55 protein-coding genes (2 of these 55 only partly in view) are annotated in these 55,519 nt (G+C 67.6%); 30 read left to right on the top strand and 25 right to left on the bottom strand.

Translation table 11 applies throughout. The features are described from left to right. Window positions 1-1,683: the 5' portion of a DNA topoisomerase IV subunit B gene (parE, locus tag QO015_RS05055; protein ID WP_266281064.1), read on the bottom strand. Its footprint begins 375 nt before the window's first position; 1,683 of the gene's 2,058 nt are visible here — the first part of the coding sequence; the start codon lies at window positions 1,681-1,683; its stop codon lies off the left edge, out of view. Between the two features lie 507 nt (window positions 1,684-2,190). Here parE and QO015_RS05050 point away from each other — a divergent pair. The 4 genes from QO015_RS05050 (at window position 2,191) to QO015_RS05035 (ending at window position 6,097) form a co-directional block, all read left to right on the top strand. Continuing rightward, window positions 2,191-3,015 (top strand): tetratricopeptide repeat protein, encoded by an 825-nt coding sequence (locus QO015_RS05050; protein ID WP_266281065.1) that lies wholly within the window; start codon window positions 2,191-2,193, stop codon window positions 3,013-3,015. Window positions 3,016-3,223: 208 nt separating this feature from the next. Continuing rightward, window positions 3,224-5,395 carry an OmpA family protein gene (locus QO015_RS05045; protein WP_266281066.1) on the top strand — a complete coding sequence of 724 codons (2,172 nt, stop codon included), beginning with the start codon at window positions 3,224-3,226 and terminating at the stop codon, window positions 5,393-5,395. Between the two features lie 10 nt (window positions 5,396-5,405). After that, window positions 5,406-5,543 carry a hypothetical protein gene (locus QO015_RS05040; protein ID WP_266281067.1) on the top strand — a complete coding sequence of 46 codons (138 nt, stop codon included), beginning with the start codon at window positions 5,406-5,408 and terminating at the stop codon, window positions 5,541-5,543. After that, on the top strand, window positions 5,540-6,097 hold the full coding sequence (locus tag QO015_RS05035) for a helix-hairpin-helix domain-containing protein (RefSeq protein WP_266281068.1): 558 nt from the start codon (window positions 5,540-5,542) through the stop codon (window positions 6,095-6,097). Before QO015_RS05040 ends, QO015_RS05035 begins: the two co-directional genes overlap by 4 nt. Here QO015_RS05035 and QO015_RS05030 read toward each other — a convergent pair. Both QO015_RS05030 and QO015_RS05025 read right to left on the bottom strand, forming a co-directional pair. Continuing rightward, window positions 6,087-6,941 carry an alpha/beta fold hydrolase gene (locus QO015_RS05030; RefSeq protein ID WP_266281069.1) on the bottom strand — a complete coding sequence of 285 codons (855 nt, stop codon included), beginning with the start codon at window positions 6,939-6,941 and terminating at the stop codon, window positions 6,087-6,089. The two genes, QO015_RS05035 and QO015_RS05030, sit on opposite strands and share 11 nt — an antisense overlap. A gap of 8 nt (window positions 6,942-6,949) precedes the next feature. Beyond that, entirely contained in the window at window positions 6,950-9,100 is a 2,151-nt protein-coding gene (locus QO015_RS05025; protein ID WP_266281070.1) for a lytic transglycosylase domain-containing protein, read from the bottom strand. A gap of 272 nt (window positions 9,101-9,372) precedes the next feature. Here QO015_RS05025 and dapA point away from each other — a divergent pair, with 272 nt between their 5' ends. Both dapA and smpB read left to right on the top strand, forming a co-directional pair. Then, window positions 9,373-10,248: a 4-hydroxy-tetrahydrodipicolinate synthase gene (gene dapA / locus QO015_RS05020; protein WP_266281071.1), complete on the top strand. Its 876-nt coding sequence runs from the start codon at window positions 9,373-9,375 to the stop codon at window positions 10,246-10,248. A 10-nt stretch (window positions 10,249-10,258) separates the two neighbouring features. Continuing rightward, the gene (gene smpB / locus QO015_RS05015) at window positions 10,259-10,735 is read left to right on the top strand and encodes an SsrA-binding protein SmpB (protein ID WP_266281072.1); all 477 of its coding nucleotides are present in this window, start codon (window positions 10,259-10,261) and stop codon (window positions 10,733-10,735) included. 61 nt (window positions 10,736-10,796) lie between these two features. Here the strand turns inward: smpB and QO015_RS05010 are convergent, their stop codons facing one another. The 4 genes from QO015_RS05010 to QO015_RS04995 all read right to left on the bottom strand — a co-directional run bounded on the left by QO015_RS05010 (window position 10,797) and on the right by QO015_RS04995 (window position 14,493). Then, complete coding sequence (locus tag QO015_RS05010; RefSeq protein WP_266281073.1) at window positions 10,797-11,489, bottom strand: hypothetical protein; 693 nt, start codon at window positions 11,487-11,489, stop codon at window positions 10,797-10,799. A 239-nt stretch (window positions 11,490-11,728) separates the two neighbouring features. Continuing rightward, on the bottom strand, window positions 11,729-12,982 hold the full coding sequence (locus tag QO015_RS05005) for a porin (protein WP_266281074.1): 1,254 nt from the start codon (window positions 12,980-12,982) through the stop codon (window positions 11,729-11,731). A gap of 254 nt (window positions 12,983-13,236) precedes the next feature. Beyond that, window positions 13,237-13,878 carry a uracil-DNA glycosylase gene (locus QO015_RS05000; RefSeq protein ID WP_266281075.1) on the bottom strand — a complete coding sequence of 214 codons (642 nt, stop codon included), beginning with the start codon at window positions 13,876-13,878 and terminating at the stop codon, window positions 13,237-13,239. Between the two features lie 12 nt (window positions 13,879-13,890). Continuing rightward, window positions 13,891-14,493, bottom strand: a complete 603-nt coding sequence (locus QO015_RS04995; RefSeq protein WP_266281076.1) for a LabA-like NYN domain-containing protein — start codon at window positions 14,491-14,493, stop codon at window positions 13,891-13,893. Window positions 14,494-14,768: 275 nt separating this feature from the next. Between QO015_RS04995 and rpoZ the strand changes: the two genes are divergently transcribed. The 11 genes from rpoZ (at window position 14,769) to QO015_RS04940 (ending at window position 22,998) form a co-directional block, all read left to right on the top strand. After that, window positions 14,769-15,143, top strand: coding sequence for a DNA-directed RNA polymerase subunit omega (rpoZ, locus tag QO015_RS04990; RefSeq protein WP_266281077.1), 375 nt, complete (start codon window positions 14,769-14,771; stop codon window positions 15,141-15,143). Between the two features lie 140 nt (window positions 15,144-15,283). Continuing rightward, window positions 15,284-17,494, top strand: a complete 2,211-nt coding sequence (locus QO015_RS04985) for a RelA/SpoT family protein (RefSeq protein WP_266281078.1) — start codon at window positions 15,284-15,286, stop codon at window positions 17,492-17,494. A 28-nt stretch (window positions 17,495-17,522) separates the two neighbouring features. After that, window positions 17,523-18,101 carry an orotate phosphoribosyltransferase gene (gene pyrE, locus QO015_RS04980; protein ID WP_266281079.1) on the top strand — a complete coding sequence of 193 codons (579 nt, stop codon included), beginning with the start codon at window positions 17,523-17,525 and terminating at the stop codon, window positions 18,099-18,101. Window positions 18,102-18,124: 23 nt separating this feature from the next. Beyond that, a complete protein-coding gene (locus QO015_RS04975) occupies window positions 18,125-18,697 on the top strand; it encodes a DUF2062 domain-containing protein (RefSeq protein ID WP_266281080.1) in 573 nt (190 codons plus the stop codon). Between the two features lie 32 nt (window positions 18,698-18,729). Then, entirely contained in the window at window positions 18,730-19,491 is a 762-nt protein-coding gene (locus QO015_RS04970; RefSeq protein WP_266282457.1) for a pyridoxine 5'-phosphate synthase, read from the top strand. After that, complete coding sequence (gene acpS / locus QO015_RS04965; RefSeq protein WP_266281081.1) at window positions 19,488-19,892, top strand: holo-ACP synthase; 405 nt, start codon at window positions 19,488-19,490, stop codon at window positions 19,890-19,892. The genes QO015_RS04970 and acpS overlap by 4 nt, the downstream gene beginning before the upstream one ends. A gap of 88 nt (window positions 19,893-19,980) precedes the next feature. Further along, window positions 19,981-20,733 carry a signal peptidase I gene (gene lepB / locus QO015_RS04960; RefSeq protein WP_266281082.1) on the top strand — a complete coding sequence of 251 codons (753 nt, stop codon included), beginning with the start codon at window positions 19,981-19,983 and terminating at the stop codon, window positions 20,731-20,733. A gap of 13 nt (window positions 20,734-20,746) precedes the next feature. After that, entirely contained in the window at window positions 20,747-21,457 is a 711-nt protein-coding gene (rnc, locus tag QO015_RS04955) for a ribonuclease III (protein WP_266281083.1), read from the top strand. Window positions 21,458-21,509: 52 nt separating this feature from the next. Then, on the top strand, window positions 21,510-22,400 hold the full coding sequence (era, locus tag QO015_RS04950) for a GTPase Era (protein WP_266282458.1): 891 nt from the start codon (window positions 21,510-21,512) through the stop codon (window positions 22,398-22,400). Window positions 22,401-22,484: 84 nt separating this feature from the next. After that, window positions 22,485-22,751, top strand: coding sequence for a BrnT family toxin (locus tag QO015_RS04945; RefSeq protein WP_266281084.1), 267 nt, complete (start codon window positions 22,485-22,487; stop codon window positions 22,749-22,751). Beyond that, window positions 22,720-22,998: a helix-turn-helix domain-containing protein gene (locus tag QO015_RS04940; RefSeq protein ID WP_266281085.1), complete on the top strand. Its 279-nt coding sequence runs from the start codon at window positions 22,720-22,722 to the stop codon at window positions 22,996-22,998. The genes QO015_RS04945 and QO015_RS04940 overlap by 32 nt, the downstream gene beginning before the upstream one ends. Here the strand turns inward: QO015_RS04940 and QO015_RS04935 are convergent. From QO015_RS04935 to xth, 3 genes are read right to left on the bottom strand one after another with little or no spacing between them, the layout of a single operon-like run. Further along, window positions 22,995-23,237 carry a TfoX/Sxy family protein gene (locus tag QO015_RS04935; protein ID WP_266281086.1) on the bottom strand — a complete coding sequence of 81 codons (243 nt, stop codon included), beginning with the start codon at window positions 23,235-23,237 and terminating at the stop codon, window positions 22,995-22,997. The two genes, QO015_RS04940 and QO015_RS04935, sit on opposite strands and share 4 nt — an antisense overlap. Before the next feature lie 25 nt (window positions 23,238-23,262). Then, window positions 23,263-23,670, bottom strand: a complete 408-nt coding sequence (locus tag QO015_RS04930; protein ID WP_266281087.1) for a GFA family protein — start codon at window positions 23,668-23,670, stop codon at window positions 23,263-23,265. Next, window positions 23,667-24,449, bottom strand: coding sequence for an exodeoxyribonuclease III (xth, locus tag QO015_RS04925; RefSeq protein WP_266281088.1), 783 nt, complete (start codon window positions 24,447-24,449; stop codon window positions 23,667-23,669). The genes QO015_RS04930 and xth overlap by 4 nt, the downstream gene beginning before the upstream one ends. Before the next feature lie 196 nt (window positions 24,450-24,645). Between xth and QO015_RS04920 the strand changes: the two genes are divergently transcribed. The 3 genes from QO015_RS04920 to QO015_RS04910 all read left to right on the top strand — a co-directional run bounded on the left by QO015_RS04920 (window position 24,646) and on the right by QO015_RS04910 (window position 28,317). Then, the gene (locus tag QO015_RS04920) at window positions 24,646-26,142 is read left to right on the top strand and encodes an MFS transporter (RefSeq protein ID WP_266281089.1); all 1,497 of its coding nucleotides are present in this window, start codon (window positions 24,646-24,648) and stop codon (window positions 26,140-26,142) included. A 136-nt stretch (window positions 26,143-26,278) separates the two neighbouring features. After that, entirely contained in the window at window positions 26,279-26,704 is a 426-nt protein-coding gene (locus tag QO015_RS04915) for an OsmC family protein (protein WP_266281090.1), read from the top strand. Between the two features lie 113 nt (window positions 26,705-26,817). Continuing rightward, window positions 26,818-28,317: an AMP nucleosidase gene (locus QO015_RS04910; RefSeq protein WP_266281091.1), complete on the top strand. Its 1,500-nt coding sequence runs from the start codon at window positions 26,818-26,820 to the stop codon at window positions 28,315-28,317. A gap of 6 nt (window positions 28,318-28,323) precedes the next feature. Here QO015_RS04910 and QO015_RS04905 read toward each other — a convergent pair whose 3' ends face one another. Further along, on the bottom strand, window positions 28,324-29,544 hold the full coding sequence (locus tag QO015_RS04905) for an MFS transporter (protein ID WP_266281092.1): 1,221 nt from the start codon (window positions 29,542-29,544) through the stop codon (window positions 28,324-28,326). 104 nt (window positions 29,545-29,648) lie between these two features. On the opposite strand from QO015_RS04905, the gene QO015_RS04900 reads away from it, so the two are divergent. Continuing rightward, entirely contained in the window at window positions 29,649-30,422 is a 774-nt protein-coding gene (locus QO015_RS04900) for a DeoR/GlpR family DNA-binding transcription regulator (protein WP_266281094.1), read from the top strand. Window positions 30,423-30,432: 10 nt separating this feature from the next. On the opposite strand, the gene QO015_RS04895 is transcribed toward QO015_RS04900, so the two are convergent. The 5 genes from QO015_RS04895 to QO015_RS04875 form a co-directional block, all read right to left on the bottom strand. Beyond that, window positions 30,433-31,371, bottom strand: coding sequence for a threonine ammonia-lyase (locus QO015_RS04895; RefSeq protein ID WP_266281095.1), 939 nt, complete (start codon window positions 31,369-31,371; stop codon window positions 30,433-30,435). Window positions 31,372-31,402: 31 nt separating this feature from the next. Then, window positions 31,403-32,194 carry an SDR family NAD(P)-dependent oxidoreductase gene (locus QO015_RS04890; protein ID WP_266281096.1) on the bottom strand — a complete coding sequence of 264 codons (792 nt, stop codon included), beginning with the start codon at window positions 32,192-32,194 and terminating at the stop codon, window positions 31,403-31,405. 84 nt (window positions 32,195-32,278) lie between these two features. Beyond that, entirely contained in the window at window positions 32,279-33,289 is a 1,011-nt protein-coding gene (locus QO015_RS04885; protein WP_266281097.1) for an isopenicillin N synthase family dioxygenase, read from the bottom strand. Next, window positions 33,286-34,017 carry a pyroglutamyl-peptidase I gene (locus QO015_RS04880; RefSeq protein ID WP_266281098.1) on the bottom strand — a complete coding sequence of 244 codons (732 nt, stop codon included), beginning with the start codon at window positions 34,015-34,017 and terminating at the stop codon, window positions 33,286-33,288. The genes QO015_RS04885 and QO015_RS04880 overlap by 4 nt, the downstream gene beginning before the upstream one ends. A 211-nt stretch (window positions 34,018-34,228) precedes the next feature. Next, window positions 34,229-34,921: a GntR family transcriptional regulator gene (locus QO015_RS04875; RefSeq protein ID WP_266281099.1), complete on the bottom strand. Its 693-nt coding sequence runs from the start codon at window positions 34,919-34,921 to the stop codon at window positions 34,229-34,231. A gap of 129 nt (window positions 34,922-35,050) precedes the next feature. On the opposite strand from QO015_RS04875, the gene QO015_RS04870 reads away from it, so the two are divergent. From QO015_RS04870 to QO015_RS04860, 3 genes are all read left to right on the top strand, one after another. Continuing rightward, window positions 35,051-36,502: a dihydroorotase gene (locus QO015_RS04870; RefSeq protein ID WP_266281100.1), complete on the top strand. Its 1,452-nt coding sequence runs from the start codon at window positions 35,051-35,053 to the stop codon at window positions 36,500-36,502. 70 nt (window positions 36,503-36,572) lie between these two features. Beyond that, window positions 36,573-37,616, top strand: coding sequence for a Gfo/Idh/MocA family protein (locus QO015_RS04865; RefSeq protein ID WP_266281101.1), 1,044 nt, complete (start codon window positions 36,573-36,575; stop codon window positions 37,614-37,616). 3 nt (window positions 37,617-37,619) lie between these two features. Then, window positions 37,620-38,537, top strand: coding sequence for an amidohydrolase family protein (locus QO015_RS04860; RefSeq protein WP_266281102.1), 918 nt, complete (start codon window positions 37,620-37,622; stop codon window positions 38,535-38,537). Here the strand turns inward: QO015_RS04860 and QO015_RS04855 are convergent. The 5 genes from QO015_RS04855 to QO015_RS04835 form a co-directional block, all read right to left on the bottom strand. Beyond that, window positions 38,534-39,322 carry an SDR family NAD(P)-dependent oxidoreductase gene (locus QO015_RS04855; RefSeq protein ID WP_266281103.1) on the bottom strand — a complete coding sequence of 263 codons (789 nt, stop codon included), beginning with the start codon at window positions 39,320-39,322 and terminating at the stop codon, window positions 38,534-38,536. The two genes, QO015_RS04860 and QO015_RS04855, sit on opposite strands and share 4 nt — an antisense overlap. 11 nt (window positions 39,323-39,333) lie before the next feature. After that, window positions 39,334-40,116 (bottom strand): ABC transporter permease, encoded by a 783-nt coding sequence (locus QO015_RS04850; RefSeq protein WP_266281104.1) that lies wholly within the window; start codon window positions 40,114-40,116, stop codon window positions 39,334-39,336. Further along, complete coding sequence (locus tag QO015_RS04845) at window positions 40,109-40,924, bottom strand: ABC transporter permease (RefSeq protein ID WP_266281105.1); 816 nt, start codon at window positions 40,922-40,924, stop codon at window positions 40,109-40,111. Before QO015_RS04845 ends, QO015_RS04850 begins: the two co-directional genes overlap by 8 nt. Further along, window positions 40,917-41,699, bottom strand: coding sequence for an ABC transporter ATP-binding protein (locus tag QO015_RS04840; RefSeq protein ID WP_266281107.1), 783 nt, complete (start codon window positions 41,697-41,699; stop codon window positions 40,917-40,919). Before QO015_RS04840 ends, QO015_RS04845 begins: the two co-directional genes overlap by 8 nt. Before the next feature lie 178 nt (window positions 41,700-41,877). After that, window positions 41,878-42,969 carry an ABC transporter substrate-binding protein gene (locus QO015_RS04835; RefSeq protein ID WP_266281108.1) on the bottom strand — a complete coding sequence of 364 codons (1,092 nt, stop codon included), beginning with the start codon at window positions 42,967-42,969 and terminating at the stop codon, window positions 41,878-41,880. A gap of 171 nt (window positions 42,970-43,140) precedes the next feature. Between QO015_RS04835 and QO015_RS04830 the strand changes: the two genes are divergently transcribed. Further along, complete coding sequence (locus tag QO015_RS04830) at window positions 43,141-43,938, top strand: alpha/beta fold hydrolase (protein WP_266281109.1); 798 nt, start codon at window positions 43,141-43,143, stop codon at window positions 43,936-43,938. A gap of 3 nt (window positions 43,939-43,941) precedes the next feature. Here the strand turns inward: QO015_RS04830 and QO015_RS04825 are convergent, their stop codons facing one another. The 3 genes from QO015_RS04825 to QO015_RS04815 are packed head-to-tail and all read right to left on the bottom strand — an operon-like array spanning window position 43,942 to window position 46,476. Then, the gene (locus QO015_RS04825) at window positions 43,942-45,105 is read right to left on the bottom strand and encodes an MFS transporter (RefSeq protein ID WP_266281111.1); all 1,164 of its coding nucleotides are present in this window, start codon (window positions 45,103-45,105) and stop codon (window positions 43,942-43,944) included. A gap of 10 nt (window positions 45,106-45,115) precedes the next feature. Beyond that, window positions 45,116-45,529 (bottom strand): SET domain-containing protein-lysine N-methyltransferase, encoded by a 414-nt coding sequence (locus QO015_RS04820; protein WP_266281113.1) that lies wholly within the window; start codon window positions 45,527-45,529, stop codon window positions 45,116-45,118. Further along, entirely contained in the window at window positions 45,526-46,476 is a 951-nt protein-coding gene (locus QO015_RS04815) for a hypothetical protein (RefSeq protein ID WP_266281114.1), read from the bottom strand. Before QO015_RS04815 ends, QO015_RS04820 begins: the two co-directional genes overlap by 4 nt. A gap of 412 nt (window positions 46,477-46,888) precedes the next feature. On the opposite strand from QO015_RS04815, the gene QO015_RS04810 reads away from it, so the two are divergent. From QO015_RS04810 to QO015_RS04800, 3 genes are all read left to right on the top strand, one after another. Next, window positions 46,889-49,081 (top strand): putative bifunctional diguanylate cyclase/phosphodiesterase, encoded by a 2,193-nt coding sequence (locus QO015_RS04810; RefSeq protein ID WP_266281115.1) that lies wholly within the window; start codon window positions 46,889-46,891, stop codon window positions 49,079-49,081. Window positions 49,082-49,132: 51 nt separating this feature from the next. Next, window positions 49,133-50,368 carry a winged helix-turn-helix domain-containing protein gene (locus tag QO015_RS04805; RefSeq protein ID WP_266281116.1) on the top strand — a complete coding sequence of 412 codons (1,236 nt, stop codon included), beginning with the start codon at window positions 49,133-49,135 and terminating at the stop codon, window positions 50,366-50,368. Between the two features lie 126 nt (window positions 50,369-50,494). Then, a complete protein-coding gene (locus QO015_RS04800) occupies window positions 50,495-52,633 on the top strand; it encodes a putative bifunctional diguanylate cyclase/phosphodiesterase (protein WP_266281117.1) in 2,139 nt (712 codons plus the stop codon). Between the two features lie 6 nt (window positions 52,634-52,639). Here QO015_RS04800 and QO015_RS04795 read toward each other — a convergent pair whose 3' ends face one another. Beyond that, entirely contained in the window at window positions 52,640-53,287 is a 648-nt protein-coding gene (locus QO015_RS04795) for an SGNH/GDSL hydrolase family protein (protein WP_266281118.1), read from the bottom strand. A 172-nt stretch (window positions 53,288-53,459) separates the two neighbouring features. Here QO015_RS04795 and QO015_RS04790 point away from each other — a divergent pair, with 172 nt between their 5' ends. Continuing rightward, window positions 53,460-54,044 carry a nitroreductase family protein gene (locus QO015_RS04790; RefSeq protein ID WP_266281119.1) on the top strand — a complete coding sequence of 195 codons (585 nt, stop codon included), beginning with the start codon at window positions 53,460-53,462 and terminating at the stop codon, window positions 54,042-54,044. Between the two features lie 324 nt (window positions 54,045-54,368). Then, window positions 54,369-55,519: the 5' portion of an ABC transporter substrate-binding protein gene (locus QO015_RS04785; RefSeq protein WP_266281120.1), read on the top strand. Its footprint extends 142 nt past the window's final position; 1,151 of the gene's 1,293 nt are visible here — the first part of the coding sequence; the start codon lies at window positions 54,369-54,371; its stop codon lies off the right edge, out of view.

Here is a 55,519-nt window from a genome sequence, read left to right as displayed (position 1 = left end):
GAAGAAGGTGATGAGCAGCGACGCGATATGGGCGCCGTCGACATCGGCGTCGGTCATGATGATGACCTTGTCGTAGCGAAGGTCCTCGTCGCGATACTGGCTGCGCGGACCGACGCCCAGCGCCTGCATGAGATCGGCGAGCTGCTGGTTGGCGCCGAGCTTCTCGCGGCCGGCATTGGCGACGTTCAGGATCTTGCCACGGAGCGGCAGCACCGCCTGGCTGGCGCGGTCGCGCGCCTGCTTGGCCGAGCCGCCGGCCGAATCGCCCTCGACGATGAAGATCTCGCTGCCCTGTGCCGCGCTCTGGCTGCAATCGGCGAGCTTGCCCGGCAGGCGAAGCTTGCGGACCGCGCTCTTGCGCGAGACTTCCTTCTCCTGACGGCGGCGCAGCCGCTCGTCGGCGCGCTCGATCACCCAGTCGAGCAGGCGCGAGGCATCCTGCGGCGAGGCCGCCAGCCAGTGGTCGAAGGGATCGCCGATCGCCTTCTCGACGATGCGCGCCGCCTCGCCGGTCGAGAGGCGGTCCTTGGTCTGGCCGACGAATTCCGGCTCGCGGACGAAGACGGACAGCATCGCCGCGCAGGAGGTCATCACGTCCTCGGCGGTGATGATCGAGGCGCGCTTGTTGCCGGTACGTTCGGCATGCGCCTTGAGGCCACGCAGGAGCGCCGTACGGAGACCCTGCTCGTGCGTGCCGCCCTCCGGGGTCGGGATGGTGTTGCAGTAGGAGCGGACATAGCCGTCGCCGGGGAACCAGGTGACGGCCCATTCGGCGGCGCCATGGCCGCTCGCCTTGTCCGTCCGGCCGGCGAAGATCGTGCCGGTGACCGGCTTCTCCTCGCCGAGATCGGCGGCGAGGAAGTCCTTGAGGCCGCCCGGAAAATGGAAGACCGCCGTGGTCGGCGTCGCTGCGCCCGTCGCGATGAGTTCGGCCGCGCAGTTCCACCGGATCTCGACGCCGCCGAAGAGATAGGCCTTGGAACGGGCCATGGCGAAGATGCGCGCCGGGCTGAAAGTCGCTCCCGCTCCGAAGATCTGCGGGTCGGGCTTGAAGCGGGTCCGCGTGCCGCGCCGGTTCTGGACATCGCCGACGAGCTCGAGGCCGGATGTCGGAACGCCGCGCGCAAAGGACTGGCGGTAGAGCTTGCGGCCACGCGCGACCTCGACCTCCAGCACCTCGGACAGGGCGTTCACCACCGAGACGCCGACGCCGTGCAGGCCGCCCGAGGTCTCGTAGACCTTGGAATCAAACTTTCCGCCGGAGTGAAGCGTCGTCATGATCACTTCGAGCGCCGACTTGTCCTTGAACTTCGGATGCGGGTCGACCGGGATGCCCCGTCCATTGTCGGTGACCGTCAGGAAGCCGTCGGCCGTGAGCTCGACCTCGATGAAATTGGCGTGGCCCGCGACGGCCTCGTCCATCGAATTGTCGATCACCTCGGCGAAGAGATGGTGCAGCGCCTTCTCGTCGGTGCCGCCGATATACATGCCCGGCCGGCGCCGTACCGGCTCCAGACCCTCGAGCACCTCGATATCGGCGGCGGAATAGTCGGCCTCCGCCGGGCGAGGGGCGGCGGCGCGCGTCTCGGCAGAGCGGGCCTCGGCAGACCGAGCCTTCGTGCCCGGCGCCGGCTTGGCCGCATCGGGCAGAGCCGCGCCGAAGAGATCGCTGGTGTCGTCCATTGGCATCCCGTTCCTGTCGCGGGGAGATGGCCCGGACCGTCCCCACGAATCAAGCAGGAATCTTGCCACGCCCGCGGCTCCCGGGCGAGAGTGTTTCCGTTTTGTTCGATTTGAGTGCGGTCGGCCGCCGGACCGAACTCCTCCGGCGGTCGCTGTCGAAGCGTCTGTGGCGGGGTGGCAACAGTGTTGCAGCAAGACTCCGCGCCGGTCTTCATCTGCCCCGATCTGCCCCCTTTCAGCCATAAAGCGACACGAGCTTGCGCACCATCCGGGGGCGGATAGGACAGATCTTGCGGCGTAGCGTGGGAAACAGCGGTTCTGCTTGCACAGTTGGCGACCGGCCGAGGCATTCGGTCGACGCCCTCTTCGCCGGCCTAGGTTTCGCCGGAAAGCAGGGCCATATTCTCCTTCAACCCATTCATGGCCGCGGCGACGCGGCCCGCCTCGGCCGACAGTGGTGCTTTTTCGCCGCTGAAGGCGCGGCTGTCCGCAACGAAGTGGCAAGCTATGCGGTACTGTAACGCGTTCGGCGGCGCTGCCCTGTTCGGCCTTGGCCTGTTGAGCGGTCTTTCGGGCGCATTCGCGCTCGATGCCCGCACGCTCGACAAGAACGCCACGCCGACCGAAGCGTTCCGTCTCGGATTCAACGCCTACAAGCAGGGCGACAAGACCACGGCCATCGAGGCGCTGACCTATGCCGCCGAGAAGGGCCACGCCGCTGCGCAGTGGAAGCTCGGGCGCATGTATGCCGAAGGCGACGGCCTCGCCAAGGACGACATGAAGGCCTTCGAGATGTTCAGCGAGATTGCCGACGGCCATGCCGACGACAATCCGGCCGGGAGCTCGGCCCGCTTCGTCGCCAACGCCTTCGTCGAGCTCGGCTCCTATTATCGGGAGGGCATCCCGAACAGCGCCATCAAGCCGGATTTCGGCCGCGCCCGGCAGATGTACGCCTATGCGGCGTCCTATTTCGGCGATCCGGAAGCGCAGCTCAATCTCGCCCGCATGTATTACGAAGGCGAGGGCGGCGATCCCGACCCGCGCCAGGCCGTGCGCTGGGCCAAGCTCGCCGCCACCAAGGGCAATGTCCGCGCGCAGGCGCTGCTCGGCCATATGCTGTTCGAGGGCGAGGGCGTCGGCCGCGAGCCGGTGCTCGGCCTCATGTATCTGAATGTCGCCCGCGACCGTTCGCAGGGCGACGATCCCTGGATCCAGCGGCTTCAGGAACAGGCCTTCTCGGTCGCGACGGAGACGGAGCGGCGGACCGCGCTGGCGCTGTCGGACGACTGGATGGCCAAGCATGGCGGGCGCGACCAGGCCGCCGCGCAATAGCGGCCGGGGCCTCGGGGTCCCTTCGGTCTTCATCCACCGCGCGTTTCGCCGCGATGCTTGCGGCGAACCCACGATTCCTGCACTTATCCCTGATCCGCCGGCGGCATGAACGGCCGGCGCCATGATGGCCGGAGAGCGGGACGATGGCCGGCGATTGTCCGCCGCGAGCTGAGCGCGCCGCCGGGTCGCTGCCCGGCCGGCGCCATCCTTGTTCGCCAGGCGCTTCCTCGACCCGCCGCGCACCGCCATGACCGGCCTGCGCATCTTTTTTCTCTCCGGGCTGCTGATCGTCTCGCTGCTCGCCGCGGCGGCGGTGGCGATGATCCGCGCGCCGATCGAGGCTGACCTCGCCGAGCGCGTCGACCGCCAGCTGGCGGAAGCCGGCCAGTCCTGGGCGAGCGCCCGTGTCGAGGGGCAGACGGTCGTGCTCGGCGGTACCGCGCCGACGCTCGAGGCCCAGCGCCTCGCGGACGCGACCGCCGCCACGGTCCAGGGGGTGCGCCGGGTGATCGATTCCAGCGCGATCCTGCCGCTCAAGGCCAACTATGTGTTCGCGGCGACGCGCGACCGCGACGGGGTGTCCCTGAGCGGCTATGTGCCGTCCGAGGACATCCGACTCGCGCTGAAATCGGACCTCGCCGGTCTCTTTCCCGGTGTCACCGTCGATGACCGGACGCAGCTTGCGCGCGGCCAGCCGGTGGATTTCCTCGGCCTCGCCCGATTCGCCCTGGCCCGGGTCGCCGAGCTTTCGGACGGCACGGCGACGCTGACCGGCCCCGATCTTTCCATCGAGGGAACGGCGCTCGACGAGGATCGCTTCGCCGCCGCGGCCGCGGCGCTGACCAAGGGCATGCCCGCGAACATCACGCTGCGCACCGTCCGTATCCTGCCGCCGAGAGCCGAGGCCTTCGTCTGGAGGGCCGCCTTTGACGGAACAAAGGTGAGCATTTCCGGCTTCGTACCCTCCGAAGCAGCGCGCGATGCCATCGACGCGGCGGCGCGCGCGGCGAAACCCGACATCGCCCTCGACGACCAGACACGCCTCGCTTCCGGCGGGCCGGACGGGTTCGCCGCGGCGGCGGTGTTCGCCGTGACGGAATTGCCCCGCCTCGCCGAGGGCGCCGCGACGATCGAGGGCGGCGTACTCTCGCTCTCCGGCAAGGCGAAGTCGGTCGCCGATCATCAGGCCCTGCTGGCCGATCTCGGCGCCCGGCGCGACGGTGGCGAAGAGGGCGTTGCGCTCGGCTCGCTCGAGATCGTGCCGCCCTTCGTCGATCCCTATGTCTGGCGCGCGAGCCGCACGGCCGACCGGCTGATCCTCGCCGGCTATGTGCCGACCGGGGATGTCCGCGCGCGGGTCTCCGATGCCGCGGCCAGCATTTTTCCAGGTGTCAGGATCGACAATCGGCTCGTCATCGCCGCCGGCGACCCGAAGATGGACTGGATCGGCGCGCTCAGCTTCAGCCTCGACCAGCTCGCCCTCCTGTCGCGGGGAAGCGTCGCGCTCGAGGGCAAGCGCTATGCGATCGAGGGCGAGGCCGCCTCGATCGCCGCCTTCAAGACGCTTTCGGACCAGTTGGCGAAGACGCTGCCGGCCGGCATGGATCTCGAAAGCGAGGCGGTGGCGCCGGCGCGGGTCTCGCCCTTCACCTTCAGCCTGGCACGGACCGACAGGAGCCTGACGCTGGGCGGCTTCGTGCCGGACGATGCGGCGACCTCCGCCATCCTCGCCGCCGCCAAGCCGCGCCTGCCGGAAGCGGAGGTGGAAATCGGCGTCGAGCGGGCCAGCGGCGCGCCGCCCGCCTTCACGGATGTCGCGGTCGCGGCGGTGCAGGCGGTCAGCCGTCTCACATCGGGCCGCGCCGATATCGCCGACCAGTCACTGACGCTGTCCGGCGCGGCGGTGTCGCCGGATGCCCGGGCCGCGATCGAGGCGGCGTTGACCGCGGCGCTGCCGAAGGAGTTCGCCTTCACCTCGCGCACCATCGTCGCGGTCGGCGGCGCGCCGCTCTCGGCCGCCGAATGCCAGGCGGCGCTCGACGAGGCGCTGGCCGCCCGCGAGATCGATTTTGCCGACGACAATACGATCGCGCCGGAGAGCTTCGGCTTTGTCGACCGCCTCGCGGCGATCGTGCAGCGCTGCCCCGCCGCGCGGATCGAGATCGGCGGACACACCAATTCGGCCGGCGGCGCCAAGCGCAACAAGGCGATCAGCGCCGACCGGGCCGAAGCGGTGCTCGCATTCCTCGTTGCGGACGGCGTCCGGCGCGAGCGGCTGACCGCAGTCGGCTATGGCGAGGCGAAGCCGGTGGCGAGCAACGGGACGGCCGAAGGGCGGGAGCGGAACAGCCGCATCGCCTTCACCGTCGAGAGCCGATAGGGGAGCGGGAATGGACTATCTCCTGTTCCGCCTCTGGCCGTTCATGGCCGCCAGCGCCGGCTTCGGCATCCTCGCGGGCATCGCGGCCGAGATCGTCGCCGCGCGCCGCAGGACGCTCGGCCAGCGGATCGAGCGGGGGCGCCGATGATCCGCTTCGCCGCCGAGATCTGGGCGATCCTGGCACTCTGCTTCGTCGTCGGCGGGCTGGTCGGCTGGCTGCTGTCGCGCGGATTGCGCCCGCTCGTCTGGCAGCCGAAGCGCGCCGGATCGGAGCCGCGCGAGGCCACGCTGCTGGCGGCGCCGCTGCCGGTGCCGGCCCGCCCGGAACCGCCGCGCCCGCGCCGGCCTTCGGAAGAGGCGTCCGTCGTCGTGGAGGCCGAGGTGCTGGCCGAGGAACCGCCGCCGGCGCGGCCGCAGCGCATGCCCGCCAAGATGCGGCCGCCGGCGCTGGCCGGGCCCCGAAAGGGCAGGGCCGATCCGCTGCACCGGATCGCCGGGCTCGGCCGGCGCAATGCCGACCGCCTGTTCGGCATCGGCGTCTATCACTTCAGCCAGATCGCCGCCTGGACGCCGCAGGAACTCGCCTGGGTCGCCGATTATCTCAATGCCGGGGAGACGCCCGTCGCCGAGGACTGGATCGGGCAGGCGGCGCGGCTGGCGATCGCCGATGGTCCCGTGCGGGGACCGCGCGCTAGCCGATAGACCGCGCGAAATCGACGATTGCCGTCACGAGGCCGCCGCGCAGCATCGGCACATGCCCCTCGCCGGGGACCTCGATCGCGACGAGGCCGGGATGGCGCGCCGCCATCTCCGCCACCGTCGCCGGGCTGAGGAGGTCCGACGTCGCGCCGCGGATGACCATCACGGGCACGCCCGCCAGCGCATCAAAGGCATGGGTGAGGTCGATGGCCGGCGTCGCCTCGGTGAGCGCCGCCATTCCGGCCGCGAGCGCCGGATCGTAGTCGGCAACGGGCTTGCCGCCCTCGTCGGCGAAGGTGAGCCGCGCCTGCTCCTGCCAGTCGGCGTCGCTGAAGGCCGGGAAGCTCTCGCCGTTCAGCGCGCGAAGCATGCCGGCCGCCATGCCGAAATCGAGCGGCGGCGCGGATTTGCCGACATAGGACTTGATGCGCAACAGGCCCGCGGTCTCGATGCGGCTGCCGATATCGACGAGCACGGCGCCGGCGACGAGGTCGGGCCGCGCGAGCGCCATGCTCATGGCGATGATGCCGCCCCGCGACGTGCCGACGAGAATCGAGCGGCCGAGCCCGCGGGCCTCCATTCCGGTCACGACATCGTCGAGCTCGACCGGGACCGTATAGGTGAGGCCGGTCGGGTCGCGGCCGGAACGGCCACGGCCGCGATAGTCGAAGGCGACGGCCTGCCGGCCAGTGTCTTCGAGAGCGCGGCCGAGCAGCGCGAAATCGCGCGTCGTCCGCGTGAGGCCGGGCAGGCACACGACCGGCAGACCCGGATTGCCGGCGCCGTAGGCGGTGCCGGCGAGCGTCAGCCCATCCTTCGAGCGATAGGTGAAGGCCTCGCCCGGCACCCCGGCGCTCAGGTCGGGTTGCCGCGATGCAGGTCGCGGTTGATCACCAGCGCCGGTTCGCCGAGCCGCGCGCGATAGACCTGGAGATTCTCCGTGCAGCGCTGGACATAGTTGCGCGTCTCGGTGAACGGGATGCGCTCGATCCAGTCGATGGCGTCAACATTCGGGTCGCGCGGGTCGCCATATTGCTGCACCCACTTGGTCACGCGGCTCTTGCCGGCGTTGTAGGCGGCGAAGGCCATGATGTAGGAGCCGTTGAAGTCGTCCACGAGATCGGCGAGATGCGCCGCCCCGAGCGTCGCGTTGTAGCCGGGATCGCTGGTGAGGCGCGGCAGCGAATAGGGCACGCCCGCCGCCTTGGCGACCATCTTGGCCGTGCCCGGCATCAACTGCAGCAGGCCGCGCGCGCCGGCATGGCTGACAGCGGCCGGATTGAAGGCGCTCTCCTGCCGCGCGACGGCATAGACCACCGACTTCTCGATCGCCGTCGTCTTGACGCCGCTCGGGATCGCCGCGATCGGGAAGGCGAGGGTATCGACGGGCAGGCCGCGGACATAGGCCTTCTTGCCGATCTGCAGCGCCACCTGATGCTGGCCGCTCTTCTCGGCCATCGCGGCCAGCAGTCCGACCTCGGTCGGGTTGGTCAGCGTATCGGCGAGCTGCATGTAGAACTGCCGCGAACGGTCGGCATAGCCGGCGGCCGCGAAGCGTTGCAGGGCCTGGACCATCTCGCGCGAGAGGAAGCGCTTCTTCGTCGCGCCGTCGGCCGAGCCGGGGTTCTTCAGGCTCAGCTGCTTGACGCCGAGCCTGGCGGCGGCGATCTGGCCGTAGAAGGTCGTCGGATAGGCGGCGGCGAGGCGGTACTGGGCGATGGCCTCGTTGCGGTCGCCCATCGCCTCGGCCGAGCGGCCGAGCCAGTATTCGGCGCGCGACTGGCTGAGCGGCATGGTCGAGGCCGCCTGGATCGCCGCGAAATGGCGCCGGGCGGTGACGGGATCGTTCAGGAAGCGCAGCGCATACCAGCCGGCATGGAACTCCGCGTCGGCCTGGTTGGCGCTCGATTCCGCCGCATGCTCGGAGGCGAGCTTGTAGGCGGTGCGCGCATCGCCGAGATCGAGCATCTCGCGCGAGAGGACGCGCCGCTCGATCCACCAGGCATCGGGATCGACGAGCTGCTCGGCCGTGCGCGGCGCGGTCAGCATCATCGCCGCCGCTTCCTTGTAGCGCTCGGCACGGCGCAGATACTGCGTCGCCGAATAGATGTAGCCCGGGTCCTTCTTGAGTTTGGCCGGCACCTTGTCGAGCATCGCGCCGGCCTTGGGCGACTTGTTGATCACCGCGGCCCGGGCCGCGGCGAGCGCCTGATAGTCTGCCGGGAGCAGCTTGGCGATCGCGAGGCCTTCCTCGGCGTCGTCGTCATAGAAGAACTTGTCCATCCGCGCCTTGTGGTCGGCCGCGGTCAGCAGCCCGCCGAACTGGCGCAGGATGGTCGCCTCGTTGGCCGCCGAGAAGCTGTCGCGGCGCCAGCGCGGACGAAGCAGCGCCGCCGCCTCGTTGGTGCGGCCGGCCGAGACCAGCGCGCCGGTCAGGAGGATGAGGCCTTCGTCTGAGCCCGGCTTGGTGTTGGCGAAGGCGCCGATGATCGTCGCCGGATCGGCATTCATGCGCTGCAGCGCCTGTTCGGCGCGCCGCCGCATCAGCGACTGGCCCGGCCAGTCGGGCAGTTCGGCGGCCGTCTGCGTGATCATCTGCACCGAGACGTCGGGGCTGCCGCTCTGCGCCACCAGCCACTGGATCATGTGGCGGTTGGTCTGGTCGGGCATCAGCTGCGCGATCGCCATCGCCTTGCCGACCTGGCCGCTGTCGACCAGCTTGATCGCCGCCTCGAGCCCGATCTGGCTCGGCGAGAGCGCGCTGGCGAAGTCGTTGGCGAGCGAGGCCGCCGACGCCTTGACCGGCGCCGAAGGCTTCGCGACCGGCGCGATGGCCGAGGTGGTGAGATCGTCGTTCGAGGCGGACCGGGCCGGATGGGCACGGGGCTTCGGCATGGTTTCGGCGAGTGTCTGCCCGGCCATGGAGCCGGTGAGCAGCGCGGCAAGCGCCACGCGCGCCATCATCCCGCCCTTCAGCCGGTTCCTGCCCGTATCTCGCGCCATCATGCCTCGTCCTCTCCTCACGCTGTACAGCGTCGTGCCGGCCCCCGGCGCGACGCTCCGCCCTTCGCGATGCTACCGGCGCCATGGTGAAGAAAGGCTTGACGCGCGTCTCCGTGGCTGCCGGTCGGCGCTGGCGGGTCCTTGCCCTCGCGCGAGCCAGCCTCTATGGTCCCGCCCTCGTTGAGGGCATGATCGCCGCAGCATAGCCCGAGCCGCCCTCCAACTCTATCCGGACGGAATCGGGCCGATTGACGGCAAAGGGGCGGATTCGCGCGATGTTCAAGGGTTCGATCACGGCTCTGGTGACGCCGATGCGTGATGGCGCTGTCGACGAGGAGGCGTTCCGCAGCTTCGTCGACTGGCAGATCACCGAGGGCACCAACGGCCTCGTGCCGGTCGGAACCACGGGCGAGAGCCCGACGCTTTCGCATGAGGAGCACAAGCGCGTCGTCGAGATCTGCATCGAGGTCGCGGCCGGCCGCGTCCCGGTCATCGCCGGCGCGGGCTCCAACAACACCCGCGAGGCGATCGATCTGGCGCTCCATGCCGAGAGCGCCGGCGCCGATGCGGTGCTGGTCGTGACGCCCTACTACAACAAGCCCAACCAGGAAGGGCTCTACCAGCACTACAAGGCGATCAACGACGCCGTCTCGCTGCCGATCTTCATCTACAACATCCCCGGCCGCTCGGTGATCGACATGAGCGTCGAGACCATGGCGCGCCTCGCCGATCTGCCGAACATCGTCGGCGTCAAGGATGCGACCGCCAAGATCGAGCGGGTCAGCATGACGCGCCATGCCGTGGGGCCGGACTTCATCCAGCTCTCGGGCGAGGACGCGACCGCGCTCGCCTTCAACGCCCATGGCGGTGTCGGCTGCATCTCGGTCACGTCGAATGTCGCGCCCCGGCTCTGCTCGGAATTCCAGGCAGCCTGCCTCGCGGGCGACTATACGAAGGCGCTCAGCTATCAGGACCGCCTGATGCCGCTGCATTCGGCGCTGTTCATCGAGCCCAATCCCACCGGTGTGAAGTATGCGCTGTCCGTGCTCGGCACCATCCGCGACGACGTGCGCCTGCCGCTCGTCGGCATCACCGAGCAGACCAAGACCGCGATCCGCGCCGCCCTGGTGCATGCGGGCCTGACCAACTGAGGACGATCTGATGGCTGGCGGAACGGGCGACCCCCGCTACCGGCTGGCGGCCGACAACCGCCGGGCGCGGTTCGACTTCGAGATCGGGCAGACCTTCGAGGCCGGCATTCAGTTGACCGGCACCGAGGTCAAGTCGCTGCGCGGCGGCCGGAGCACGATCGGCGAATCCTACGCCGCCGAGAAGAACGGCGAGGTCTGGCTCTACAACGCCTATATCCCGGAATATCTCGAGGCCAACCGCTTCAACCACGAGACGCGGCGGCCGCGGAAGCTCCTGCTGCACAAGAAGGAGATCGGCCGCCTCGCCGTCGCCGTGCAGCGCGAGGGCATGACCATCGTGCCGCTCAAGATCTTCTTCAACGATCGCGGCCGCGCCAAGGTCGAGATCGCGCTCGCACGCGGCAAGAAGCTGCACGACAAGCGCGCGACCGAGAAGGAACGCGACTGGAACCGCGAGAAGAGCCGGCTGCTGCGCGACAAGGGTTGATGGCCGGCACCCTGCCGGCCCTCTCTTCGTCCATCATTCCGGTCCGGACCGGCTCCGCAGCCTACATGCGCTGGTAGCTGTTCAGGAAGTCGTCCTGCAGGACATAGGCGATCCCGGTCGCGACGAGTTCCTCGTCCTTGTCGAGGATGCGAGTCGCATAGGCCCAGCCCTTCGGGAGCTTCAGCTTCGCGCCAAGCCCGGCGAGATCATCCAGCGTCTGCTGCTTGTCGACGATCTGGGCATAGGACTGCATCCGGTAAACATTGCCATCCGGATCCGTCAGGTCGAAGACGGGCTTGCCGGCGCTGTAGGTGAAGACGGTGTCACGCTTGATCTCGGACGGCTTGTAGAGCTTGTGGTCGCCGAGCGCCTGCAAGATCGAAGCGACCAGCGTCGCGCGCTCGCCCATCTCGATTCCGTTGATGGTGATCGTCTTGCCAGTGGTCGAGACGCCCGAGCCCTTGATGCCGTCCAGCACCCAGTAACGCGGGCCATTCAGTTCGACGCCGCCGACGCCGAGCTGCCTGGCGGCGGCCTTTTCCGTGATCCCGTTCCAGGCATCGCTCGGGCAGTCGTTGAAGCCGATGGTGTTGTAGACGGTCGCGTCGACCTTGAGACCGTCGCGGTCGAGCGTCAGGATCTCGCAATAGCGGGTGTTGAAGAGACCGGTCTTGCCGCCGGTCTCATCCGCGAAGGCGGGCAGGGACGAGATCAGGGCCGCGAGGGAGACGGCGACGAGGAAGGGCGTTTTCATCTGGGTACGGGCTCAGGCTGCGGGTCCATCGAGCCCCACGGCCGCACTCCGGCAGCCGTGAGGACGCCTCACCGTCTTCCAATTCGGCAAGGCCCATCAATGGCGATCTTTGGCTCTTTCTCCGTTTCCGGGTGTTTCGACGCGACACCACGCGGAGCAGCGCCGCGGAGGGCGCGAGACGGCGCGCGATCCTCCCGCAGGACGAGGCGCGCGCCGGGTGGACCGGCGCGCCGATGGCGTTACCAGCTGCGCTGCATCCACAGATTGACCGCCCAGGCGTCGCCGGTGCCGTCGTCCGATTCCTCGACCTTGGAATAGGAGCCGTCGAGCATCAGGTCGAGGCCGGTGACCGGGGTCCAGCCGGTCGAGACCACGCCGCGCCAAGCGTCGAGGCTGTAGTCGCCGAAGAAGCTGCCGTCGCCGTCATAGGAGGCATAGCCGCCGGTGACCGCCGAATAGACGCTGTCCGACCAGTTGTGCTTGTAGGACGCGAGCGCGCTCCAGCTCGATCCGGTCGCCGCCGCCGCCAGTTCGTCGAATTCGAAGCCGCCGAGATCCGCGACCGAGGTACCGCCCGCGATTCCGGTATAGCTGTTGGCATTGTTGCCGTAGGACGCCGACAAGAAGAAGGCGTCTCCCTTGGCGATCGCGTCGAGATTGAACTCGAGTCCGCCGCCGATCGCCCAGCCGGTCTCCGGATCGGCGACATAGGGATCGATCGCCGTGCCGCTGCCATTGATGTTGATCGCGTCGTTGACATAGGCGCCGGCCAGCTTGGCGCTGACGATGCCGGACGAATAGGAGATCGCGCCGACGAGATCGGGAATGTTCTTCTGGCCGCCGATCGACCATTCGCCGTCTTCCTCGACGAGGCCGTCGGTCGCGCCGACGGCGCCGCGATCGCGCTGGTCCTCGATCGAGAAGGCGAAGGCGAAGCCGCCGGTCGCATAGGTGAACTCGATATGGTCGGTGGTGGTGTCGGAGCCGAAGGCCTCGGTGTCGGTGTAGCCGCGTCCGAAATCGAACAGCGAGGTGAAATAGCCGGCCTTGACGGGGCCGAGCTGGAGATAGCCGCTGTCGAGATAGGCGGTGTTGGTCTGGCTGTTGACGACCTGGATGGCCGACGCGCTGAAATTGCCCTGGTTGCCCGTCTGCGCGCGCATGTCGATGAAGCCGGTGAGATTGCCGAACTCCGTCACCGACGAGGCGGTCAGCTGGATGGACGCCTCAGTGTAGAAGTTGTCCCATTTGCTGCCCGGATAGGTTTCGTTGTAGTAGCCGAAGTCGGTGTCGCCGAAGGCCGTGCCGAACTTCACATAGCCGCCGATCTTGATGCAGGTGTCGGTGCCCGGCGAATAGAAGAAGCCCTCACCGAAGGCGTCGCAGACCTTCACATAGTCGACCGGCTCGGCGACCGTGAGGTCGGCCGCATGCGCGGTCCCCATGGTGACGAAGGCGGCGGCGGTGAGGAGTAGAATCTGGCGGGCGCGCATCGGCGATCTCCATGCAAGGGGAGTTCGGCGGCGGCCATGCGTCGAGCTGCGAGTGAATACCAGCGGCCGCGCTCGCGTCGAGCGGCCGCCAATCCCGCAGTCCCAGCGGCCCCCAACCGAGTGACTGACGACACTTTACAGCCAGATGCTGCACTGCGAACCGCCGCTGTCCATGTGACGGTTCTTCGACGCGGGGTTGTGACCTTTTCGGCACGACCGTCGTTTGGTTTCGTCACCGGCCGGCCGGTGACGGCCTATCGATCGAGCTCGGTGCGGACCGCCGCGAAGACGGCACGGAACATCTCCGGCGTCAGCACGCCGGTATTCGTGTTGTAGCGGGAGCAGTGATAGCTGTCGAAGACGGCGAAGCCGCCGATCGCGTGCCGGCGGCCATGGCCGAACGGATGCCGGGCCATGCGCTCGCCGAGGGCGACGACGACCGAATCATGCGCGATCTTGCCGAGCGCGACGATCGCGGCGAGATCGGGCATCGCGGCGATGGTGGCGGTGAGGAAAGGCCGGCAGGTGCGGATCTCCTCGGTCGTCGGCTTGTTCTCAGGCGGCACGCAGCGCACCGCATTGGCGATCGCGGTTCCCTTGAGCGCCAGCCCGTCGTCGGGCCGCGCCGCATAGCGGCCGGTCGCGAAACCGTAGGCGACGAGCGTCTCGTAGAGGAGGTCTCCGGCATAGTCGCCGGTGAAGGGCCGGCCGGTGCGGTTGGCGCCGCGCAGTCCCGGCGCGAGGCCGACGATCAGCAGCCGGCCATCGGCGGTCCCGAAGGAGGGAACGGGTGCGTTGTGCCAGCCCGGCTCGCGGGCACGCCATGCCTCGCGGAAGGCGACGAGGCGCGGGCAGAGCGGGCAGTCATGCGGCGCGTCGGCCGCCGCGAGGCTCACGGGGAACGCCGCTCAGACGCCCTCGTCGAAATCGTCGTCGAAGGTCTCCTGCGCCTGCACGCGCTCGGCGACGCGGGTCGCCCGCTCGGACGGATCACGGCCGATGCGCTGCTGCAGCGTGGTGAGCTCGATGAAGTGATCGGCCTGGCGGCGCAGTTCGTCGGCGATCATCGGCGGCTGCGTCGCGAGAGTCGAGACGACGCTCACCTTGCGGCCCTTGCGCTGCACGGCCTCGACCAACGAGCGGAAATCGCCATCGCCGGAGAATATGTAGATGTGATCGACATGGTCGGCGAGCTCCATCACGTCGATGGCGAGCTCGATATCCATGTTGCCCTTGATCTTCCGCCGCCCGGTCGCGTCGTAGAATTCCTTCGTTGGCTTCGTGACGACGCTGTAGCCGTTATAGTCGAGCCAGTCGATCAGCGGCCGGATCGACGAATATTCCTGATCCTCGGCCAGCGCGGTATAGTAGTAGGCACGGACCAGATAGCCGCGGGCGTTGAATTCGCCGAGCAGCTTCTTGTAGTCGATATCGAAGCCGAGCGACTTGGACGTCGCGTAGAGATTGGCTCCGTCGATGAAAAGGGCGAGCTTCTCGCGGGAATCGATCATCTGGGCAAATCCATGAACTGAAAGATGCGGGGACCGTCGTGGCTGCAAATGAACCGCCACTTCTGCACATTTGAGTCAAATAGGCCTCGCAGCGACGAGCCGCAAACGCTTTGCGGCAGGAACTTGTGGAATGGTGAATCGCAAGATGGCGGCCAAGCCTCCGTCAAGGCGATTGCGGTCGAGGGCCTGGCGATTCCGGCGCAGGGCTTGCATTCCGCGCGCTCGCCACCTATTCATCCCCGCCTGAACCCCATCAGCCTGTTGGAGACCTGACCATGGCGCGCGTGACCGTGGAAGACTGCGTCGACAAGGTCGAGAACCGCTTCGAGCTGGTTCTGCTGTCGGCCCATCGTGCCCGTATGATCGCCTCCGGGTCGTCGCTGACCGTGGCGCGCGACAACGACAAGAACCCTGTCGTGGCCCTGCGCGAGATTGCGGACGAGACGATCGCTCCGGACGATCTCAAGGAAGATCTCATCCACTCGCTGCAGAAATATGTCGAGGTGGACGAGCCCGAGCAGGACGTCGCGCTCCTCGCCGACGAGGACCTCGCCGACGACAACGCCGTCGCGTTCGACCGCATGTCGGAAGAGGAACTGCTGCGCGGCCTCGAGAGCATGGTCCCTCCGGACAAGCAGGACGACTTCTGATCGCCGCGACTCGAAGCTAGTCGCGCATCACTGCTCCTCGGCCATCTTGGCGCTTGCCGTCCGGCAGGCGCCGCGATCCTATATGACACGGAAAGCGGCCGCGCTTCGCGGCCTGAGGCCTGTCGCCGGATAACCGCGCCATGATGCGCCAGTACGAACTCCTCGAACGCGTCCAGCGGTACAATCCGCAGGCCGACGAGGGGCTTTTGAACAAGGCCTATGTCTATGCCATGCAGAAGCATGGCAGCCAGCGGCGCGCCAATGGCGACCCCTATTTCTCCCATCCACTCGAAGTCGCCGGCATCCTCACCGACCTGAAGCTGGACGATTCGACGATCGCGGTCGCGCTGCTTCACGACACGATCGAGGATACGGACGCGACACGCTCCGAGATCGACGCCACCTTCGGCGAGGATATCGGCCGCCTCGTCGAGGGCCTCACCAAGATCAAGCGGCTCGATCTCGTCTCGCGCAAGGCCGCGCAGGCCGAGAATTTCCGCAAGCTGCTGCTCGCCATCTCCGAGGATGTGCGCGTGCTGTTGGTCAAGCTCGCCGACCGGCTGCACAACATGCGCACGCTGCATTTCATGCCGCCGGAAAAGCGCGGGCGTATCGCCGAGGAAACGCTCGAGATCTATGCTCCGCTCGCCGGCCGCATGGGCATGCACGACATGCGCGAGGAGCTTGAGGAGCTGGCCTTCGCCGTCGTCAATCCCGAGGCGCATGCCGCGGTGACCGACCGCCTCGCCGAGATCCGCGTCCGCAACCAGGGCCTCATCGTCGAGATCGAAAAGGACCTGCGCGAGAAGTTCGAGAAGTACGGGATCAAGGCGGAGGTCTACGGCCGCGAGAAGCGGCCCTATTCCATCTTCCGCAAGATGGAGCGCAAGGCGATCTCGTTCGAGCAGCTGTCGGATATCCTGGGCTTCCGCGTCCTCGTCGATACGCGGGCCGACTGCTACGCCGCGCTCGGCATCGTGCATATGGCTTGGCCAACCGTTCCGGGACGCTTCAAGGACTATATCTCGACGCCGAAGCAGAACGACTACCGCTCGATCCATACGACTGTGGTCGGTCCCGGTCGCCAGCGCGTCGAATTGCAGATCCGCACCTGGGAGATGCATGAGGTCGCCGAATACGGCATCGCAGCGCATTCGCTCTATAAGGACAAGGTCGGCGGGCGCCTCTCGGACGAGAGCCGCGCCTATACCTGGCTGCGCCGCACGGTCGAGATGCTGGCCGAGGGCGACACACCCGAGGAGTTCCTCGAGAACACCAAGCTCGAGCTCTTCCACGATCAGGTCTTCTGCTTCACGCCCAAAGGCCGCCTGATAGCGCTGCCACGCGGTGCGACGCCGATCGACTTCGCCTATGCCGTCCATACCGACATCGGCGATACCTGCGTGGGCTGCAAGATCAACGGCCGCATGATGCCGCTGACGAGCGAATTGAAGAACGGCGACGAGGTCGAGATCATCTGCTCGAAGGGGCAAATCCCGCCGCCCGCCTGGGAGTCGATCGCCGTCACCGGCAAGGCGCGCGCCTCGATTCGCCGTGCCGCTCGCGCCGCCATCCGCAAGCAATATGCCGGGCTCGGCCGCAAGATCCTGGAGCGGGCCTTCGAGCGCGCCGGCCGCGACTATTCCGAGGAGCGGCTGAAGGCGGCGCTGTCGCGGCTCGCGCAGCAGAACATCGAGGATATGCTCGCCTCGGTCGGACGCGGAGAAATCCCGTCGGTCAATGTGCTGAAGGCCGTCTATCCCGATCACAAGGAGGAGCGCGCCACGGCGATGCCGAAGGGCGGCGCCTCGACTGGCGGCGAGGCCGGCTGGTTCGGCCTCAAGAAGGGCAACGGCATGATGTTCCGCGTGCCGAGCGGCGATCCCTCCGACGCGGCGCATGCGATCCCGATCCGCGGCCTGCATGGCGACATGCCGGTGCGCTTCGCCCCCGAGGGCGGCGCGGTCCCCGGCGACCGCATCGTCGGCATCATGTCGCAGGGGGAGGGGATCACGATCTATCCGATCCAGTCGCCGGCGCTGAAGGATTTCGACGACGAGCCGGACCGCTGGCTCGATGTGCGCTGGGATATCGACGCCGCCAATCGCGAACGCTTCCCGGCGCGGGTCGAGGTCGTGGCGCTCAACGAGCCGGGCAGCCTCGCGCAGATCGCGCAGGTCATCGCCGACAATGACGGCAACATCTCCAATCTGAGGATCACCCGCAGCGCGCCCGATTTCTCGCAGATCGAGATCGATCTCGAGGTCTGGGACCTGAAGCACCTGAACCGCCTGCTGAGCGATTTGCGCGAGCGCCACGTCGTCAGCACCGCCAACCGCGTCAACGCCTGAACGGCGCAGCATCCATCCGGGGCATATCATGCAGCAAAACGAGGTCATCGACGTCTTCCGCGCCTGCGGCGCGCTGCTCGAAGGCCATTTCATCCTGTCCTCGGGCCTGCACAGCCCCGTCTTCCTGCAGAAGGCGCGAGTGTTCATGTATCCCGAGCGCACCGAGCAGCTCTGCAAGGCGCTGGCGGCGAAGGTGCGCGCGAGCGGGCTCGACTTCGACATTGTGGTGTCGCCGGCGCTGGGCGGGCTCATCCCAGGCTACGAGACCGCGCGGCATCTCGGCGTACCTGCGCTCTGGGTGGAGAGGGAAGGCGGCGTCTTCCGCCTCCGCCGTTTCGAACTGCCCGAGAAGGCCCGCGTGCTCGTCGTCGAGGACATCATCTCGACCGGCCTTTCCAGCCGCGAGACCATCGAGGCCATCCGCGCGCTCGGCGGCGAGGTGGTCGCGGTCGCCTGCCTGATCGACCGTTCGGCCGGCGAGGCGGATGTCGGGGTTCCGCTGGTGGCGCTGGCCGAGTATAAGGTCCCGGCCTATCCGGCCGACGCGCTCCCGCCGGAGCTGCAGGGCATTCCGGCCGTCAAGCCGGGCAGCCGCAATCTCTCCTGAATGGGCGGGTAGTCGTTCACCTCATGCTGTTCCGCCGCCGCCATCCCCTGCGCCTTCACCAGAAGCTGCATCATTTCATGTGGCCGAAGCGCGGCTGGGGACGGGCGCTGCGCTATTACGGCAAGCGGCTCCTGAGGCTCTCGGGGACGCCGCATTCGATCGCCGCCGGCTTCGCGGCCGGCGTCGCGCTCGCCATGACGCCGTTCATCGGCTTCCATTATCTCCTCTGCTTCGTCGCCGCTTTCCTGGTGCGCGGCAATGTCCTCGCCGCGGTGCTCGGTACGACGATCGGCAACCCGCTGACCTTTCCGTTCATCTGGTTCCTGACCTTTGAGACGGGCAACGCCGTGCTCGGCCTCTTTGGCCGCGCCGGCCACGCCAAGACCGCCGAGGAACTCGCGCACCGGCTGCTGACGGATTCCTTCCACAATATCTGGCCGGTGTTCGAGCCGATGCTGATCGGATCGATCCCGATTGCCATCGTCGCCGGCGGCATTTCCTATGTGGCCGTCTATTATGCGGCCGAAGCCTTCCAGTCGTCGCGGCGCGAGCGCTTCGCCATCCGCCGCCGCGAACTGCATGGCAGCCGGCCTTAGGGCCCGGACCCTGAGCGAAAGGCATGACAGCGATGGCCTTCGAGCCGCTCCGCCTCGGCGTCAACATCGACCACGTCGCCACCGTCCGCAACGCGCGCGGCGGCATCCATCCCGACCCCATCCGCGCGGCTTTGGTCGCGGCGGAAGCGGGGGCGGACGGCATCACGGCGCATCTGCGTGAAGATCGCCGTCATATCCGCGACGACGATATCGCGCGGCTGAAGGCGGCGATCCCGATTCCGCTCAATTTCGAGATGGCCGCGACGTCCGAGATGGTGGCGATCGCGCTGCGACACCGCCCGCATGCCGCCTGCATCGTTCCCGAGCGGCGCGAGGAGCGGACGACGGAGGGCGGTCTCGACGCCGCCGGCCAGATGGCGATGCTGCGCCCGATCGTCGGCGAACTCTCCGCAGCCGGCATCCGCGTCTCGCTGTTCATCGCCCCCGATCCGCGCCAGCTCGATGCGGCGGCGGCGCTCGGCGCGCCGGTGGTCGAGCTGCATACCGGTACCTATTGCGAGGCCTACGAGGAAAGCGCCGAAGCCTTCGCCGCCGAGAGCCGGCGGATCGCCGAGGCGGCCCGCCATGGCGCGGCGCTCGGCCTCGAGATCCATGCCGGCCACGGCCTTTCCTATGAAACGGTCGGCCCGGTGGCGGCTCTGCCGATGGTGCGCGAGCTCAATATCGGCCATTTCCTGATCGGCGAGGCGATCTTCCGCGGTCTCGACGGCGCGATCCGCGAGATGCGCCGGGCCATGGAAGCTGCGCGTGCCGCGGCGGAGGCGCGCGCATGATCATCGGCCTCGGCAGCGACTTGATCGACATCCGCCGCATCGAGCAGACGATCGAGCGCTTCGGCGACCGCTTCATCGACCGTGTGTTCACGGAGGTCGAGAAGGCCAAGTCGGAGCGGCGCAAGGAGCGCGCCGCCTCCTATGCCAAGCGTTTCGCCGCCAAGGAGGCCTGTTCCAAGGCGCTCGGCACCGGACTCAGCCATGGCGTCTTCTGGCGAGACATGGGCGTCGTCAACCTGCCGAGCGGCGCGCCGACCATGCGCCTCACCGGCGGCGCCGCCGAGCATCTGGCGCGGATTCTGCCCGAAGGGCACCGCGCCGCCATCCACCTCACCATCACCGACGAATACCCGATGGCGCAGGCCTTCGTCGTCATCGAGGCACTGCCGATCGTTCCCTGACGGCGATCCGCGCCGCGTTGCGCGGCGGACGGGAAGCCGTTAAGAACCAACCGCCGCCGGGGCGGCTTGCACAGGATCGGAAGGACGCATGAGCGTGGCCGGCGACAGATATGGATCGGAGCGCGGCGGCTTCGGCGAGACCGTCAAGATCATCGTCCAGGCGCTGATCCTTGCCCTCATCGTCCGGACCTTCCTCTTCCAGCCCTTCACCATCCCCTCGGGCTCGATGAAGGACACGCTGCTGGTCGGCGACTATCTGTTCGTCTCGAAATACGCCTATGGCTACAGCCGTTATTCGCTGCCCTTCTCTCCCGACATCTTCTCCGGGCGTATCTGGGCCGAGCCGCCGACACGCGGCGACGTCGCCGTGTTCAAGCTGCCGCGCGATCCCTCCGTCGACTATATCAAGCGCGTGATCGGCCTGCCCGGCGACAAGATCCAGATGATCGACGGCGTGCTGCAGATCAACGGCACCCCGGTGCCCAAGGTCAAGATCGACGACTATGTGACGACCGACGAATTCGGCGAGACCCGCGTCGCGCGCTATCGCGAGACGCTGCCGAACGGCGTCAGCTACGAGGTGCTCGACCTCGACCCGCACAGCTTCTCCGACAACACGCCCGTGTTCGAGGTTCCAGCCGGCCATTACTTCATGATGGGCGACAATCGCGACAACTCGACCGACAGCCGCGTGCTCGGCGCGGTCGGCTATGTCCCCTTCGAGAATTTCGTCGGCCGGGCCGAGATCGTCTTCTTCTCGGTCAAGGAAGGCGAGCCGGCCTGGCAGTTCTGGCGCTGGCCGTGGACGGTCCGCTTCGACCGCATCTTCAAGCTCATCTGAGAGGGCCGATCCCATGCCACAGGGACTGGCGCCGCTCGAGGAGATCCTGGCGCATCATTTCGCCGATGCGACGCTGCTGGAACGCGCGCTGACGCATGCGAGCGCGGTGGCCGACGCCAACGGCGCGCATTCGGAAAGCTATCAGCGGCTGGAATTCCTCGGCGACCGCGTGCTCGCGCTCGTCATCGCCGACATGCTGCTCGAAGCCTTTCCCGACGCGGAAGAAGGCGAACTGGCGCGGCGGCTGACGGCCCTCGTGCGCAACGAGAGCTGCGCGGAAGTCGCGATCGAGACCGGGCTCGGCAACTGGATCCGCCTCGGCGGCAGCGAGTTGCAGTCGGGCGGCCGCCGCAAGGTGGCGATCCTCGGCGATGTCTGCGAGGCGGTGATCGGGGCGCTGTTCCTCGATGGCGGCCTGCCCACGGCGCAGCGATTCGTGACGGCGCATTGGCGCGGCCGCATGGAGAACTGGAGCGGTCCGCAGCGCGACGCCAAGACGACATTGCAGGAATGGGTGCAGGGCCGTGGCCTCGCTGCCCCGACCTATGCGATCGTGGAGCGATCGGGGCCCGACCATGCGCCGAATTTCCGCGTCGCGGTCGCCGTCGAGAACATGCCGGCCGTCATCGGCGCCGGGCGCTCCAAGCGCGAAGCCGAACAGAAGGCGGCGACGGCCATGCTGATCGCCGAAGGGGTCTGGAGGCCCGAAACCCATGGCGGATGAGAGCCCCTTGCCGAACGAAGAGCCGACCGCGGAAACCACCCGGCCCGAGGAGATGCGCTGCGGCTTCGTCGCCCTGATCGGCGCGCCGAACGCGGGCAAGTCGACCCTGCTCAACCAGCTCGTCGGCGCCAAGATCTCGATCGTCACGCACAAGGTTCAGACGACGCGGGCGATCATGCGCGGCATCGCCATGGAGGGCGCGTCGCAGATCATCTTCGTCGATACCCCCGGCATCTTCCGCCCCAAGCGCCGGCTCGACCGCGCGATGGTCGACACCGCCTGGGGCGGCGCCAAGGACGCCGACATGGTCGCGCTGCTGGTCGACGCCGAGCGTGGACTCACGGGCGAAACGGCGGAGATCCTCGCGAAATTCGCTGAAGTGCGGCAGCCGAAGCTCCTCGTCATCAACAAGATCGACACCGTGCGCCGCGACACGCTGCTCGAGATCGCCGCGGAGGCCAATGCGAAGGTCGGCTTCGAGCGCACCTTCATGATCTCGGCGCTGACCGGCGACGGCTGCGCCGATCTGCTCGCCTATCTCGCCGACGCGGTCCCGGCCGGGCCGTGGCTCTATCCCGACGACCAGATCTCCGACCTGCCGCTGCGCGCGCTCGCCGCCGAGATCACGCGCGAAAAGCTGTTCCTGCGCCTCCATGACGAACTGCCCTATGCCTCCACGGTCGAGACCGAGGCGTGGAAGGACCAGGCCGACGGATCGGCGCGCATCGAGCAGACGATCTATGTCGAGCGCGAGAGCCAGAAAAAGATCGTGATCGGCCGTCGCGGCGAGACGATCAAGGCGATCTCGATGGCGGCGCGGCAGGAGATCCAGGAGATGGCCGAGCGCCCGGTCCATCTCTTCCTCTTCGTCAAGGTCCGCGAGAACTGGGGCGACGACCCCGAGCGCTACCGCGAAATGGGCATCGAGTTCCCGCGCGGGTGAGGCCGAGTTGGCCCGATTCTAAACTCCGGTCTGGCGGCTTGGTGTCTCTGCGGAAATTCCGTATATTGCGGAGAGTTGGCAGCGTTGAGCTTCGACCCCGTCAAGGACGCAGCCAATCGCGCGAAGCATGGTGTGTCGCTGACGTTTGGCGATCGGCTCTTCGAGGATGACAACCGTCTGATCATCCCCTCCATCCGTGAGATCGACGGTGAGGAGCGGTTCAAGGTGGTCGGAATGGTTGCAGGAAAGCAGTTCACCGGCGTCTTTGTCTGGCGTGACGGGCATGCCCGTTTCATATCGGTGAGAAGGAGCAATAGCGGTGACGAACGAGCTTATCGTGCTGCCCTCTGATCCGGCTGACGCCGAGGATTTCGACGTGACGGCCGAGGCGCTGGATCGTGCCCAGCGCGCCCGCCTCATCCGGATGACACGAACGAAACTCGGCTTGTCCCAGGCCGGATTCGCGGAGAGGTTTCGGGTTCCGGTCGGGACGCTGCGCGACTGGGAACAGGCGAGGGTCACGCCCCCCGATTTCGCGATCGCCTATGTCCGCGTGATCGCCAAGCATCCTGACATGGTCGCGAAGGCGGTCGCCTAGGACGGCGTTTCTGCAAGTTCCGCCAGAAGCCTGTCCTTCGTCTCCCGGTCGATCGCCGTCCAGGGGATGTCCTCGAGCGCCGAGTGCAGGCCCCAGAGCATGTTGAGGGTTACGCCGCGCGGGTCGCGGTGCTTGAGACGGCGATAGGCGCCGATCGCGCCGATCGTGCGCAGCTCGGCTTCGGTGGCGATCCCGACCTCCCCGAGCCAGATCGCCGATTTCGGCCCGATGCCGCGCATGGTCGCGACCGGCCGGGACCCGCGCTCAGCCTTCGGGCTCGTCATAATGCGACGGCAGCTCTGCGTCGAAGCCTTTCGCGGCGGCGCGGCGGCTGCCGACCCAGATATTGTGCTGCACCGAGAAGGCATCCGGCTCGTCGAGCGAGGCGAGCGTGACGTCGATCCGCTCGTCGTCGTCGATCATGGTCATCATGAGCGGCGTGCCGCAATCGGCGCAGAAATGGCGGCGGCCGAGCGCGGAGGATTCGTGCGTCGCGGGATTTCCGGCCGTCAGGTGGAAGGCCGGCGCGTCGAAGGTCGCCCAGGTGATGAACAGCGCGCCGCCCGCGAGCTGGCAGAGCCGGCAATGGCAGTGGCAGACGAGGCGCGGGGGCTTGTCGATCCGGTAATGGATGCGCCCGCAGAGGCAGCCCCCGGTGATCGGCTCGCTCACAGCGCGAGTTCCACGAAGACCGGGACATGGTCGGACGGCTTCTCCCAGGCGCGCACATGCTTGTCGATGCCGACCGAGACGAGGCGGTCGGCGGCTCGTGGCGACAGGAGCAGATAGTCGATGCGGATGCCGTTGTTCTTCTGCCAGGCGCCGGCCTGATAATCCCAGAAGGTGTAGAGGCCTCCCTCGTCGGTGGTGGCGCGCAGCGCCTCCGTGAAGCCGAGATTCTCGATGGCGCGCAGCGCCTGGCGGCTCTCCGGCTGGAAGAGGGCGTCGCCGGTCCACAGCGACGGGTCCTTGGCGTCGCGCGGCTCGGGAATGACGTTGTAATCGCCGCCCATGACCAGCGGCTCCTCGGTCAGAAGACGCTCCGCCGCCCAGCGCCGCAGCCGCTCCATCCAGGCGAGCTTGTAGGCGAATTTCTCGGTGCCGATCGGATTGCCGTTGGGCAGATAGAGCGAGACGACGCGCAGCGCACCGGACGGCACGGAGAAGACGCCCTCGATGAAGCGCGCCTGCTCATCCGTCGAATCGCCCGGCAGGCCGCGATTGACCTCGTCGAAGGGCAGCTTCGAGAGCAGAGCGACGCCGTTGAAGCCCTTCTGGCCGTGCACGGCGACATTGTAGCCGAGATCCTCGAAGGCCGCGGCGGGGAAGCCCTCGTCGACGGTCTTGATTTCCTGCAGGCCGACGATGTCCGGCTGCGCCTCGCGCACCCAGGCGACGGCATTCTCGATCCGGGCTCTGACGCCGTTGATATTCCAGGTCGCGATCTTCATGGCGCGAGATTAGTGGCAGACGCGCCGCGAGGATAGGTGCGCCATGCCCCGGTGGCGCCGGGAAGGGGATTGTGATTGCCGAGGTCCGGCGCGGCATGGAAGCCACAGGCGCGCGGCGCAAAATCCGTATATATCCGTCGCGGCCTTGCCGCGCTTGCGGAGCGCCCGATTGCCCGCAGTCGAGGAGAACGACGACTTGGACGCCCAGACGAACCGGCCAGCCCGAGCCCAAGCCCGAGCCCCGGAACCGGATCGCCCGGAGCCGCTGCTGACCGGCCGTGCCCGCCGCATCGCCGTTCTCGTCGTGCTCACCGCGTTCTTCATGGACATCCTCGACGGCACGATCGTCAATGTCGCGATTCCGTCGATCCAGCACGGCATCGGCGCCGACTATGCGTCGATCCAGTGGATCGTCGCCGGCTATGCCCTGACCTTCGCGCTGTTCCTGATCCCGGGCGGCAGGCTCGGCGACATCTACGGCTACAAGACCATGTTCCTGATCGGCATGGCGGGGTTCACGGTCGCCTCGGCGCTGTGCGGCTTCTCGACGACGGGAACCGGGCTGGTGGCCGCGCGGCTCTTCCAGGGCGCGATGGCGGCGATCATGGTCCCGCAGATCATGTCCATGATCCAGATCCTCTATGTCGATCCGAAGGAGCGGGCGCATATCTCGGCCTATTACGGCGGCATCGCCGGGCTGGCGAGCGTGCTCGGGCCGATCCTCGGCGCGCTGCTGGTGGCGAGCAGCCTGTTCGGGCTCGGCTGGCGCATGATCTTCCTCGTGAATGTCCCGGTCGGTATCATCGCGATGATCGTCGCCTGGTTCACGCTGCCGGCCGCGCGTTCGCCACATCCCTTGAAGCTGGACATCGCCGGAACGATCCTGGCGCTGCTCGCCATGAGCCTCCTGACCTTCCCGCTGATCCAGGGCCGCGAGCAGGGCTGGCCGCTCTGGGGCTTCGCGATGATCGCGCTCTCGCTGCCGGCCTTCGTTCTCTTCGCCTGGAGCCAGCGGCGGCGCGACCGGATCGACGGCTCGCCGCTCGTCGTTCCGCGTCTCTTCCACTACCGCTCCTTCACGGTCGGAATCCTGATCGCCGGCAGCTTCTTCGGGATCGTTGGCGGCTTCTTCCTGACGCAAACGCTCTACATGCAGCTCGGCCTCGGCTTCTCCGTGCTCGAGGCGGGCCTCACCGGCATTCCCTTCTCGCTCGGCGTCGCTGTCGCGGCCGGCGCCTCCGGACCGCTGCTCGTGCCACGCTTCGGCCGGCTGGTGCTGACGACCGGCTGCTTCGTGCTCGCGGCGTCGATCGGCGCGCTCGGCCTCACGGCCGACCTGCTCGGCCACGCCATGACGCCCTGGGACATGATCCCCACGCTCATCGTCGGCGGCATCGGCATGGGCCTGATCGTGTCGCCGGTTTTCAATTTCGTGCTCGTCGACGTGCCGGTCCGCCATGCCGGCTCCGCCTCCGGCGTCGTCAGCGCCGTCGGCCAGGTCGGCACGGCGATGGGCATCGCTCTCACCGGCGTCGTCTTCTTCGGGCGGCTCGCCATCACCAACCAGGATTTCGTCAGCGCCTTCGTCTGGTCGACGGGTTTCGGCGCCGCGGCCCTCGTCCTTGTCGGGTTCCTCACCTTCTTCCTGCCGCGATACGCCCGCCCGCGCGACGACGTCTTCCCCGGCCACTGACGCTTTGCTCCTCCGCAGCGCCGTGCGAACGCAAATTGCCCGTGCGAAGGCGTCTTGGCGTTGTCGTCCGCGAGTCCTAGCTTGAGGGTCTTGAAGCCGGCGCATTCCCCGTCGCCGGCCGAACCGGGAGCGAAGAATGCCCACACGTATTTCCGACGCCGAATGGCAGGGCGATCTCAAGGCCGGCAAGGGCACTGTCAAGCTCGGCAGCGGCGCCTATGAGGGCCAGTACAATTTCTCCTCGCGCTTCGAGAGCGGCGTCGGGACGAATCCCGAGGAGCTGATCGCCGCTGCCCATGCGGCCTGCTTCTCGATGGCGCTGTCCGCCGGCCTCTCCGGCGCCGGCCACACGGTCGAGAGCGTGAAGACGACCGCCAAGGTGAAGGTCGATCCGGTCGCCGGCGGCTTCGAGATCACCTCGATCCAGCTCGTCACGGAAGCGAAGATCCCCGGCATCGACAAGGCCGAGTTCGACACGATCGCTGCGGCCACCAAGGAAGGCTGCCCGGTCTCCAAGGCGCTGAAGGCCGTGCCGATCTCGCTTGACGCCAAGCTCGTCTGAGCCGATCCGATCTGCCGCCGGCGTGCCTTGACCGGGCACGCCGGCTGGCCGACAGTCGCCCGCTTTCAACCGTCTTGCGGGTTCGTTGGACCCGGATTGCTTGGGGCCACCGGATGACACGAGACCTGCCGCGCGAGACGAGCCTCTTCGATCTGCCGGAGCCGATCCCGACCGAAGCCTTCACCGATGCCGGCCGCGCGGTCGCCCGTCTCGTCGACATCTACGACGCGCATACCAAGCATCTGCGCGACCGCTTCTTTGATCTGCTGCATGGCCGTCCGCCCAAGGGCCGGGTGCGCGCCACCTATCCGCAGATCGCGATCAGCACCTCGAGCTACGCCAAGATCGACTCGCGACTCGCCTATGGCCATGTCTCGGGGCCGGGCGACTATGCGACGACGATCACGCAGCCGGAGTTGTTCCGCTCCTATCTCACCGACCAGATCCGCCTCCTGCTGCGCAATCACGGAGTCCCGGTCGTGGTCGGGCCGTCCAGCCTGCCGATCCCGCTGCATTTCGCCTTTCCCGGCGGCGTCCATGTCGAAGGCGAGCTCGCGGAGAAGATCGAGCGGCCGCTGCGCGACATGTTCGACGTGCCCGACCTCGCGGTGACGGACGACGCCATCGTCAACGGCACCTACGAGCCGACGCCCGGCACGCCGCTGCCGCTCGCACCCTTCACGGCGCCGCGCATCGACTATTCGCTGTTCCGCCTCGCGCACTACACCGCGACGAGCGCCGAGCACTTCCAGAATTTCGTGCTCTTCACCAACTACCAGTTCTACATCGACGAGTTCTGTTCCCGCGCGCGGCGGCTGATGGCCGAAGGCGGCGGCGGCTATTCGGCCTTCGTCGAGCCCGGCAATCTCGTCACCCCGGCCGGCCATGCCGAGCCCGTCTCGGGACGCGCGCCGCCGCGCCTGCCGCAAATGCCGGCCTATCACCTGAAGTTCGGCGCCAGCTCCGGCATCACCATGGTCAATATCGGCGTCGGCCCGTCCAACGCCAAGACGATCACCGACCACATCGCGGTGCTTCGGCCGCATGCCTGGCTGATGCTCGGCCACTGCGCCGGGCTCAGGAACAGCCAGGCGCTGGGAGACTATGTGCTCGCCCACGGCTATGTGCGCGAGGACCATGTGCTCGACGCCGACCTGCCGAGCTGGATTCCGATCCCGCCGCTCGCCGAGGTGCAGGTTGCGCTGGAGGAGGCGGTCGAGGAGGTGACGGGGCTCGAGGGCTACGACCTGAAGCGCATCATGCGCACGGGGACGGTCGCGACCATCGACAATCGCAACTGGGAACTGCGCGACCATCGCGAGCCGGTGCAGCGCTTCTCGCAGTCGCGCGCCATCGCGCTCGACATGGAATCGGCCACCATCGCCGCCAACGGCTTCCGCTTCCGCGTTCCTTACGGCACGTTGCTCTGCGTCTCCGACAAGCCGCTGCATGGCGAGCTGAAGCTGCCCGGCATGGCGTCGGAATTCTACCGCACCCAGGTCGGACAGCATCTCGAGATCGGCATCCGCGCGCTGGAGAAGCTGCGCGAGATGGCGCCGGAGCGGCTCCATTCGCGCAAGCTGCGCTCGTTCACCGAGCCGGCCTTCCAGTAAGGCCCGTCAGTACGAGTCCTGATGAGCCGAGGCGCGGGCGACGACATCGCCGTCGCCGGGCGGTCCGTCCTTGCGGATCGGCCGTCCGCCAAGCGCAGGCGCCGCGATGAAGGTCAGCACGACGAGCGGAACGGCGACGCCGAAGGCCGCGCGGATGCCCCAATGTTCGGCGACAAAGCCGAGAAGGGGCGGGCCGAGCAGGAAGGCGCCGAAGGAAAGCTGGGTGAGCGAGGCGACATTGATCGCGCCCGGCCGATCCGTGCGCTGGGCCGCCGCCGAGATGGCGAGCGGGAAGATGGTCGCCGAGCCGATGCCGAGCAGGGCGAAGCCGGCGAGCGACACCAGCGGGTGCGGCGAGAAGTAGACGAACAGCACGCCGACCGCCATGACCGCCGTCATGCTGCGCGCGACGCCCGAGGGCGAGTAACGCTCGACGAAGCCATCGGCGAAGAACCTGGTAGTCGCCTGGCAGAAGGCGAAGGTCGCTACCGCCAGCGCGGCCATCAGCGGGCCGGACTCGAAGATGTTGCGCATGTAGATCGCCGACCAGTCGAGGCTGGCGCCTTCGAGCAGCAGCGCCGACAGCGTGGTACCGACCAGGACAAGGATGGCGATGGTCGGGCGCACGAAGCGGGGGGCCTCGCCATCGGAGGCGACCTCGCGCTTCGGCGAAGGCTGGTAGCCGCCTAGGAAGAGCGCGACGCCGACGATCGCGATCGGGACGATCAGCGCCAGATGCACCTGCGGGCTGATGCCGGCCTGTGCCACCAGCCCGCCGAAGATGCCGGCGCTGAAGAAGCCGATGCTCCAGAACGAATGGGCGCGGTTCATGATGCGCCGGCCGATCAGGAACTCCGTCCGGTCGGCCTCCACGTTCAGGATGATCTCGACGCAGCCGAGCATGATGCCGACGGGGACGAGAAGGACGAAGAAGGTGAGTGGGCTCGGCGCGTGCGAGGCGATGGCGAAGGTGAGCGCAACCAGCGGGATCAGCGCGAGCAACGCGCGGCGAAAGCCGATGCGCTCGAGGATCGGGGCAGCCACCGTGAGCGAGATGAGCGTGCCAGTCGGCGTGCCGATCAGGCTGAGCCCGAAGGCGCCTTCCTGGACGCCCATCGCTGCCTTGATGTCGGGAAAGCGCGGGAAGATGTTGCCCATGCTGAAAGCATAGATGGTGAAGGCCGCGTAAACCCGATGCTGGGGGCCGAGGGGGAGGCCGAAGGACATGGAACGACTCGATCGCAGGAGGAGACGGGGCCGGGCCGAAGCAGCAGCCGATAGGGGTGTTCAGATATTGCACGGCGCCTCCAACCATGCAAGAACGTGCATCAATGGGCGTCAACATTCACGTTCTTGCCGAGGAACGGCATCGGGTCATTCGTGACCGGCTCGCGGCCGACGGCCGCGTGCTCGCGACAGAACTCGCCAGCAGCTTCGGTGTTTCCGAGGACACGATCCGGCGCGACCTTCGCGAGCTGGCGCGGGCCGGCGCCTGTCGCCGCGTCTATGGCGGGGCGGTGCCACTCGCGCCCGTCGCGGCGCCGCCGGAGGTGAGGGCGACGATCGCCGTCGCCGCCAAGGCGCGGCTCGCGGCCGCCGCCGTGCGCCTGATTTCGCCGGGCCAGCTCGTCTTCATTGATGCGGGAACGACCAATCTCGCCATCGCCCGCGCCATCCCGCCATCGATGCATGTGACCGTCGCGACCAACGCCGTCGCCGTCGCATCGGTGGTGGCCGCGCATCCTGTAGCCGATCTCATCCTGCTCGGCGGTCCGTTCGATCGCTCGCTCGGCGCCTCGGTCGGCCCGGAGACCGTCGCCGCCGTCGACCGGCTGCGGGCGGATCTTCTCTTTCTCGGCGCCTGCGGCGTCGATCCCGCGGCCGGGGTCACGGCCTTCTCGAGCGCCGAGGCGGAGGTGAAGCGGGCCATGCTGCGCAACGCCGCCGGCCTCGTGGTCGCCGCGACGACCGACAAGGTCGGCACGGCTGCGCCCTACCGGGTCGCGCCCGCGGCGTCGATCACACAGCTTGTCGTCGAGGAAGATGCGCCGGAGGCGATTCTCTCGGCGTTCGTCGCCGAGGGCTGCATCGTCCAGCGCGCCTGAAGGCGCCGGTTCAGACGATTCCGTCAGGCCCTGCGCCGCAGACGAGGGCGCAGACCTTCTCGCCCTGGCGTACGGTCACGGCGCCGGTCATGAGCGCCGCCGCGGCCGCCGCGCCCGAGAGGTCGGCCGCGATGCCGAGTTCGAACCAAAGCCAGCGCGCCGCATCGACCATCGCCGCATCGTCGACGAGCACGATGTCGTCGACGACGGAGCGCACCAGCTCGAACACCGCGTCGTCGGTGCGGGCGCAGGTCATGGTCGGCACGCGCGTCGTGATGGTCTCGACCGTCACGACATGACCGGCGTCGAGGCTGGCCTTCAGCGTCGGGCAGCCGACCGGCTCGATGCCGACGATGCGCGCGCCGGGCTTCAGCGCGCGGATGGCGGTGCCCATGCCGCCGATCAGACCGCCGCCGCCGATGGCGATGAGGAAGGTATCGACATCCGGCAGCTGGTCGAGCACCTCCAGCGCCAGCGTGCCCTGGCCGGCGACGACGAGCGGGTCGGCGAAGGGGTGGAAATAGATGGCGCCGATCGAGGCGGCGTAGGCGCGCGCCGCGCGGTCGGCCTCGTCGAACACCTGGCCGACCAGCTCGACATGCGCCCCCCACTGCCGGAGCTTGGCGAGCTTCGAGGGCGCGATCGTCTCCGGCACGAAGATATGCGCGGGGACGCCGGCGAGCGCCCCTGTCCGGGCCACGGCGACGCCGTGATTGCCGCCCGATGCCGCGACGATGCCCTTCTCGAGCTGCTCGCGCGGCGTGGCCAGCAGGCGGTTGGTCGCGCCGCGCGCCTTGAACGAGCCTGTGGCCTGCAGGCATTCGAGCTTCAGATAGAGATCGGCCGTGCTGATCGGCGCCGAGAGATTGTCGGCCGCGATCAAGGGCGTGCGGCGGATATTGCCGTCGAGCCGCGCGCGGGCGGCCTCGACATCGGCGAGCGTGATCATGGCGTCGGATCCGTCGAAAGAGAGGGTCAGCCTAGAGCGCAGCCCAGCCGCCGTCGACCGGCAGGTCGACACCGGTGATCTGGCGCGACACGTCGCTGGCGAGGAAGAGGCAGGCATGCGCGACGTCGGCATCGGTCGAGACGCGCTTCAGCGCATAGTCTTCGGCATGCCGCCGCGCGGCCTCCTCGACGCTGATGCCGAGTTTCTCGGCCATGTCGCGGCAGACCTTGTCGCGGAAGCGGGGGCCGTCGACCATGCCCGGCGCCACGCAGTTGACGTTGATATTGTGCGGACCGAGCTCGAGCGCGAAGCTCTTAGTGAGGCCGCGGAGACCCCATTTCGACGAGGAATAGGCGACGCGCCCGGCGCGGCCGCGCATGCCGAACGTGCCGCCGACATTGACGATCTTGCCCGAGCGCTGCGCGACCATGACCGGCGCCGCCGCGCGGATCATGTTGAAGCAGCCCGTCATGTTGACGTCGATGATGTCGCGGAACTCCTCCGTCGTGGTCTGCGCCCCCGTCTTGCCGATCGGCCCGGTGCCGCCGGCGACATTGACGAGGATATCGACCCGACCGAACAGCGACTGCGCGGTCGCGACCGCAGCCTCGCAGTCGTCCGACACCGTCACGTCGCAGCGCGCGACCGAGACCGCTCCGCCGGCCGCGGCGATCTCCGCCTCAACGGGCGCAATGGCGGCGACGTCGCGTCCGAGCAGCAACAGGGAGCAGCCCTCGGCGGCGAAGGCCCGGCTGACGGCTGCGCCCATGCCCTTGGCCGGGCCGGTGATGAGGGCGACCTTGCCCTTGAGATCGAGGTCCATCGTGGCTCGCTGCTTCTCGGAATCAGGAAATCGCTGCCCAGAGGGCAGGGCGCGCCGGGCTCGCTGCCGGCGCGCCGGCGCTTGTTACTGGCCCTTGCGGAGATAGGCCATGCCCTTGTCGTAGAAGTCGCGCATATAGGGGCCGTTCTCGAAGGGCTCGAACTCCGCCTTTTCGCCGGGCTTCATGATCTCGGCGATCGGGGCGATGGTGACGTCGTAGTCGGGATTGGCGAAGAAGGGGATCGAATAGCGCGGCTTCAGCGCGCGGTTGACCACCCGGTGCATAGTCGAGACGAAGCGGCCATTGGTCCACTTCATCATGACATTGCCGATATTGATCACATAGGCGCCCTTGACCGGCGGCGCGCCGATCCATTCGCCGTCCTTGCGCTGTACTTCCAGGCCGCCGGTATCGTCCTGCATCAGCAGCGTGAAGGCGCCGGTGTCGCGATGTTCGCCGGCACCGATCTCGATATCCTCCTCGCGCAGCGACGCCGGCGGGCGGTAATGCAGCAGCGAGAGCTGGACGACGGGCTTCTGGTAATAGGGCTCGAAATAGTCCTCCGGCAGGCCGAGGGCCATCGCGAAGGCGGCGCGGAGATTCTTGGAAAGCCCCATCACCGCGTCGAAATAGGCCTCGACGGTCGGCTTGAAGGCCGGCAGGTCGTCCGGCCAGCGGTTCGGCAGATGCAGCGGCTTGCCGGCCAGCACGTCGGGATCGTCCGGCGCGAGGTCGAGCATGAAGCGATAGGTCTCGATGGCACCGCCCACCGTGCCGCCTTCCGCCTCGAGCTTAGAGGGCACATAGCCGCGCCAGTGCTCGAGCGTCGCCGCCGACTTCATGCGGCCGGCGAAGGGCTGCGCATAGAAGCTCTTCGAAGCCTCGAAGGTGGCGTCGATCAGTTCCTGCGGCACGCCGTGATTGGCGAGATAGAAGAAGCCGACCTCCTCGCAGGCCTTGCCGATGGCGTCGGCCACCGCCCGGCGCTCCTCGGGCGTGCCGTTCAGAAAGGGCGCGAAATCGATGATCGGGATATCGGCGACATCGACGCTCTTGGCCTTCTCATAGGCCTTGGGGAGATCGGCGATCGTCATGACGTGTGATCCTCTGGAGGTTGGCTGGTTCGGTTCCCTGTGGTGATCGTGGGCGCGGCGACCGCCTGGCGCGCCATGGCGCCGAGCGCGGCCTTCACGGCTCGGATCTGCGTTTCGAGCGCCATCGACGGCAGCTCGAGATTGGCGGCGAGCGCACTGCCGGGGTGGCCGGACTGCTGGCGCATCATCCAGACGATCTGTTCCGGCAGATAGGGCAGATGGAGGAAGCCACAGGGGCTGGCGAGGCCCGCCGCCTCCAGCGCGCCGAGATAGATGTAGAGCGTCAGGTTGCAGAGATGCGTTCCGGCATGGAACGAGGTTCTGGCCGGAATGCCGTCGTCGAGGATGGCAGCGACCACCGCATCCGCATTCCAGGTCGCGACCCGGGCCGGCGGCCCCGAGGGATCGATCGGTTCGCCGCCGAGCGGACGCACGCCCTCATTGTCCGGAATGCCGAAATGCATGGCGTTGATGCCGATCGTCTCGATGCGGACCGTCGGCGCGCCGAGCGCGAGGCCGAGCGCCAGCACGAAGGCCGGCCGATAGCGCGCGACCAGCTCGGGTAGATGCGTGGGCAGGCCGTTGCGGCTGACCGGCGTCGGCCGCGCGACGATGGTGATGCCCTCGACGACGAGTCCGTCGAGATGGGGCAGCACCAGTTCCGCCGGGTTGGTCGGCAGTCCGGCGAAGGGGCGCGAGCCGGTGACGAGGCCGATCGGACCCTTCATCGCCATTGCTCCCGTGTTGTGAGAACCGCTCTGCCCATCGACGCCTCCGCCACGATCACGGGCTCTTGTCGGCAAGAGCCGTGCCAGCAGCGCGATGAGGAGATTACACGGCCTGAAACGGCGGGCCTGCGCAAAAGCAGGTCATGCTGCGCAAATTATCAACAATCGATACGATCTTCGATAATCGAATTGATTGTCGATAATGTGATGGTCACATCAGGCGCTTCAGGCGCTCGACGACGGTCTTGCGGGTGAGGTCGATATGGGCGGCCAGCACGCGTCCGGCGCGTTCGGCGTCGCGGGCGATCGCGGCGTCGAGAAGCTCCTCGTGCTGCTGGGCGAGCGTCACCTGCGCGGCGGGGTCGCGGCCGGCCAGACGGCGGTAGCGGTCGAATTGGTCATGCAGGACGGCGCAGAAATGCAGGGTCCAGGGCGAGCCGCAGGCGGCGATCAGCGCATTGTGGAAGGCGCGGTGGCGCATCTCCCATTCCTCCGGAACGGCGTCCTCCTCGGGCGCCTGCTCCTGCCGCCCGAGCCGACGCAGCCGATGGTGTGCGAGGACCACGCCTTCTTCCCACGCCTCGTCGCCCGCCCGCGTTGAGGCTTCGATCGCCTGGCGCTCCAGAGTGATGCGAAGCGTCGCGATATCCTCGAAATCAGCCATCGAGATCGGCGGCACGCGGAAGCCGCGATTGACCTCCTGCACGACGAGGCGATCAGCCGCGAGGCGAGACAGCGCCTCGCGCAGCGGGCTGGTGCCGATGCCGTAGCGGGCCTGCAATTCGACGAAGCGCAGACGCGAGCCCGCCTGCAGCGCACCCGACACGATATCGGCGCGCAGGAGGCGGAAGGCATCCGCTGATACGGCTTCTTCGGAAGGGGTCGGCGTCGCGGCATCAGTCATGCATGGATCCTTCCGACGGCATGGCCGGTTGGCCTTGTCGCGATTCTGTGGAAAATCCCGCGACTTCGGATTCTCTGCCGCCTTGTCGATAATATCAACGTGCGGCTCGTTCCAGTGGAGACAGACCCAATGCCAGCCCCGATGACCGATCCGCAACCCCAGACTGTGGACATGGTGCTGGCCGACGGCCTCGTCGTCAACGAGAACGGTACGGTCGCCGCCTCGATCGCCGTCGCTGGCGGGCGGATCGTGGCCATCGGCGAGGACCGGCTGATGCCGCCGGCACGCGAGCGGGTCTCGCTCGCCGGGCTGCATGTCCTCCCAGGCGCGATCGACGTGCATGTGCATTTCCGTGAGCCGGGCATGCCGCAGAAGGAAGACTGGGGGACCGGCAGCGATGCCGCGGCGGTCGGCGGTGTCACCACCGTCTTCGACATGCCGAACACGGTGCCCCCGACCGACACGGTCGCGCATTTCGAGCTCAAGAAGGCGGCCGCCGAGGCGAAGTCGATCGTCGATTTCGGGCTCTACGGCCTGCTCGGCGAGCACAATCTCGATCATCTGGAGCCGCTCGCCGAAGCGGGCGCGATCGGCTTCAAGCTCTTCCTCGGCAATACGACCGGCGACCTGCCCTGTCCGAGCGACGGTGCGGTGCTGGAAGGCTTCGAGATCCTCGCGGGGCTCGGCCTGCGCTGCTCCATCCATGCCGAGAATTCGCCGATCCTGTTCTGGCGGCAGAACCGGTTGAAGGCGGCGGGGCGCAACGATGTGCTCGCCCATCTCGCCGCCCGCACCGACGTCGTCGCGGTCGAGGCGCTCAACCGCGCCTGCACGCTCGCCGACTGGACCGGCGCCCGCATCCATATCGTGCATGAGAGCTCGGCCCGCAGCCTGCCTTTCATCCGCTTCTGGAAGGAGCGCGGCGTCGACCTCACGGTCGAGACGCTGCCGCAATATCTCTATCTTTCGGCCGAGATGATGCTGGCGCCGGGCGGCGAGGTTCTGCGCATGAACCCGCCGATCCGCGAGGCGGCGCAGCAGGAGCCGCTCTGGGCGGCGCTTGCCGACGGCACAATCGACATGATCGCCACCGACCATGCGCCGCATGCGGTCGAGGAAAAATACGGCGACAATGTCTGGAACCTCGCCTGCGGCTTCCCCGGCGTCGAGACTCTGGTGCCGCTGATGCTGAACGCGGTCGCCAATGGCCGCCTGTCGCTCGAGCGGGTCGCGGCGATCACCAGCGCGGCGCCCGCGCGGGCCTTCGGCCTCTATGGCAGGAAGGGCGTCATCCGCGTCGGCGCCGACGCCGATTTCGCGGTCGTCGATCTGACGAAGCGCCAGCGGCTGACGGCGGCAGCCCTGCATTCGCGCGGCAAGGTCTCGGCCTATGAGGGCATGGAGGTCAGGGGCGGCCCGGTGCGCACCTATGTGCGCGGCCGCCTCGTCGCCAAGGACGGCGAGGTCGTCGCGGAGCGCGGATGGGGCGCGATGGTGCGGCCGCAGATGGCGGCCCCGGCGCCGCGCAACCTCGCCACGACGATGAAGGCGATCCTCGAGCCGGGCCAGAAGCCATGGTGACGGCCTTGCTTCCGACGGAACTTCGGCTGGCTGCCTTCCGCCTTCCCGAGATTCCGCCGAGGACCGGCGCATGACGGCCCCCCTCCGCATCGGCCTCATCGGCGCAGGGGCCATCGGCGCATGGCACGCGCGGATCGTGGCCGAGCGCCGGGATGCGGTTCTCGCCGCCGTCTGTGACAGCGACGCCGGTCGCGCTTCGGTGCTGGCCAGTCGCTACGGCGCCAAGCCTTTCGTCGATGCCGTCGACCTCTTCGCCGATGCGGCGCCGGACGGCGTCATCATCGCGAGCCCCGAGCGCGTCCATGGCGAGCATGCGCGCCTCGCCGCGGAGGCTGGCGTGCCGATGCTGATCGAGAAGCCCGTCGCGCCCGATCCCGCGGGCGTCGAGGCGATCCGGGCCGTCACCGAGGCGGCCGGGGTTGCGGTGATGGCCGGCCATGTCGAGCGCTTCGAGATCGGCTCGGCCGCTCTCAAGGCCGCCGTCGCGCAGGGCGTCTGTGGACGGGTCGTGACGGTCGCGGCGCGCCGGCAGTTCGTCGCCGCCGATACGCCGCGTTTCCGTGGGCTTTCGACGACACTGCGCATCCTGGGCGTGCATGATTTCGACCTCGTCTCCTGGGTGCATCCGGTGCCGGTGGTCGAGGTCTATGCCGCGAGCGGCCGTGGCCGCGTTTATGAGGAGACAGGGCTCGACGACCATGTCGTGACGACGCTGCGCTTCGCCGACGGCGCCGTCGGGCTCGTCGAGAGCGCCTGGACGCTGCCGCAGCCCTATGGCGTCTTCACCAGCCCCGAGGGATGGTCGCCGGCCGGCAACAACCGGCTCGACGTGTTCGGCGCCACCGGCATGATCTCCAACGACATGAGCCTCAGAGGCCAGCAGCTGATCGCCTTCGACGAGGCGGCCGGCTTCCGCGCCGCCGGCATCCGCCACCAGCCGATCCTTCACGGAAGGGTCACCGGCGCGCTCGCCGAGGAGGACTCGGCCTTCATCGCCATGATCGCCGACGGAACCCCCCCGGTTGTCGGGCTCGACGATGCGCTGAGGGCGGTGCGGCTTACCGAAGCAGCAGAGGCATCGCTCGCGAGCGGCCGGCCGGTTCGTCTGGACTAGCCGATGGCGAGCTATAGCGGGCCGGTCGTCGATGCGCATCACCATCTCTGGCAGCGTGGCCACGCGACCATCCCCTGGCTTGCCGGCGCCGGCAACGAGGCGCTCGCCGACGACATGGAGCCCGCCGACTATCACGCCGCCGCCGACGGCCTCGACGTCGTCGCGACGGTCTGGATCGAGGCCGTGGCGCGCGATCCGCTGGCTGAGGCGGAAGCGGCGGAGGAGCTTCACCGCGTCGATCCGCGCATCGCCACCGCGATCGTCGCGCATGCGCCGCTCGACGCTCCGGACATCGCCGGGCGGCTCGACCAGCTAGCCGCCGCCACGCCGCGGCTCGCAGGCATCCGCGACATCGTCGCGGTGCGGCCGGGGCATCCGTCCTTCGCCCGCGCGCCGGATCTGATGCGCCGTCCGGCCTTCGCGGCAGGGCTCGCCGAACTCGCCCGTCGCGGCCTCGTCTTCGACATGATGCTGGAGCCTTGGCAGATGACCGATGCGCTGGAGCTGGCGCGGCGCCTGCCCGAGCTGCAATTCGTCATCGAGCATGCCGGCAGCCCGGATTTCGCTTCGGGGGACGGCACGAAACTGTGGCGCGAGGCGATGCGGTCGGCCGCGGCGCTGCCCAATATCGCTGTCAAGATCTCGGCGCTTCACTGCCGCATGCCGGGCTGGACCGATGCGCGCCTCGCGGAGCCCATCCGCGAGCTCGTCGACTGGTTCGGTCCTTCGCGCCTCGCCTTCGCGAGCGACTTTCCGGTGCACGACCGCACGGTGCCCTTCGCCCGCGCCTTCGAGACATTCGCGGAGGCGGTGGCACATCTTTCCGACGACGAGCAGGCGCAGATGTTCGCGGGGACGGCGCGACGGCTCTATCTAATCCAGCCTTTTGAGCGTCTCTCGCCCGCGACGACCGCCCGCTAGACGATCGTGCCGCCGTCGACGAGGAGGTCCTGGCCGGTGATGTTGCGGGCGGCGGGGGAGAGCAGGAACAGCACGGCCTCGGCGATGTCGTCAGCGGTGCTCATGCGGCCGAGCGCGCTGGTGGTCGCAAAGCGGGCGAGGCGCTCGTCAAAGGTGATGCCCTCGATCGCGGCCTCCTCACCGAGCTGGCGGGTGAGGCGCGGTCCTTCGACGCCGCCGGGCGAGACCATGTTGACGCGCACGCCGGCGCCTCCGGCTTCGAGCGCGGCCGACTTGGTCAGCCCGCGCAGCGTCCATTTGGTGGCGCCATAGAGCGAGGCCTTGCGCACGCCCTTGAAGCCGAAGGTGCCTCCGATATTGACGATCGACCCCGCCTGACGAGCGATCAGCTGCGGCAGCATCGCCTTCATGACGAGGAAGGTGCCGAGCACGTTCACATCGAACAGCTCGCGGAAATCCTCGACCGAATGCTCCCACAGCGTCTTGCCGGTCGGACCCGAGACGCCGGCGACATTGACGGCACCGTAGAGGCGTGGCCCGAAATACGCCGAGGCTGCGGCGACGGCGGCATGCACCTCCGTTTCGTCCGTGATGTCGGCCCTGACGACAAGCGCGTCGCGGCCGAGCGCACGCACATCTTCGGCGACGGCCTCGATCGGCCCCATGTCGCGTCCGATCAGCACGAGGTCGCCGCCCGCCGCCGCGATGGCGAGCGTTATGGCGCCGCCCATGCCCTTGGCGGGGCCGGTGACGAGGATAGCGCGATCCTGAAGCCTCATGAGCATGGTCTCCGCCGTCAGCCGCGCCAGGAGGTGAGGCGCCGCTCGACGGCCGTGGTAAGCGAGAAGATGAGATAGGCGAGCACCATCGAGACGATGACGGCCGCCCAGAGCAGGTCGTTCTTCCGATAGGACGCGGCGTCGAGGATCATGGTGCCGAGGCCCGGCGCACCGGACAGCCATTCGGCGAGCATCGCGGCGAGGATCGCGCTCGTGGCAGCGCTGCGGAGCCCGGCGAAGATGAAGGGCAGCGCGAAGGGGAGCCGCACCTTGATGAAGGTCGCCGATCCGCTCGCGCCGAGCACATGCATCAGTTCGAGCGCGTTCTTGCGGGTCGACGAGAACCCCTTCATGGCGTTCACCATGATCGGGAAGAACGAGACGATGACGACGACCGCGATCGCCGTGCCGATGCCGCGCCCGAACACCATGATGAGGATCGGCGCGATGGCGAGAACCGGCGCCGTCCGGAGGCCGATCACGATGGGGAGCACCGCCCGGGTGACGGCCTTCGAATTGACGAAGGCGGCCGCGAGCGAGATGGCGATCACGAAGGCGACCGCGAGGCCCGCCGCGGCGTTGCGCAGCGTATAGAACACCGCGAGGCCGATCTTGCCAGGACTGGCCTGGAACGCCGCGAGCGCCGCCTCTGGCGGCGGCATGATATAGGCCGGCACCGAGAATGCCGTCACGAGCAGCTTCCAGATCCCGATCAGGACGACGGCGAAGCCGAGCGGCGCGACGAGGCCGCCGAACGACAGCTTGCGCCGCTCCCTGGATGCGGCAACCGCCTCAGCCATGGCCGCCTCCTGTCGCTCCGATCGGATCCTGCGGGCCGCCGAGCACGATCCGCTCGGCGAGTGCCACGAGCCCGTAGGCCAGCGTCGCGACGAAACACACCGCGAGGATGGTCAGCCAGGCCAGCGGCACGTCGAAGGAGAACAGCGCATAGATCATCATGATGCCGAGGCCGCGATCGGCGCTGACCCATTCGGCGATCAGCGCGCCGAGCACGGAAAGCGGCGCGGCGATCTTCAAGGCCGAGAAGAGGTAGGGGAGGGCCGAGGGGAAGGCGAGCTTCCTCAGCCGTTGCCAGCGCGATGCGGCAAGGATGTGGAAGAGCTCGGATACGTTGCGATCGACCGCCTTGAAGCCCTGCACGACGCCGACCAGCAGCGGGAACAGCGCCGCGATCGTTGCGATGACGACACGCGACGACATGCCATTGCCGAGCCAGACCATCAGGATCGGAGTCAGCGCGATCAGCGGGATCGAATCGACGACGATGCCGAGCTTGAGGATCGTCGCCTCGGAGCGGCGCCAGGAGATGGCGATCGCGCCGAGCGCCAGCGCGATCAGCGTCGCGAGGACGAAGCCGGCCAGCGCAGAAAGGACCGTCGGCACCATGTGATAGAGGAGATCCGACCACGACCGGCCGAAGGCCTCGGCGATTTCGCTCGGCGCGGGTACGGTGATCGGCAGCAGCCCGCCCATCTTGGCGCCCTGCCACAACGCGACGAGAACCAAGACGATCGCTGCCGGCGCCGCCACGCCACCGAGCATGGCGAGAGCCGCGCGTCGGGCCGGAAGGGTGGCTCCCTCAGCCACCTGCGACCGCCTTCAGTTCGTCGCCGAACAGGGCCGCCCTGACGGCGTTCTCGAAATGGTTGAAGGCGGGCGTCTGCAGCATCGCCAGTTCGCGGGGGCGGGGCAGGTCGACCTCGATCGAGGTGACGAGGCGGCCGGGATGCGCGGCGAGCACATGGACGCGATCGGCCATGAACACCGCCTCGCCGATCGTGTGCGTGACGAGGATCGCCGTCGTTCCCGTCTCCTGCCAGATGCGCAGGAGTTCCATGTTCATGCGCTGCCGGGTGATCTCGTCGAGCGCGCCGAACGGCTCGTCGAGCAGCAGCACCTTCGGCCGCAGCGTCAGGGCGCGGGCGATCGAGACGCGCTGCTGCATGCCGCCGGAAAGCTGGGCCGGTTTCGCATTCTCGAAGCCTGAGAGGCCGACGAGGCGGATGAGGTTTTCCGGCCTCGGCCCGTCACCGATCGGCCCGCCGGCCACCTCGAGCGGCAACTGGATGTTCTCGAGCACCGTGCGCCAGGGAAGAAGGCTCGCATCCTGGAAGACGAAGCCGATCTCGTGGCGGAGCCTCGCCTCGCCCGGAGGGAGCCCGCCGACGCGGATGGTGCCGGTGGTGGGCGCGAGAATGTCGGCGACGAGCCTGAGCAGCGTCGACTTTCCGCAGCCCGACGGCCCGATCAGCGCCGAGAAGCTGCCAGAGGGAAAGGTGAGCGAGATGTCGTCGATCGCGCGCACCGACCGGCGGTCGATCTCGAAGTCCTTGACCACATGGTCGATCAGGATCTCGGTCATGGATCAGTCCAAACTCCGTCGCGCTCGCGCGCTTGCCGGAAAGACCCTCACCCAGGCCCTCTCCCGCGAGCCGGGAGAGGGGAAGATCCAGGCGGGTCCGGCCTTAGCCTCTCGCAAGGGAGAGAGCAGAGTGGAAGGCAGGTGAGGGCCTTTCGCGGGCCCCCCACCCGGCGCTCGCTCACTTGCCGTGCGCGGCCGCGATCAGCTTCTGCGTGACGACGTCCTCGACCTTGACCTGACCTTCCTTGAGATCGCCGGCCTTGATCGAGAACTCGATGCCCTGCTGGAAGACCGAAGGCTCGATCCAGAGCAGGCCGTTCTTCGCCGCGTCGCCGACCGGGATGAAGTCCTTGTAGACGCCGGCCTCGGCCGTCTGGGCCTTCAGGTCGAGCCCGCGCTGGCCGTATTTGTCGACCATCAGCTTCGCCATCGCGTCGGGATTGTCGAGGAACCACTGCCAGCCCTTGATCTCGGCCTTCAGCCAGCGCGTGATCAGGTCGGACTTGGTGTCGATCGACTCGTCGGTCGCGTAGAGCACGCCGGCATAGCCCGGCAGCCCGAGATCGTTCATGTAGGCGACGACGATGTCGACGCCGCGCTCCTTGAGCATGACGCCTTGATTGGTCGCCCAGCCGTAATAGCCGTCGACCTGGCCGGCGGCGAGGATGCCGGGATCCGTGCCGACCGGAACGTAGTTGACCGTCGACGGGTCGATGCCGGCCGACTTCAGCAGGATGTCGACCTGCGGGCGGGTCGCGTTCGGAAGCGCGATGGTCTTGCCCGGGAAGTCCTGCAGCGTGCGGATCGGCTTCGACGGCAGCGACATGATCGCGCCGGGCGCCTTCTGCATGATCGCGGCGAAGGCCTTGACCGGGACGCCGCTGATGCGGTTGCGGATGACGCCTTCGACATCGCTGTCGCTGGTCATGACCTGGCCGCTGGCGACGAGCGCCGTGCCGTCCGTGCCGGGACCGCCGGCGAGGAACTCCGCCTCAATGCCCTCGTCGGCGAAGTAGCCCTGATCGATCGCCGCGAAATGGCCGCCGAACTGGATCGACTTGATCCAGCCGAGCTGGTGCACGAACTTGTCGGCCGCATAGGCGGTGCGCGGGCCGAAGGTCATGGCGCCGGGCGCCAGGAACACGCCGGCGAGCAATCCACCGCCTGCCTTCATCAGCGAGCGGCGATTGAGGTTGAGGGTCGGCACGGCGAGGACGACCTTGTCGGCCGTGGCCTTGCCGGAAGCGGGCTTGCGGGTCTTGTCGGTCATGGACTGCCTTTCTGGCGTTCTCGCTGGAAGGGACCGAAAGGACATCAGCAAGCTCTGTGCCACGGGGCTTTCGCGGAAAGCCGACTTTCTACAAAATACCATTTTGCCGATAATCCTCGTCTCTGGCGAAGATTGCGGCAGATGGATCAGATTTGAGCAGGAGAAGGCACAGTGCGCCTGGTCGCCAACGGCATCGGACACGAAGTCCTTATCGCAGGACCGGAGGACGGCCCGCCCGTGCTCCTCATCCACGGGCTTGGCTGGGATCACAGCCTGTGGAAGGGCCAGATCGCGCGCCTCGCCGCAGAAGGCTACCGTGTCGTGGCGCCGGATCTTCGCGGCATGGGCGCCACCGACAAGCCCGATATGCCCTATGCGATCGATCTCTATGCCGAGGACATGCTGGCGCTGATGGACGCGCTGTCGACCCCGCGCTTCGCGGTGGCCGGCTTCTCGCTCGGCGGCATCGTGGCCGCGGCCATGATCGGCAAGGCGGAAGAGAGACTCGCAGCGGCTTTGATCGCCTGCTGCGCGGTTCATGCGACGCCGGGCGGGGAAGCGGGCACCGAGGTGATGCTGGCCCGGGCGACGACACTCGGCCCGCTCGCCTTCGCCCGCGAGCAGGCAGCGGCCATCTGGCATGAAGACTATGCGGCGGAGAATCCCGAGGCGGTCGAGCGCTTCGTCGTCTGGCGCGCCGGCATGGACCAGGCGGCGCTCAGGCGTGCCTTCCGGTCCGGATATCGGGTCGATTACCGGCCGGCCCTCGCGCGGACCAAGGTGCCCGTCCGCTTCATCGCCGCGGACCGCGATCCTTTCGCTTCTGTGGCGGCGATGGCGGAACTGGACGGGCTGACGCCTGATTCGGACCTCGTCGTGATAGAGCGCAGCGGCCATATGGCGCCGATCGAGCAGCCCGCCGCCTTCGACGCGGCGCTGATCGACTTTCTCGACCGGCAGGCGCGGTGAGTCTCAGTCTTCTGCGGCGAGTTCGATGCGTCGGCGCGGCCGGACCAGGAAGGCCATCAGCGCCAGGAAGCCGAGCGCCACGGTGAGCGGCAGCGCCTCGACGCCGAAGAGATCGATCAGGTAGCCGATCGGTGTCGCGCCGACGACCGAGCCGGCGGAATAGGCCATGGCGAACCCCGTCGAGACGACGGCGAGGCGCTGGCCGCGGAAGTCCTGGCCGATCAGCACGATGCCGAGCGTGTAGAGCCCCGAGACCGTGCCGCCGGCGATGAAGAGCACCGGCTCGAGGATGAGGCCCCTGCCCATGACGAAGGGGAGGGCGAGCGTGCTGACGACGGCCAGCGCCGCGCAGCCGATGAGGGTCAGCCGCCGTCCGTAGCGATCGGCCATCCAGCCGAGCACCGCGACGAGGATCGCCTCGCCGAGGCTGAAGACCGCGACGAGCCGCGAGGCGGCGGCCTCGGAAAGGCCGTGCGCCAGCCCGTAGAGCGGCAGCAGGCTCTGCATGGCGGTCTCGCCCACCCCGGTCAGGAAGGCGGCGGCAATGAGCGCGCCGGCAAGGCCGAGCGCGGTGCGGAGCGTCGCTGCGCTGCCCGTCTCCTCCTCGTCGGTCTCGCCGACGGCCGAGCGGATCGACAGGGCGACGGCGACGCCCACCGCAAGCGGCGCCATGGCGGCGATGAGCGGCAGGCTGCCGGTCGATCCGGTCGCCGAGAGCATCAGCGGGCCGACGAACTGGCAGGCGGCATAGAGCGTGCCCGACGCGCCGACGATGCGGCCGCGATTGCGGTCGTCCACGACGCCGTTCAGCCAGATCTCGGTCGTCGTCCAGAGCGCGGAGAAGCAGGTTCCCATCACGAAGCGGGCGACGAACCAGACGGCGAGATGGTCGAAGGCGAGGATCGCCGCGAAGGACAGGAATGACAGCGCGAACTGCGCCGCGACCAGGAACTTGAGGCCCAGTCGATCGATCAGCGCCGGCAGGAACGGGCCGAAGATGAGGATGCCCGCGCCGGCCAGCGAGGCGTTGAGGCCGATCAGCCAGGTGGCGATGCCCTTCGATTCCAGCGCCAGCGAGAAGAAGGGATAGCTGTAGCCGAAGAGGAGCGCCTCGATGCCGATGAGCAGCAGGACGCCGGCGACCGGCCAGAAGCGCTTGGCTGTCATGCGGCGGCGGTCAGATTTCGCACAGCGGCTCGGGGCACCAGCACTTCTTGCCCTCCGGAACGAGGTTGAAGGTCCGGTAGTCGGCCGTCAGTTCCTCGCCCGGCGCGATGTCGCGCGTCGCGAAGACATAGATCTGGTCCTCGACGCGGGTGTTGGGGCGGCAGGAATGGTTGAGGAAGTCGACGCCGGCGGGGGTCTCGGTCGGCAGGAAGCAGAGCAGCTTGCGGCCGATCAGCTTCAGATGCACCGATTGCCGCCACCAGAAATCGTCGAGTTCGTCGGCGCGGTCGAGATCGATCAGCAGCGCCTTGCCGTCGAAGAAGCCGATCAGGGCGTCCTTGGGGATCGCCGTCCTCGCATAGATCGCGCTGTGGTCCTCGCTGATGGCGCGGACCTCGACGAAGTCGTCGTTGGTGTAGCTCATAGGCTCGCCCATCCCATCGTATCGAAGGCCGGAATGCCGCCGGACTGGCCGTCGCGGTTGCTGGAGGAGCGGACGCCGTCATAGAGCGCCGCCGACCATTTTTCGGCGAGGCGACGGGCATAGACCACGGGCATCTCGTGGCTGTGACGCTCCTTCACCAGTTCGGCGAAGACCGGATCGTTGTGTGGCGCGTACCAGACGCTCTGATCTTCCGAAAGACTCACCGCGCGTTCGGCCCGGACGGAAACCTTGTTGTAGGCGTTGATGGTGTTGACCGACATGTTCTGCCAGGCGCCCGCGCAGCGCATCAGCAGCCGCTCAAAATCCTCCCGCCGGACAATCTCGTGGGGCGGGCGGCCGAAATGGCGGATGGAAAGGTCGCGCACCAGCATGCCGAAGGCGAAGGCATCGGAAGTCGTGTTGATGGCGAGGAACGGCGCGCTGAGCGAGGGATCGTAGAGCGGATCGGCGGGATCGGCCGCATGGCAGCAGAACGCGACCGGAAAGAACTCGTATCGCGTCGGCAGCCCGGTCACAGGGCAGTCGATCTCGACGGGAATCGCGACGGTTTCGCTGCGGATCAGCGCGCCGGCGCTGTCGGCATAGCCGGCATCGACGATGATGTCGCCGAGCAGCCGCAGCTCCGAGGCCGAATCGATGAAGCGCTGCCTCGTCTGCACGATCGCCAGGAACCCGACCTTGCGATAGAGCGCGACATTGTCGGCGAAGCGGTCGAAGGCTTCCGAAAACTGATAGCCGTTACGGACATGGGCGACGACATAGCGGCCGAGCTGAAACTCGCGCTTTCCCGCGGAGCATCTCAGATCATTTTCGAGCCAGTCGTCGAAATTGAACGGGTGGAGGCTGTTCGATCCGTGCGGGAACGGACAACCGGATGCGGCGACCGGTTCGGAACCGGCCGGCGCATGACGCGACACGACTGACATGACGCCCCCAAGCGACGAAACGCAAACACAACACAACCAAAGCGCTGCATTAGGAGCCGAGCATTAACGATTTGTCAACTATATCATCCGTCTTTCGGATGAGCCGACGCGCGTGGCCGATTCGAGAAACTTAAGGAAATCCAATGAGTTGAGTCGATCCACCATAACCGGATCCCGACTGCGAGGATCTTTATGATACTCGTGAAGGTAGTGTCATCGCAGGCGCCAGGTCAGGTTGAACCTGCCTGCTGGCAAGATGCGCGAAGCAGAGGCGCCCGCCTGGGGACAGGGGCCGAAAAGCAGCGGTGCGGCGGGCAAACAGAGCGATGGCTAAAATTCGATCGAAAATCATTAAGTCCGTATAAAAGTCCATGCACTAGCCTCGCGTCGTCGAATGAGTTGGACGATCGGAATGTCGAATCCCATCGCCGGGCGGATCACGCTGAATCTGGTGGCCGGCATCGTCATCACGGTGGTGACGGTCATCGCGGGCATCGCCTGGATGGCGCATCGCCAGAACGATCAGGCAGCCGAAGGAACCCGGACGATGGTCATGGGGGGCATCGATGCGATGCACACCCGTGTCCAGGGCCTCGCCAACGACTATTCCTGGTGGGAGGAGGCTTACGACGCCTATCAGCGCGGCGACGGCGCCTGGATCGAGGCCAATATCGGAACAGGCATCGTCGACACGCAGATCGCCGATTTCCTTGCGATCATCTCGCCCGAGGGCAAGGTGGCCTATGACTGGTGGACGCCCGAATCCGCTCCGCGCCCGAAGGATGTCCTGAACGAGGCGACCATCGAGCGGATCGAGGAGCTGATCCGGAGCGCGCCGGTCGAGAACAACGCCGCGCGGTCGGGCTATCTCGTTACCAAGGCGGGCACCCTGCTGTTCGCAGTGTCGCGCGTCGCGCCGGTTTCGAAGGCCGAGAGTGCCGACCCCTCGAAGCTGCCCTTGCTCGCCATGGGCTTCTATATCGACGGCGAACGGCTCGCTGATCTCGGCAGGACCTTCCTCATCAACGACCTTCATCTCGACTATACGAGCGTCGATCAGGATTCGACCTTCCCCGCGATGGTCGATATCTTCGGCAACACAATCGGGCATCTCGTCTGGACACCGCCTGCACCGGGTACGGCCGTGCTGCGCAACGTACTCCCGCCGGTCGGCGTCGTGCTGGCGCTTTTCTGCCTGATCGCGATGGGGACGGCGATCCGCGCCCGGCGCCTCGCATTGCTGCAGGCGCAAAGCGAGCAGCAGGCGGTCGTCGCGGCCCGGACCGACAGCCTCACCGGCCTCACCAACCGCTTCGGCTTCAGCGAGATCAGCGAGAGCCCGACCTTCGCCGACGCCTGCCGCCGCGGCGAGGCGGCCATCGTCTATCTCGACGTCAACGGCTTCAAGGCCGTGAACGATTCCATCGGCCACCAGGGCGGCGACGAACTCGTCCGCCGCCTCGCCGAGCGGCTGTCGATGATCATGCCGCCGGACGCGTCCTTCGCCCGGGTCGGCGGCGACGAGTTCGCGCTCGCGCTCGTCGGCCGCGCGGCGCCGCAGGCCGTGGCCGGCGTTGCATCGGCGATGGTGCATTCGCTCGACCAGTCCTTCACGGTCGGCGGCTTCCAGTTCCAGGTGACCGCGGCCGTCGGCTACGCGGTCGCCGAGGGCGAGGAGATGACCCCGGCCGAGCTGCTGCGCCGCGCCGATCTCGCGATGTACCAGGCCAAGAACTCGGCCGAGCGCGACGCGGTGCCCTATCATTCCGGCCTCGAGACCGGCGCCCTGCACAAGAAGCGTCTCGGCTTCGCGCTCCGGAGCGCGATCGAGGAACAGCAGCTCTCGGTCGTCTACCAGCCGATCGTCCGCGCGAGCGACCTCGCCGTCGTCTCGCTGGAGGCGCTGGTACGCTGGGATTCGAAGGAGTTCGGCCGTGTTTCTCCGGCCGACTTCATCCCCGTCGCGGAGGAAACCGGCGTCATCCACGATATCGGCCGCTTCGTCTTCCAGCGCGCCTGCGAGGATCTCGCCGCGTGGCCGGGCCTCAAGATCTCGGTCAATGTCTCGCCGGTGCAGCTCCGCGACCCGAACTTCGCCAATGACCTCGCCGCCATCGCGCGTCGCAACGGCGTCGTCCCCAACCGCTTCAAGCTGGAGCTCACGGAGGGTCTGCTCGTCCGGAACCCGACCATCGCCAAGCGCAAGCTCGCCCGCCTGAAGTCCATGGGCTTCGGCCTGTCGCTGGACGATTTCGGCACCGGCTTCTCCTCGATCGGTTATCTGCGCCAGTTCCCGTTCGACTGGCTGAAGATCGACAAGTCCTTCGTGTCCGAACTCGGTACGAACCCGACCGCCAACGCCCTGATCCAGTCGATGATCGCGCTCGGCGACGCCATGGACATTGCCGTCGTGGCGGAAGGCATCGAGACGCCGGAGCAGCTAAAACTGCTTCGGCTGCTGCAATGCGAGTTCGTGCAGGGTTATCACCTGGCGAAGCCCATGAGCGCGTCGGACGTGACGGCTTTGCTCGCCCGGCTCGGCGAGGGACGACGAATGTTTGCCGGCGGCGCCGACTCCGGCTATGCGGCCGAGAGGACGAACTGATCCTCGCACCGCGCCGGACTTGGATCCGCGCGCAGGAAACGGTCGATCGCCATGACGGAACTTCCCGCGCACGCCGGCGTCGATCTGTCCGCCGCCGAGGCCCGCAACCTCTTCCTCGGCGCGCAGGGGTTCTCCGCGCGCCGCTCGGCGACGCCCTCGGCCTGGCCGAAAGCCGAGGCTGCTGCCCGGCGGATGGGTCTCCTACAGATCGATTCCGTCAATGTCCTCGTCCGCTCCCATTATCTGCCGCTGTTCAGCCGCATCGGCGCCTATTCCCGCGCGGCGCTCGATGCTCGCGCCTTCGAAGCTGGCAGACGTCGCAGCTTCTTCGAATACTGGGCGCACGAGGCCTCGCTGCTGCCGCTCGAACTGCAGCCGCTGATGCGCTGGCGCATGCGCCGGGCCTTGGAAGGCGTCGGCATCTATGGCGGCGTGCATCGCTTCGCGGTCGAGAATGCGGGATATGTCGAGGCGGTCCTTGAGGAACTCGATCGTCGCGGGCCGCTGGCGGCCTCGGAGCTCGAGGATCCCGGCGAGCGCAGCGGTCCATGGTGGGGCTGGCACAAGGGCAAGACGGCGCTTGAATATCTGTTCTGGACCGGTCAGGTGACGAGCGCCTCTCGGCGCGGGTTCGAGAGGGTCTACGACCGCCCGGAGCGCGTCCTGCCGGCGGACATCCTCGCTCTGCCCGATCCCGGCGAGGCGGAGGCGATCCGTCGCCTGCTCGCGCAATCCGCCCGTGCGCTCGGCGTCGCGACCGAAATCGATCTGCGCGACTATTTCCGCCTTCCCGTGGCGGAGACCAAGGCGGCGCTGGCCGATCTCGTCGAGGATGGAACGCTGCTGCCGGCGACCGTCGAGGGATGGCGACAGCCGGCTTTCCTCGACGCTGCCGCGGGCGCGGCGAAGCCGGTCAACGCCACAGCGCTGCTCTCGCCTTTCGATCCGCTCGTCTGGCATAGACCCCGAACGGAGCGGATCTTCGATTTTCACTACCGGCTCGAGTTCTACACACCGGGCCCGAAGCGGGTATTCGGCTATTTCGTGATGCCGTTCCTCTATCGCGGCCGGCTCGTCGGCCGCGTCGACCTCAAGGCCGACCGCCCCGCTTCCGTGTTGCGCGTGCCCGGCGTCTTTCTGGAACAGCGGGTGCGAAAGGCCGAGCCCGTGCTGGCGGCGCTGGCCGATGAGTTGCGCCATCTCGCCGCCTGGCTCGACCTCGATGGCATAGCCGTGACCGGTGCCGACCCTGTGGCAAGCTTGCTTGCCGCCCGGCTTTCCGATTGATCGGCTTGAATCCGCGAGACAGGCTTCATCTGTCCTTAAAGTTCGAATGGTTTGGATGAAGCGTCTGCGGAAACCTTGGCGGCGATGAATATCTTTCGGCGACCCACGGCACGGTTCGCGGTCCAGGTGGCACTTCCCGCCCTGCTGATCGTCGCTGCCGCCATCTTCGCGGGCCAGCTCATCCTTTCCGACATGGCGCGCGAAGTAGATCGCAGCGAGACGCGCAGCATCGAGCGCTCCGTCAATGCGGCCCTCAACTCCTTCCTGCTGCGGCTGCAGGACACGCATGGCGACTATGCCGTTTGGGACGATGCCGTCGCCAATCTCTATGACAAGATCGATCCGACTTTCGTCTCGACCAATCTCCAGGACTCGACGAGACAGGCAATCCTTTTCGATACCGTCTATCTGCTGGACGAGAACGAGCGCACCGTGTTCGGCTTCAGCCGTGGCCAACCCGCTCTGCGCAGCGCGGGCGCTGAATACGGAGCCGCGCTCGACGCCATGGTCGCCAGGGTTCGGCAGCGCTCGGGCCCCTTCGACGCGGTCACCGCTTTCGTCGAGGACCCATCGGGCGATATCCATGCCCTCGCGGTCGGGTCGATCCTCCCGTCCTCGGCCACGATGCCGGCGCCGCTCGGCAAGCCGCGCCTGCTCGTGCTGGGTCGCGCACTCGACGCCGCGGCGCTCGCCCGCATCTCCCGCGAGTTCGTCCTCGATGGACTCGTCCTCTCGCGCCAGCAGGCCGCGGCCGCGGGCGGGTTGAAGATCACCGATCCGACCGGGAAGCAGATCGCGTTCGTCAGCTGGGCCTCGCCGCGCGAGGGTTACGCCGCCTTCCGGCGGGTTCTGCCCACCGCCTATCTCGCCGTGGGCCTCGTCTGCCTGACCATGCTGTTCCTGATGGCGATCGGCTATTTCAACCTGGTGGAGTTGCGCAAGCGCGAACAGCAGGCCGTCTTCGCCGCCAATCACGATGCTCTGACCGGACTTCCCAACCGAACCTCGCTCGCACGGGCACTGGAGGCGGCGGTGGAGACGCGGCGGCGCGAGGGCACGGCGGTCGGGCTGGTCTATCTCGATCTCGACGGCTTCAAAGAGGTCAACGACACCTATGGCCACGAGTCCGGCGACTATCTGCTGCGCCATGTCGCCAAGGGTTTCGCCGAGATCTGCGAAGGCTCGGGTCTGCTTGCCCGTGTCGGCGGCGACGAATTCGCCGTCGTGCTCGACAAGCCGGAGACCGTGAAGCGCGCCGCAGAAATCAGCGACCGTCTGGTCCGTTTCCTGGACGATCCGGTCGCGCTCAACGGTCGCTTCGTGCAGATCGGCACCAGCATCGGAGTCGCGCTCGCCGACGACGAGGCGATCGGCGCCGAGGAACTGCTGCGCCGTGCCGATGTCGCGATGTATCTCGCCAAGGAATTCGGCCGCAACCGCGTCGCCTTCTACGACCCGTCGATCGATGCCGCCCGCGCCGAGCGCATGCGCCTCGCGGACCAGTTGCGCGAGGCGCTCAAGGAGGGTCGGCTCGCGGTCGTCTATCAGCCGATCTTCGATGCCGCGACGATGCAGCCGAGCGGGGTCGAGGCGCTGGTGCGCTGGCTGCATCCCGAGATCGGCTTGGTGCCGCCCGATATCTTCGTGCCGATCGCCGAGGAAAGCGGCCTCATCGACCAGATCGGCTCCTTCGTCATGAAGAGGGCCTGCCGCGACGCGCTCGACTGGCCCGGCGTCCGCCTGTCTGTGAATGTCTCGCCGGTCCAGTTCCGCAATCCGGCCTTCGATTCCATTCTCGCGGGCCAGCTCGCCGAGATCGGCTTTCCGCCCGAGCGGCTGGAGATCGAGATGACCGAGACGCATCTCGTGGCCAATCCCGAGCGCGCGCAGTCGATCATCGCCAGTCTCCGAGCGCGCGGCGTCGCGGTATCGCTGGACGACTTCGGCACAGGCTATTCATCGATCGGCTATCTGCGGCGTTTCAGCTTCGACAAGCTCAAGCTCGACCGCTCGCTCGTGATCGGCATCACAACCGACCAGCGGGCGCGCGAACTCTGCGAGGCGACGATAGCTATTGCCCGCGCCCTCGACCTCAAGGTGACGGCCGAGGGCGTCGAGACGGAGCGCGAGGCGGCCGTGCTGCGCCAGGCTGGCTGCGATTTCCTGCAGGGCTATGCCTTCGCGCGACCGATGTCCGCGGAGGCCGCCGGCAGTTTCCTGCATTCGACGGTCCCGCAGGCCATTGCGCTGCCCTGGAGCCGCTAAGGCGTTTCAGGCGATTCCGGCGACCGCGACCGCTACCGCCTTGCCCAGAGCCTGATGCGCGTCGGGATCGAGATGCAGGCCGTCATAAGCGCTGGATCGCATGACCGTCCCCGCATCGAGGAAGGCGACGCCATGCGCCTCAGCGACCGCGCGATAGAGCGGCGCCAGCTCCAGCGACTTCTCGTAGCCGCCCACGAACATGCGCCCGATGTCGGGCCGCTCGCCGGTGTGGTTCAGCATCGGCGCCGGGGCGATCAGGAGGATCTTCGGCACGTCGCCATTGCGGCCGGCTTCCGCCTGCTTGACCACCTTCACGAGCTCGCCCGCACCGGCGGCGATGTCGGAGCCAGGCACCGCGAAGCGGGCCTTGAGATCGTTCGAGCCGAGCATGATCGCGACCACGTCCAGCGGGCGATGGCTGCGCAGGCACGGCATCAGATAGGTCTTGCCGTTCATGTAGGCGCCTTCGACCGGGTCGTCGTGCACCGTCGTGCGGCCGGGAAGGCCTTCCTCGATCACGCGCCAGCCTTCGCCTAGTGCCGCCGCCATCACGCCTGGCCAGCGCTCCTCCCAGGCGTATCGGTCGTCGGGCCGGGCGACTGTGGCCGCGCCCCATGTGTTGGAGTCGCCATAGGCGAGCACCGTCTTCATCATGCGTCCTCCACTTGCGCGGCCCTGATCCGGCGCCGCGGCGGCCGCGATGATGGCGCGACATCGGATCGCCCGCCAGCCTGTTCGATGTCTCTCGATGATGGCCGGACGGCCCTGCCCGCTCTATCCTCTCGTCGCGGCCACGCCGCTCCCCGAACGACAGCCTCAGGAAGCCATGATGCGCAAGCGCGCCGAGACCGACGCCCCCATTCTCGATGTGATCGCCGAGCGGTGGAGCCCGCGTGCCTTCGATCCGGACCGGAACATGACAGAGGCGGATCTGCTGCCGCTGTTCGAAGCGGCGCGCTGGGCGCCGTCTTCGAGCAATTCCCAGCCCTGGCGCTTCGTCTATGCCTTCCGCGGCGAGCCGGCCTTCGAAGCGCTTCTCGACGCGGCAGTCCCCGGCAACCAGGCATGGGTCAAGCGCGCCTCGGTGCTCGCCTATTCGGTCGCCCGCCTCCATTCCGACAGCGGTCGCGCGCTCTGGCACAATCGCCACGATACGGGCATGGCGCTTGGCTATCTGTTGCTGCAAGCGACGGCCAACGGCTTCGCCGTCCATCCCTTCGGCGGCTTCGACAGCGACAAGGTCATGGCCGCGGGCGGAATTACGGGCGATTTCGAGCCCGTCGCGGGGCTCGCCATCGGCTATGCCGGCGACCCTGCGGTGCTCGGGGAGGGCGAGGCACGCGAGCGGGAGCCGCGCACGCGCCGCAAGGTCGCCGACTTCGCCTTCCACGGCCGCTGGCCCGGCGCCTGAACACTGCTGAACAGCGCTTCCCGTATTGTTAGCTCGATTGCGGGATCGTAATATCATGATCGCTGTGGCGCCTGCGTGCGCCGCAGCAAACATGCTCCAACTGATAGAATCATGGAGCAAAGTCAGCGCGATAGCGCACTTTTTCCCGCTTCTGGCAAAAGCGATCCAGGCGCGCTTGACAAAGCGTCGCATGCTCTCGCTAATGATACCGGAATTGAGGCGGATGAATGCGCCCTGCGTGCCGAGCGGGAGGAGATGGCGAAGGCCATTCCGCCCGGCGCGCCGGGCGGGATCCGGGCATAGCGGGAGGACCTTATGACAAGGATGAAGCAACTGGGTTCAGGCGTGCGTGCAGGCGGTCGCTTCGCGGCGGCCCTGGTCGGCGCGGCGATGATGGCAAGCGCCGCCTTCGTCAGCGCGGCTTCGGCCGCCGAGCTGACGGTCTGGTGCTGGGACCCCAATTTCAACATTCCGGCCATGAAGGACGCGACGGAGCGCTACACCAAGGCGCATCCCGACACGACCTTCACCATCGCCAACATCACGCAGGACGAGATCAACCAGAAGCTTCAGACGCAGTTCCTCGCCGGTGTCACCGACGGCCTGCCGGACATCGTCCTCATCCAGGACGACAACATCCAGCGCTTCCTGCAGTCGTTCCCCGGCTCCTTTGTGCCGCTGTCGGACTCGATCGATATGTCGAAGTTCGCGCAGTACAAGGTCGCCGCCGCGACCCATGACGGCAAGTCCTACTCGCTGCCCTTCGATTCCGGTGTCGCGGGCCTCTTCTATCGCACCGACTATCTGGAGCAGGCCGGCTACAAGCCCGAGGACCTTCAGAACATCTCCTGGGCCAAGCTGATCGAGATCGGCAAGGACGTTCTTGCCAAGACGGGTCACCCGCTGGTCAGCATGGACTACAATGGCGACGACCTCATCGTCCTCATGATGCAGTCGACCGGCCAGTGGTACCTGAAGGACGGCAAGGAGCCGAACATCATCGGCAACCCGGCTCTCAAGGCCGCGCTCCAGACCTTCCAGACCATGGCGAAGGAGGGCATCATCAAGTCCGTCTCGGGCTGGACCGATTACACAGGGTCATTCACCTCCGGCCAGGTCGCCGCGGTGCCGCAGGGTGTGTGGATCACCGGCACGATCAAGTCGGTGCCCGACCAGTCGGGCAAGTGGCGCGTGGCGCCGATGCCGATCCTCGAGGGCGTGGAAGGGGCGACCCACTTCACCAACAATGGTGGCTCGAGCTGGTACGTGCTCGCCTCGTCCAAGCATCAGGACGAGGCCGTCGACTTCCTCAAGACCGTGTGGGGCGGCGACGTCGACTTCTACCAGGGCATCCTGATCAACCAGGGCGCTGTCGGTTCGCTGCTGGCCGCCCGCGAAGGCGCCGCCTACAAGGAGAGCGATCCGTTCTTCAACGGCGAGCCGGTCTGGCAGAACTTCTCCGACTGGCTGGCGAA

This window comes from Kaistia geumhonensis, assembly GCF_030815145.1.
Lineage (GTDB): Bacteria > Pseudomonadota > Alphaproteobacteria > Rhizobiales > Kaistiaceae > Kaistia > Kaistia geumhonensis.
This window is presented reverse-complemented; position numbering and strand designations above follow the sequence as displayed.

Coding starts and splice junctions, on each gene's coding strand:
- QO015_RS04815 (WP_266281114.1), bottom strand. CDS start 46,476: ATGTCAGTCGTGTCGCGTCATGCGCCGGCCGGTTCCGAACCGGTCGCC.
- QO015_RS04840 (WP_266281107.1), bottom strand. CDS start 41,699: ATGACCGAGATCCTGATCGACCATGTGGTCAAGGACTTCGAGATCGAC.
- QO015_RS04795 (WP_266281118.1), bottom strand. CDS start 53,287: ATGATGAAGACGGTGCTCGCCTATGGCGACTCCAACACATGGGGCGCG.
- QO015_RS04860 (WP_266281102.1), top strand. CDS start 37,620: ATGGCGAGCTATAGCGGGCCGGTCGTCGATGCGCATCACCATCTCTGG.
- rpoZ (WP_266281077.1), top strand. CDS start 14,769: ATGGCGCGCGTGACCGTGGAAGACTGCGTCGACAAGGTCGAGAACCGC.
- QO015_RS04910 (WP_266281091.1), top strand. CDS start 26,818: ATGACACGAGACCTGCCGCGCGAGACGAGCCTCTTCGATCTGCCGGAG.
- QO015_RS04820 (WP_266281113.1), bottom strand. CDS start 45,529: ATGAGCTACACCAACGACGACTTCGTCGAGGTCCGCGCCATCAGCGAG.
- QO015_RS05010 (WP_266281073.1), bottom strand. CDS start 11,489: ATGAAAACGCCCTTCCTCGTCGCCGTCTCCCTCGCGGCCCTGATCTCG.
- lepB (WP_266281082.1), top strand. CDS start 19,981: ATGAGCGTGGCCGGCGACAGATATGGATCGGAGCGCGGCGGCTTCGGC.
- dapA (WP_266281071.1), top strand. CDS start 9,373: ATGTTCAAGGGTTCGATCACGGCTCTGGTGACGCCGATGCGTGATGGC.
- rnc (WP_266281083.1), top strand. CDS start 20,747: ATGCCACAGGGACTGGCGCCGCTCGAGGAGATCCTGGCGCATCATTTC.
- QO015_RS04985 (WP_266281078.1), top strand. CDS start 15,284: ATGATGCGCCAGTACGAACTCCTCGAACGCGTCCAGCGGTACAATCCG.
- QO015_RS04915 (WP_266281090.1), top strand. CDS start 26,279: ATGCCCACACGTATTTCCGACGCCGAATGGCAGGGCGATCTCAAGGCC.
- QO015_RS04805 (WP_266281116.1), top strand. CDS start 49,133: ATGACGGAACTTCCCGCGCACGCCGGCGTCGATCTGTCCGCCGCCGAG.
- QO015_RS05005 (WP_266281074.1), bottom strand. CDS start 12,982: ATGCGCGCCCGCCAGATTCTACTCCTCACCGCCGCCGCCTTCGTCACC.
- QO015_RS04885 (WP_266281097.1), bottom strand. CDS start 33,289: ATGACGATCGCCGATCTCCCCAAGGCCTATGAGAAGGCCAAGAGCGTC.
- QO015_RS04790 (WP_266281119.1), top strand. CDS start 53,460: ATGATGCGCAAGCGCGCCGAGACCGACGCCCCCATTCTCGATGTGATC.
- QO015_RS04975 (WP_266281080.1), top strand. CDS start 18,125: ATGCTGTTCCGCCGCCGCCATCCCCTGCGCCTTCACCAGAAGCTGCAT.
- QO015_RS04890 (WP_266281096.1), bottom strand. CDS start 32,194: ATGGACCTCGATCTCAAGGGCAAGGTCGCCCTCATCACCGGCCCGGCC.
- QO015_RS04900 (WP_266281094.1), top strand. CDS start 29,649: ATGGGCGTCAACATTCACGTTCTTGCCGAGGAACGGCATCGGGTCATT.
- QO015_RS04970 (WP_266282457.1), top strand. CDS start 18,730: ATGGCCTTCGAGCCGCTCCGCCTCGGCGTCAACATCGACCACGTCGCC.
- QO015_RS04995 (WP_266281076.1), bottom strand. CDS start 14,493: ATGATCGATTCCCGCGAGAAGCTCGCCCTTTTCATCGACGGAGCCAAT.
- xth (WP_266281088.1), bottom strand. CDS start 24,449: ATGAAGATCGCGACCTGGAATATCAACGGCGTCAGAGCCCGGATCGAG.
- QO015_RS04895 (WP_266281095.1), bottom strand. CDS start 31,371: ATGATCACGCTCGCCGATGTCGAGGCCGCCCGCGCGCGGCTCGACGGC.
- QO015_RS05050 (WP_266281065.1), top strand. CDS start 2,191: ATGCGGTACTGTAACGCGTTCGGCGGCGCTGCCCTGTTCGGCCTTGGC.
- era (WP_266282458.1), top strand. CDS start 21,510: ATGCGCTGCGGCTTCGTCGCCCTGATCGGCGCGCCGAACGCGGGCAAG.
- QO015_RS04810 (WP_266281115.1), top strand. CDS start 46,889: ATGTCGAATCCCATCGCCGGGCGGATCACGCTGAATCTGGTGGCCGGC.
- QO015_RS04880 (WP_266281098.1), bottom strand. CDS start 34,017: ATGAAGGGTCCGATCGGCCTCGTCACCGGCTCGCGCCCCTTCGCCGGA.
- QO015_RS04870 (WP_266281100.1), top strand. CDS start 35,051: ATGCCAGCCCCGATGACCGATCCGCAACCCCAGACTGTGGACATGGTG.
- QO015_RS04850 (WP_266281104.1), bottom strand. CDS start 40,116: ATGGCTGAGGCGGTTGCCGCATCCAGGGAGCGGCGCAAGCTGTCGTTC.
- QO015_RS05035 (WP_266281068.1), top strand. CDS start 5,540: ATGATCCGCTTCGCCGCCGAGATCTGGGCGATCCTGGCACTCTGCTTC.
- QO015_RS04875 (WP_266281099.1), bottom strand. CDS start 34,921: ATGACTGATGCCGCGACGCCGACCCCTTCCGAAGAAGCCGTATCAGCG.
- QO015_RS04905 (WP_266281092.1), bottom strand. CDS start 29,544: ATGTCCTTCGGCCTCCCCCTCGGCCCCCAGCATCGGGTTTACGCGGCC.
- QO015_RS04825 (WP_266281111.1), bottom strand. CDS start 45,105: ATGACAGCCAAGCGCTTCTGGCCGGTCGCCGGCGTCCTGCTGCTCATC.
- QO015_RS04855 (WP_266281103.1), bottom strand. CDS start 39,322: ATGCTCATGAGGCTTCAGGATCGCGCTATCCTCGTCACCGGCCCCGCC.
- QO015_RS05025 (WP_266281070.1), bottom strand. CDS start 9,100: ATGATGGCGCGAGATACGGGCAGGAACCGGCTGAAGGGCGGGATGATG.
- QO015_RS04865 (WP_266281101.1), top strand. CDS start 36,573: ATGACGGCCCCCCTCCGCATCGGCCTCATCGGCGCAGGGGCCATCGGC.
- QO015_RS04935 (WP_266281086.1), bottom strand. CDS start 23,237: ATGCGCGGCATCGGGCCGAAATCGGCGATCTGGCTCGGGGAGGTCGGG.
- QO015_RS05040 (WP_266281067.1), top strand. CDS start 5,406: ATGGACTATCTCCTGTTCCGCCTCTGGCCGTTCATGGCCGCCAGCGCC.
- QO015_RS04835 (WP_266281108.1), bottom strand. CDS start 42,969: ATGACCGACAAGACCCGCAAGCCCGCTTCCGGCAAGGCCACGGCCGAC.
- pyrE (WP_266281079.1), top strand. CDS start 17,523: ATGCAGCAAAACGAGGTCATCGACGTCTTCCGCGCCTGCGGCGCGCTG.
- acpS (WP_266281081.1), top strand. CDS start 19,488: ATGATCATCGGCCTCGGCAGCGACTTGATCGACATCCGCCGCATCGAG.
- smpB (WP_266281072.1), top strand. CDS start 10,259: ATGGCTGGCGGAACGGGCGACCCCCGCTACCGGCTGGCGGCCGACAAC.